Source organism: Hymenobacter sediminicola, assembly GCF_014250515.1.
GTDB lineage: Bacteria > Bacteroidota > Bacteroidia > Cytophagales > Hymenobacteraceae > Hymenobacter > Hymenobacter sediminicola.
Genome location: NZ_CP060202.1, coordinates 4,436,542 through 4,492,630 on the forward strand (window position 1 = coordinate 4,436,542; position 56,089 = coordinate 4,492,630).

Sequence of the window (56,089 nt, forward strand, 5' to 3'; positions counted from 1 at the left end):
TTTCCGCAATGGCTGCACCAACCCTTACCGGACTACGTGCCGGTGTCCTGCACGGCGACGAAGTTCAATCCCTTTTCCAGTATGCCAAGGCGCATTCCTTCGCGCTGCCGGCCGTAAACGTCACCGGCACCAACACGGTGAATGCCGTGCTTGAAACCGCCCATGAGGTGAATTCGCCGGTTATCATTCAATTTTCTAACGGTGGTGCTCAGTTCTTTGCGGGCAAGTACCCCTCGAACGATAACCAGCGGGCTAGCATCGCCGGCGCCATTTCCGGAGCACAGCACGTGCACGCCATGGCCGAGCTCTACGATGTGCCGGTTATTCTGCACACCGACCACGCCGCTAAGAAGCTGCTGCCCTGGATTGATGGCTTGCTAACGGCCGGCGAAAAGCATTTTGCGCAGTACGGGCAGCCACTCTACAGCTCCCACATGCTCGACCTGTCGGAAGAGCCGATTGAGGAGAACATTGAAGTCTGCAAGCGCTACCTGGAGCGGATGGCCAAAATCGGCATGACGCTGGAAATCGAGCTGGGTGTAACCGGCGGCGAGGAAGATGGCGTCGACAACTCCGACGTGGATAGCTCCAAGCTCTACACGCAGCCCTCAGAAGTGGCCTATGCTTACAAAGAGCTCAGCGAAGTAAGTCCCCGTTTCACGGTGGCTGCGGCCTTCGGCAACGTGCACGGCGTGTACAAGCCCGGCAACGTGAAGCTACAGCCCAAGATTCTGCACAACTCGCAGCAGTACGTGCAGGAGCATTTCAACACGGGCCCGCAGCCTGTCGATTTTGTATTTCATGGCGGTTCCGGGTCCAGCCAGGAAGAAATCCGCGAGGCCATCAGCTACGGTGCTATCAAGATGAACATTGATACGGACCTGCAATGGGCTTTCTGGGAAGGCATCAAAAACAACTACGTCAAGAACGAAGGCTTCTTGCAGGGCCAGATCGGCAACCCTAACGGCCCCGATTCGCCGAACAAGAAGTACTACGACCCGCGCGTGTGGCTGCGCGAAGGCGAAAAGACCTTCGTTGCCCGTCTCAAGCAGGCTTTCGAAGACCTAAACGCCGTGAATCGCCGCCCATAGGTTTCGGCACTCACGCTTGCATCAAAGCAGCTCCATTCAACTTGCTTGAATGGGGCTGTTGCGTTTTAGGGCCATCCGGCCAATATATTTCGAGTGCTGTTCAAGCCGGTACGCAAGATCCTAAGCAAAAGACAATGAGGTTGATTCGCCCCGAATAGGGCTTCTATGGGCTGTAAACAGGCCGACGCAACCGGCCTGGCGGCAGAATTTTATCGGGCAAGGGTTGTGCAACTCTCGGATTCTGCCTTACCTTTGTGTCTCAATTCTCTCGGGGTGTAGCGTAGCCTGGTATCGCGCCAGCATGGGGTGCTGGAGGTCGTAGGTTCGAATCCTGCCACTCCGACTGAAGAGTTTCTTGCTCGAAGAGCCTCTGGGAACCCCACCCGGAGGCTTTTTTCGGCCAAAAAATCTGAATTCTCTGGCGCAGCAGACTGCACCAAAGGGAAATTCGGGGTGTAGCGTAGCCCGGTATCGCGCCTGCTTTGGGAGCAGGAGGCCGCAGGTTCGAATCCTGCCACCCCGACTTCATATGTTAGGTTACCAAAAGCCCGCTGAACTTACGTTCAGTGGGCTTTTTTATTTGTAGCCTGCTGTAATTGCCCGGAGTATTCCACGTTACTTTGCCATTCCTATTTCCTCTTCTCTTATCCTTTTTCACATGAAAATCCTTATTAGCAGCCTGGCACTCAGCCTTGCTGCAGCCTCGGGGGCGCAGGCCCAGATTGCGAAAGGCACTACCCTTCTGACTGGCAACATTGGCTACACCAGCGTCACCAACAAGTCGGGCAACTACGACAGCAAAGTCAGCCGCTTCGAAGGCAACTTGGGGGCAGGGCACTTTCTGGCCGACAACCTGATGCTGGGACTGAATCTGGGCTATGTCAATGGCAACGAGGACTATCCTATTTACAATGCCATTGATCCATTTGACCCGTATGTTGCCTATGGCGAATACAACACCAAGGAATTCAGCCTCGGGCCGGTACTGCGCTACTACAAGTTTGTTGGCGGCGACCAGGCAGCTTTTTTCGGGCAGGTCGGCGGCGGCTATCGGAGTGCCCGCCAGCTCATTGATCCGGGTTTAGGATTTCCTTCCTTCCAACACGACCGAAAAGGGTTTTATGGGCAGCTAGCCCCGGGCTTCGTGTTCTTCCCTACTCCCAAATTCGGGCTGGAGCTTTCCCTGCGCGGCCTAAGCTATGAGCAGATGAAAGAGGAAGCCCGTGATTTTTCCCCTGAGACAAAGACCAGCTCACTCGATTTTGGCTTTGGCCTGAACGACCTGCGCTTTGGTGCTTCTTTCTATCTGGGTCGTAATTAGCACGCTGCACCATGAGACACTACCTATTTGGCCTCGTAGCAGCATTGGCGACAACCACTGCCGCGCAGGCACAGATTTCAGCTGGCACAGTGCTGCTGGGCGGCAACCTTGGCTATCGGCAGCAGAAAGCTAAAGTTGGGGCTACCAATTTTCGGCCGGCATACGAGGACCGTTTACGCCAAATTTCTATCAGCCCAACTGCTGGCTATTTTGTGGCCGACAACCTAGTAGTAGGAGTACAACTGAACTGGCAACGGGACGCGCATAAGTATCCTGCTATTGTCCCAGTCGTTATTAACCCAGGCCCCGGGCCGGCAACCGCCGACGTGCTGTATGGCGAGAGTACCATGCGCCGGCTGCAGGTAGGACCCTTTGCCCGGTACTACAAGTTCATCGGTAGTAAAGCCGCGTTCTACGGCCAGCTTGGCGCAGGGTACTCCGTAACGAATTACGAAGATGAGCCTCCCGTCTATATTGGCAATTCTGACACTAAGATTTCAGGGTTCTATGGGCAGTTGAGTCCGGGGGTTGTGTACTTCCCCACACCTCTGTTCGCACTGGCAGTGAGTCTGCGAGGCCTTACCTATCAGCACTTTGCTTACAGCGGAGAAGGTTACGGCAGCAATGACCGAACGTCATCCATATTCGATGCGGGCTTCCGGCTGCGCGACCTGCGCCTGGGTGCGTCGTTCTACTTAGGCCGCGGCTCTTCTCTGTAAGCGGCTCAAACAAAAAAGCCTGGCTGGAAAGAGTTTCCGGCCAGGCTTCTTTATGGCAGATAAATCCGTATTGCTTATTTCACCACCGCCCAAACTTCTACCGGGCCAGTAGTGGGAAATTTCTCCAGATATACGTTATGCAGAGTCAGATCCTGCTCCTTGGCAGCTGCCTTCACGCCGGTGTAGAGCTTATCTGGTGCTACGAGGTAGCTGGCAACGATGCGGGCATGCAACACCCGTTGGCCAGCGGCAAAAGCCCGGTAACGGTAGCCCTTAGGAAGCGCCTGCGACACGGTATCATCTACAACCAAGCCCACAAACACCTTGGCGGTTTCACTGGCTTTGGCGGGGTCGTTGTAGAAGATATTGCCGAAAGTGCCCCGCATCTTACCCGAAGTGCGGATTTCGTAGGCTTCGCGGGTCATGTCACCGAACTGCTCACTGTTGGCCGGGCCTTCGAAGTAGCGGCCGGCCAGAAAGATAGGCTGAGCCGTAGTTTCCAGCGTCACATCGGCTTTTTTGAAGCCACCCAGAAAGTAGTAGGCCACACCGGCAGCCAGAATCAGGAAAAGGGAAAGCAGCAAGAAAATCCGATTCATTTTGTACTGAAAGTGAGAGAGTAGACGTGAGAAGTAAGAAGCCGTGGGTCGAGCGTTGAACCAAGTGCTCATAAGACGCTGCAAAGGTCTCACTTCTCGCTTCTACTTTATCATGCCTGCTCACATAGTTCTAGCCAGCCAGCACGTCTTTGTACTGCATCTGGTAAAGTTGGCGGTAGTAGCCGTCCTGGCGCAGCAGCTCTTCGTGGCGGCCCGATTCCTTGATTTCGCCGCGGTCCAGCACGATGATACGGTCGGCTTTCTGGATGGTGCTCAGGCGGTGGGCAATAACAAGGGCGGTGCGGCCCTGCATCAGCTTTTCGATGGCCTCCTGAATCAGTTCCTCGGTTTCGGAGTCGACGGACGACGTGGCTTCATCGAGAATGATGATGGCCGGCTGGTACACCATAGCTCGCACGAAGCTGATGAGCTGGCGCTGGCCTACCGACAGCGTGGCGCCGCGCTCCATCACCGGATAGTCGAGAGAGCCAGGCAGGCGCTCGATGAAGCGGCGGGCGCCCACCAGGTCGGCGGCCTCCCAGATCTGGGTGTCGGTGATGTCTTCGTGGCCCAGCGTGATGTTGTCGCGGATAGTGCCCGCAAACAGGAACACATCCTGCAGCACCACTCCGATGTGGCGGCGCAGCACGCTCAGGTCGTAGGCAGGCAGATCCTGACCGTCGATGCGGATGTGGCCCTTGTTGATGTCGTAGAAGCGGCTGAGCAGGTTGATGATGCTGGTTTTGCCGGCGCCGGTAGCACCCACGAAAGCCACCGTCTGGCCGGGCTCTACCCGGAAGCTGATGTCGCGCAGCACCCATTCCTCGTCGTTGTAGGCAAACCAGACATTTTCGAACTCCACCTCGCCGCGCAACGTGGCCGGGGCCAGCGTACCGTTGTTGGGCACGAACTCCTGGCTGTCGAGCAGCTTGAGCAGACGCTCGGTGCTCACGAGGCCCAGCTGCAACGTATTGAACCGGTCGGCAATCTGGCGGATGGGACGGAAGAACAGGGCGTTGTACATGATGAAGGCAATGAGCGCGCCCTTGGAAATAGTGCCCTCAATCTGGCCCTGCGCGGCGTACCACACCAGCAGCCCCACCCCTACCGCCGCCAGCACCTCGGCTACCGGAAAGTAGATGCTGTAGTAGAGCACCGAGCGAATATTGGCGCGGGTGTGCTCCTGGTTGAGGGCCTGAAACTTGCGGTATTCGCGCTGCTCGTTGTTGAAGATCTGCACCACGTTCATGCCAGTCAGGTGCTCCTGCACGAAGGCATTGAGGCTGGCTACGGCCGTGCGCACCTCCTGAAACGACTTCTTCACCTTCTCCTTGAACACGTAGGTGCTGAACAGCAGCGGCGGAATCACGGAAAGGCTCACCAAGGTCAAGCGCCAGTCGATGTAGAACATGAAGGCCATGATGAACACAATCTGCAGAATGTCACCAATCATGGCCGCCAGGCCCTCGCTGAACACGTCGGACAGCGTTTCGACATCAGAAATGTTGCGCGTGACGAGTACGCCGATGGGCGTGCGGTCGAAGAACTTGAGGCGCAGGTTGAGGATGTGCTTGTACAGATCCACCCGGATGTCGCGCACGATGTACTGGCCCAGCCAGCCGCCGAAGTAGGTCTGGAGGTAGCTCACGAAGGCGTGCGCCACCAGCAGCACCAGCAGAATGCCGAAGCCCCGGTTAAGCCCCACCCAGTCGTTCTGCTCAATGGTCACATCAACCATCTGCTGGATCAGGAAGGGACGTAGCGTGCCCAGCACGGCCGTGGCCACGGTCAGGAACACCAACAGATAGAAGATGCGCCGATAGGGCCGCACGTACACCATCAGCCGGCGCAGCACCTGCCAGTCGAAGATGTTGCCGGATTTGGCGGGGGTAGCAGTAGTTGGGTCCAAAGTAGCGGGTGGGATGAAACGTAGTAACCGGGGCCGGTGGTGGGAAGTTGCACGGCCAGCAGAACGGCCTTAGTCGAACGTCATTTCGAACGTAGTGAGGAATCTCGCCAGCGTGGTAACCAATGAGAATACCACATCAGCCAAATTCCTTACCGCTGACTTGATGCGTCACATGTTTGGAATGACAATAACCTCGGGCGAGATGCTTCGGCTGCGCCTCTGCATGACGGGCTACCGGCCCACAAAGTACGGCAAACCGGGCGGTACCAGCTCGGCGGGCACCACATCGGGTGTGTATTCCACGCGGCTCAGGTAGAGGCCCTGAGCCGGAGCGGCGCCGCTGGCATCCACGCGGCTCTGGGCCCACAGAATCTGCTGAAACTGCGCGGGCGTGATTTTGCCCCGGCCCACACTCAGCAGCGTGCCCACCACTAGCCGCACCATGCCCCGCACGAAGCGGTTGGCCCGGATGCGGAACACCAGCCCGCCAGGCATTTCGTGCCAACCGGCCTCATACACCACGCACACATAGTGGTTTTCGCCGCCTTTCACCTTGGAAAACGCCGTGAAGTCGCGCGAGCCGAGCAGGTGGGCGGCGGCTTCGTTCATGGCGGCCACGTCGGGCGGCAGGTCCACGTAGAGGGCGCGGCCCACACTGAACGGGTCGGGCACCTGGCGCACATAGTACTCGTAGGTGCGGGCATCGGCGGAGAAGCGAGCATGAGCCTGTGGCGGCACCGGGTGAAGCGCGTAAGCCGCAATGTCGGGTGGCAGGGCACGGTTGAGGCGGTAGAGCAGGGTCTTGATGTCCAGCGTTTCCGGCAGCTCGGCCTCGAAGTGCGCTACTTGGTGGCTGGCGTGCACACCGGTGTCGGTGCGGCCGCTGCCCAGGCAAAACACTGGCTGGCGCAGCACCTGCGACAGGCAGCGGTCCAGTTCCTGCTGCACCGTGAGGGTGTTGGGCTGCACCTGCCAGCCATGGTAGCGGGTGCCGTCGTAGGCCAGATGAAGAAAGTAGCGCACTGCTTTAGGTGATGAGGTGATGGGTTGATGAGGGGACGCCTGCATGTAGTCCTGACTTTAGCCCGTTGTTCTCTACATTAGAATACAGGCCTCGAAGCGAAAAGCATGAGGCCAAAGCCTGCGCTACACGACCAACGCGTAGAGCTTAGAGTCCAGCATCTGGCCATCTTTCACTACACTTTTCCGCATCGTGGCTTCCAGCGCAAAGCCGGCCTTTTCCAGCACCTGCGCCGAGGCCACGTTGGGCTCGAACACCACGGCATACAGCCGGCACACATCAAAATGCGCCAGCACGTAGGCTGATACAGCTTGCACAGCCGCCGTAGCCAGCCCGCGCCCCCAATATGGTCGCGCCAGCCAGTAGCCGATTTCGGCCGAGCGGCGGCGCACGTCGCTCTTGAAATGCACCCCGATGCTGCCCACGGCCACACCATCCACCGCAAATGCCAAGTGCAGGTCGCGCGGGTTGTCGGCAGCCAGGGCCAGGAAGTACTCGGCATCCTGGGCGGTGTAGGGGTGCGGAAATGTGTCGCGCAGGTTCTGCCAGATACTTCGGTCGTTGGCGTACTCGGCCAACGCCGGGGCATCGGCTGGCTGCCACGGGCGCAGGCACGCACCCGGCTGGGGCAACGGCAGCGTAGGCGTGAGCCGGTAATCGGTCATATGGCTGTTGATTGATAGTTGCTGGTTATTGATGATTGCAAAGTATCGACTAACAGCTACAACCAAATTTTAACAACTGCCAATCAACAGCCGGCTAACCCATTTACATCCGCTCGTAAATCACGGAAGCGCCCTGCCCTACGCCTACACACATGGTCACGAGGCCGTAGCGCACGTTTTCGCGGCGCTGCATTTCGTGGAGCAGCGTGGCCGTGATGCGCGAGCCGGCCGCGCCCAGCGGGTGCCCGATGGCAATGGAGCCGCCGTTCACATTCACGATGTCCATGTTCAAATCCAGGTCGCGGACGCAGGCAATGCTTTGCGCGGCAAACGCCTCGTTCAGCTCAATCAGCCCGATATCCTGCAAGGTTAGGCCGGCGCGCTGCAGCACTTTTTGGGTAGCCGGCACCGGCCCCAGGCCCATATAGGCCGGATCGACACCCGCCACAGCTGACGCTACCACGCGGGCCATCGGCTTGAGGTTGAAACGCTTGAGAGCGGCCTCGTTGACAACCAGCACACCCGCGGCCCCATCGTTGATTCCGGCTGAGTTACCGGCCGTGACGGTGCCATCGACGGGCTGGAAGGCGGGCCGGATAGAAGCCAGCTTTTCCATAGTGCTCAGGCGCGGCGGCTCGTCGGTATCGAACAGCGCGGCAGCCCCCTTGGGGTTGGCCACGAACACCGGCGCAATTTCCTTGCGGAAGCGCCCTTTCTCGGCGGCCCGGTGGTATTTGCGCTGCGAGTTGAAGGCAAACTCGTCCTGCTCGGTGCGGGTGATGCCGTACTTGCGCGCTACGTTCTCCGCCGTTTCGCCCATGGCAAACGGGTGGTGCATTTTGCTCAGCTTGGGGTTGGTGAAGCGCCAGCCCAGCGTAGTGTCGTGGGCCGTCAACTCGCGCCCGAAGGCGGTTTCTGACTTGGCCATCACAAACGGGGCGCGGGTCATGCTTTCGGCCCCGCCAGCTAGGTACACGTCGCCTTCGCCAGCCATGATGGCGCGCGAGGCATCTGTAATGCTCTGCAGGCCGGAGGCGCATAGGCGGTTCACGGTGCAGCCCGGCACCGTGATGGGCAGGCCGGCCAGCAGCGCCGCCATGCGGGCTACGTTGCGGTTGTCTTCGCCGGCCTGATTGGCGGCGCCAATAATTACGTCTTCTACCGCGGCTTTATCGAGGGAAGGGTTGCGACGTAGCAGCTCGCGTAAAATGTGGGCGGCTAGGTCGTCGGGACGGACGCTACTCAGGGCTCCTGCGAAACGGGCAATCGGAGTCCGGACGGCGTCAACTATGTAAGCGGTAGGCATTGGTAAGTTCGGATGCAGTTATTCCAGTCGTTGTTGGCTACTTTTGCCGGCCCGGCGGCACTGCCGACGGCCTAAACTGACAAAACACAAAGATGATACAAAGAATCCAAAGCGTATTCCTGCTGCTGTTGGCCCTGTGCATGGTAGCCGTGCTGTTTCTGCCCCTCTGGCACAAAGCCGACCCTACTACCGGCCAGGAACTGACCATGACGGCCCTGGAATTTAGCTACAACTTCGAGACGAAAGGCCCGGAAAATGGCCTCACGCCACCCGGCCCGGTCTGGGTTATTGCGGCGTTTGCGGCGGCATCGGCGGCGGTGGCGCTGTTCGAGATTTTTCAGTTCCGCAACCGGTTCCTGCAGCTCAAACTGGGCATGCTCAACCTGCTGCTGATTTTGTGCACCATCGGGGCCGGGTTCTACTTCTCCACCCTGGGCGAGCAGGCGCTTAACGTGAAGATGCTGGGTTCCTACCAGGCCGGCTTCTACCTGCCCACGCTGGCGCTGATGCTAAATCTGCTGGCGAACCGCTTTATCCGCCGCGACGAGCAGTTGGTGCGTAGCATGGACCGCCTACGCTAGGCTAGTATCGTCTTCCACATGAAAAAGGCGGCCCCACCTGTGTGGGGCCGCCTTTTTTGTGTACATGTAGCTAGTTCTTTATCGTTGCTGCTGAGCCAGATATTCCTGGAATTCGCGGGCAGTAGCCGAAAACGTAAAGCCTTCATTCAAACGGTACAGATTCTGGCGGTCAGCCACACGCCCGGCTCCAAACTTAGCCAACTCCAGTTTCGACGACTCAAAACTCAACTCTTTCATCAGCAGAGCCAAGTCATCCGCCTGGATGGTGGTTTCACTTAAGGCCTGCTGCAGCAGAGGCAATCTGTCCTTATCGAACGATTGGCGTTGCACGGCCGCACGGAGTGCATCGACATCCTGAGGAGCCATCACGCGGTTATAGCTCACGCCACCGCCAGGGTAATAGCCTCCGTTATCTTGGTTGCCAGTAGTATATTCCCCGTTGCCATAGCCACCCGGCTGATTGATAGGAGGGTGGCTGCCATAGCCGCCGCTTCCATAAACCGGGCCGCCGTTTGGGTAGCCACTAGGCCCATTGCCATAGTAGCCCCCACGCAAAGGAACAGCTGCTACTTTGCGCAACTCCGGTGCGCGACCAGGGCGGGTTAGAAGCACAAAGCTAGTTTCCAAGCCAGGGTCGAGAAATACTCGGGTGCGGTAGCTGATAGCCCGGCCATTAGCCGTCGGAATCAGAAACTCAGCCATGTGGGTGCCGGCCGCAATCCGGTCGAGGTGCACTTGGCGGGCACCACCACGCGTGAGTGGGCGGCCATCAAAACGCAGGTCGAACGGCACCCCACGCTCAGAAGCGAAATTGACATTAGCTGGAGCAGCCTGTAGGCGAGCTGCCGCAACCAAAACCATAGTCAAACAGAAGAGTAGCGCCTTTTTCATCGTAGTAGCAGGTGTAGTCGGAAGCGGTTCAGTTGCATCCGTATTCCTGCTAAGCCAAGGATTGTGCCAGTTCATAAAGTCAACGTTTGGCGGCCTTCCCGCATCCCAAGAATTGCTACTTGCAACCTGACTGACGAGGTTATTTGCGTTGGTTTCGAACACAAAAAAGCCCCTGCGTTTTAGAAACGCAGGGGCTTTTTTATGCTCAGCTTTTCAGCAATGCTTACTCAGCAATCTTGGTCACCTTGAATTCCGTGCGACGGTTGCGCTGATACTGCTCTTCCGTTTTGGCATTCTTGATTTCCGGACGGGTCTCGCCATAGCCTTTGGCCGTGATGCGCGACTTGTCAATGCCTTTCGAAATGATATAGTCTACAGCCGACTGTGCACGTTTCTGCGACAGGGTCTGGTTGTAGGCATCCTTACCACGAGAGTCAGTATGCGAGCTAAGCTCGATAGTGATTTTCGGGTTGTCGTTCAGCGTTTCTACCAACTTGTCCAGCTCGGCAGCAGCATCCGGGCGGATATCAGCCTTATCGTAATCGTAGAAGATGTTCTCGACGCGAATAGCCTTGTTTTTCACGATTTCGGTCAGGGTCAGAGCTACCGGCAGACGAACATCGTTCATTTCGTTGGGCAGTTGGTCCTGCGAAGGTTTGCGACCTACCGTGCTCAATGGCGCGCGGGCCGTGAAGAAACCGGGGCGGTCAGCTACCAGCGAGTAGTTAGCAGCAGCCGAGTCCAGCTTGATGCTGAATTTACCTTCTGCATCAGTCGTTACGGTCTGCAGCTTCTGGCCGTCGCGGCCGAACAGGGCCACTTCTTCGTTGCTGGCCGGAGCCGTTACGCCGGTTTTGTCGTTGCGTGTTACTACTGTACCATCAGCGTAGAACGTAACCAGCTTGAGCGCCTTCTTGCGGAACATGTAGAGGTCGTCCGAGCCTTTGCCGCCTGCGCGGTTGGAGGAGAAGACACCAACATCTTTCGTCGTGAAATAGGGGGCGAAGTCGTCGCCGGAGCTATTGATAGGGGCTCCAAGGTTGGTCACCTTGCCCTTATCTACCATGAAGATGTCGAGCTTGCCCAGACCAGGCTGCCCATCCGACGAGAAATACATCGTGCCGTCGGGAGACACCGCCGGGAAATTTTCGTTGCCGGGGGTGTTTATCTGGTCACCCAGGTTTTCGGCGGGCGAGAAGCGGCCGTTCGGGCCTAGGGTAGCTTTGTAGATGTCGTTGCCGCCCAGACCACCTTTGCGGCTGGAAGCGAAATAGAGCGTCTGGCCATCGGGAGCGAAAGCCGGAGCAAAGTCATCAGCAGTACGGTCGTTGATGTTGGCCAGTACCGGCTCACTCCAAGCGCCGTTCTTGAAGTACGAAATCCACAGGTCAACGCTCAACAGGCCTTTCTTCGAGCCGTCGTTGGAGCGGGCAAATACCATCGTTTTGCCATCCGGGGTGTAGGTGGCGCTGGCTTCGTGCTTGTCTTCGGTGTTGAAAATAGGCTCCAGCTTGCGCACCGTGCCGCCGGTCATCTTGTCGGCATCGTCAAACTTGACGGCGTACAAATCGTTGAAATTCTCGCCGTTGCCCAGAAACTTCTTGCCTTCGCGGCCGGAAGCAAATACGAGCTCCTTGGTATCCGGAATTAAGGAAGAGCCAAATTCAGCGGATGGTGTGTTCACCTGATCAAGAGGCATTACCTCGTTGTTGGTGCGCATTGCCACGATGATGTTAGCCATCTTGGCGTTTTTCGATTCCATTTCGGCGCGGGGAGCGAGGGCGCGGCCAGCATTTGCCTGGGTGTAGGCATCAAACTGTTGCGCAGCTTCGTCATACTTGCCGTTAGCCTTCAGTGCCTGGCCGTAGTAGAACTGAGCATCGGGGGCTTTTACACCGCCGTCGATAGCAGCTTTGTAATAGCTTTCTGATTGCTCAAGGCGGTTGGAAAGGCGGTAGGCCTCTGCCAAACGGTAGTTTGCCGTGGCTACATCCTTGCCTTTTGCGACATCGGCTTTGTACAGCTCAATGGCGGTTTCGTACTCGCCACGAGCAAAGCGTTTGTCTGCTTTACTCATGCCGCCGGAGGTTGCGCAGCCGCTCAGCAGGGCGGTGGAACCGGCTGCGGCGCAAACCAGTAGTAGTTTCTTCATAGGTGGTGAAGGGTGGAGTTGAAGACGAGCCGGCCTTCAATTGGGCCAACCTGGGCCTAATAATACTAAGTTTGAGCAGGATTATAGCCGTAAAGCGAAATTTTTCCCATTTCTAGCCGAAGTACCGAGAGAGCCAAGTTGTGCCCGCAGGGGCTGGAAATGCGCTTTTCAGGGTATCTTTTCGAGAAACAGTAGCATCAAAATAAGGTGTGGTTGAGGTTAGCTGGCCAGCTTCCACCGCCTCTTTCAACTGGCGCCGGTCCAGTAAGCGCACCTGTTCATCTACCAGAAAGGCCAACTGGGATTTCTCCAACAACGATATATCCAGCAGTTGCTCTAACTCCCGCACAAACCGTACGGAAGCATCAATGGAGCAGCCGCTTGCGTCAGCCACCGCTTCATCGAGCCCGACTACCAGAAACTGATGGTGCAACACTTCTGCGGAAGCCTGCAGGGTGCGGCCATGGCTGGTCCACTCCTCCGCAAAACGACTAAGCAATGGCTGGATACGGGCTTCTTCTGCCTCTGTGAGCGAGCGGCTGGCCTGATAAATCCAGACGCGGGCAGAGGCAGGTAATTGGTCGAAAGGAACGTACATCGTGAGCAGGTTAGAGCGTGCCACCCCAGTGGCGCAAGCCTTTGGGGCGCTAATTATTTACAAAAGAAACAGCCCTGCCGGAAGTTCCGGCAGGGCTGTTTGGTATTTCACGTTTCCAGCAGGGTTAAACGGAATCTAAGCGTTCAGGCCTTCTGCCGAGGCAATGAGTTCGGCTAGGTCAAATACCTGCACGTCCGATTCACGCTCCTTATTTTTCACGCCGTCGGCCATCATGGTCATGCAGAACGGACAGGCCACAGCAATAACGCTACCGCCCCGGTTGGAGCCAGCTGGCAGAACTGGCGCGGTGCTTTCTACGCCCTGCAGATTTAGCAGCACGTCGGCGTCGCCGTCGAGGGTGGCCAGGGCTTCCTCGGCGCGCTCCACGTTGATGTCTTTCTTGCCGGGCTCGGGCTCTTTCCACATCTGGGCACCACCAGCGCCGCAGCAGAGGCCGTTTGTTTTGCAGCGCTTCATCTCCAGCAGGTCGGCGTCCAGCACCTCCAGCACGGCGCGGGGCGCTTCGTAGATGTTGTTGGCACGGCCCAGGTAGCAAGAATCGTGGAAGGTGATGCGGCGTCCTTTAAACGACTCGCCGCCTTCCGCCTTCACCTTGCCTTCGTTGATGAGTTGCTGCAGGAAAGTGCTGTGGTGAATCACCTCGTACTCGCCACCCAGGGCCGGATATTCGTTCTTGATGGTGTTGAAGCAGTGCGGACATGCCGTTACCACCTTCTTGATGCCGTAGCCATTAAGCGTGGTAATGTTCTGCATGGCCTGCATCTGAAACAGGAACTCGTTGCCAGCACGCTTAGCCGGGTCGCCGGTGCAGCTTTCTTCCATGCCCAACACGGCGTAGTTCACACCTACGTGCTCCAGAATGCGCACAAAAGCACGGGTTACGCGCTTGTACCGGTCATCAAAGGCGCCGGCACAGCCCACCCAGAACAGAATTTCCGGCGTTTCGCCCCGAGCGGCTAGGTCAGCCATCATCGGAACAGATACTTGACGTTTGGCAGTTTGCTCAGCCATTATAAGGTCGTTTTTTATGTCATCAGGCAGGGCGAAAACGCGGAGCCTGTTTGCTTATCTGATGTATTGGCAGCGCAGTGATGCACTACCTATTTTGTGCTACCTGATGTGCTTCTTAAGCAGTTGCTCCGGCCTTATCGGTCACGTACAGCTCATCGGCCCAGTTGAAGCGGTCCGACGGCGAGAAGGCCCACGGCGCACCATTATTTTCGATGTTCGAGAACATCACGTTCAGCGAGTTTGGCGCAGCCGACTCTTCCAGCACTAGGAAACGGCGCATCTCAATGATGCTTTCCAGTGGGTTGATATTCACGGGGCAGGCTTCCACACAAGCATTGCAAGTGGTGCAAGCCCACAGTTCCTCGGGGGTCACGTAGCCGCGTAGCAGCGTGTGGTTCTCCTTGTCGAGCTGTTCCTGCGGGTCGTGCTTAGCTTCCTTGCCGTAGAGGTTAGGGTTGAAAATCAGCGGCGAGTTGTACTTCTCCTCCATCCGGTCGCGCGTATCCATGATGATTTTGCGCGGCGAGAGCAGCTTGCCGGTCAGGTTAGCGGGGCACACCGAGGTGCAACGGCCACACTCGGTGCAGGAGTACGCATTCAGCAGATTGGTCCAAGCCAAGTCGTTCACGTCTTTGGCTCCGAAGGACGTGGGCGCCGCCTCCGCTCCTTCCGAAACTGGCGGCGTAGGGACTTGGTACGTGGGGTCCATCATGGCTTTCACCTCGTGCGTGATGCTGTCCACGTTCGAGAACTGCCCCTGCGGCATCAGCCGCGAGAAGTACACGTTCGGGAAGGCCATGATGATGTGGAAGTGCTTGGAGCTGGGCAGGTAGTTCAGGAACAGCAGAATACCTACAATGTGCGCCCACCAGCCCACACGCTCTAGCACATGCAGCGCAGTAACACTATCCGGAAACAGGCCTGTGAGCAAGCTACTGACCGGAAATGCACCCGGCAGATCTTTGCCTTCCAACTGATGCATCTTCAAGTCTGCAGTGTTCATCATAAACAGCGCCACCATCAGAATTACTTCGATGTAGAGGATTACGTTGGCATCCATCCGAGGCCAAGCACGCATCTCGGGGCCCGTAAACCGGCGTACGACACTGCCGTTGCGACGCCACCAGAAGGCTGCCACTGCCAATATCACCAGCGCGCCCAGCACCTCATTGGTGCCCGTTAGCGCCGAGTACAGCGGCCCCATGAAACCGAGCACCCGGTGTGTCCCAAAGATGCCGTCAATCAGGATTTCAATGACTTCAATGTTGATGACAATGAAGCCGACATAGACAATCAGGTGCAGGAAAGCCGGCGTAAGGCGCTTGAACATCTTCTGCTGCCCGAAAGCCACCAGCAGTGTCTTCCAAAGTCGCTCGTTCACGTTGCCACTCATGTCCCGGTCGCGCCCGACGAGGATGTTGGCTCTGATCTTCTGCGCTTGCCAGATAAACAGGCCGAAGCCTGCTACTGCCACCAGCAAGAAGATGATGTTTTGAAAGGAGAAATGCACGGGAAAGGGTAGGTTTGGGGTTGGAGCCGAAATATAGTCGTTATGCATAACAAATTACTTGTTTTGCCTCCGATAGTTTTCAGCCAGAACATTTTTTTACGTTACGGCTTGCGGGATGGAAATGGTTTACTACTTTTGTGCTCTCCAACGGCTACAATGGCCTGCGGAGCACCCGGAGCTGGTAATGTAGCTCAGTTGGTAGAGCACAGCACTGAAAATGCTGGTGTCGTTGGTTCGATTCCAATCATTACCACTAGAAACCCTCTTAGCACTGCGCTGAGAGGGTTTTTTGTTTTCTGGGGTACTCCAAAGGGGACAAAGGTGGGGGCTCGCGGATAGACTAGTGTACATTCCTGTACTTTTAGACAATATTTTATAGCAATTACGAGAATGCAACACATAATCCCCTTCGATGCTTACACCAACACTCAAACTCTGTCAGAATTCCTATTAGACAACAGACACGTCAAAGTAATAATTGAGAAGCCTAAGCTTGAGTCTGTACTTGTCACAATGAATAGTGTCAATACAGTGAAGCCATTTCATGTAGTATCACTTGCCTGCCTGCTGGAGGAATACTATATCGCTGGTATAAGCATTTTGTTTGCGCACAGCACATCCGATGTTTATGCATATATGCAAAACATCGGTTTCACGGACATGTGGGCCAAAGGTAAAGCACTTAAGCACACAGGATTTACACCGGTAAATGACCCTACTGCATTTGCGGTATGGAAAGCTGATCCAACGCTAATGACGGATTATGTTAACAGTGCTTACAGCCATTATAAGTACAGCTTTTTCAGAGAGAAGGACATTGCCATTCTGACTACCTACTTGACAGAGATATTTAATAATGTGTTCGATCATGCTTTCGCTAAAGGAGCAACTACCAGAACAGCATTTGGTATGCTACAGTACTATCCTCGCAATAAGAGGCTTTTCATCTCCGTTTCTGACTTCGGGATGGGGATACCAGCTTCAGTTAACAGATTCCTAAGAGATAACCAACTGCCCGAATTAAGCCCACCTGAAGCCCTGTACAAAGCTAGGACTCTTGGGTTTTCATCGCAGTCACGCCCACATAATAAGGGGCTAGGGCTGGACACCTTACGTACAGGCCTTACGTCTCTCCGAGGCACATTGACCATTCAAACATCTCAAGCTATATATCACGTCAGCCGAGATGGCAAGGAAACTATATATCCATTACCGGGGATCAATTTCCCAGGAACGACTGTTAATATCAAGATTTTCTATAACGGGCTATCTGAGCATGAACCTGACGAAATCCAAGATGAGGCCACGCTGTTTTAACATCGGTTTCGTATACTGCTTAAGTTTCCCACCTTCCAATTGAGCCCACAGACTATGAGCAATGTAGCATCAGATGGTGTGGTATTGAATATTTCCGATATCACGCCAGGAACATACAGCAACGTAGATGGCCTGACTTTGCTGATCGCCATTAAAAATGCATTTGATAACCAAGCGGAATATGTCACTCTATCATTACAAGGCGTTATTGGGTTTTCAAGCTCGTTCTTGAATTCGTCCCTTGGCACCTTATATGAGGAGATGGGTATCGCTGGTTTCAAGCGTATTCGGTTGGTCAATTACAAGCCAGCCCAACTCGTGCAACTAAAAAAATACATGACTGATGTAGTTCAGTTGCATAAAGCCGAATAGACTGACACCCAACACATATATAAAGCCCTGGTATGATATCATACCAGGGCTTTTTCGTCCTGAGCTATGTTATGACAGCAGGCAGTCAATCATCCTTATTCCTTAGTTTGTTCAACGGGCCTCTGTCAACATCCGCACTATCACTTACTTGTTCAAAAGATATGTTGCGTGGATCAATCCAGATATCCTTCATTTCGCCGGTATCAAGGTCCTCTTGATACCCTCTGATCAGCCCATGCACTTGTAGCGTTACATGATAATCTGGATAGCTTGGACTATTAGTCACACTTACTTGAGCGCGGTACTTAGCACCCATGAAGATGCTTGTTAGGCCCTCATCACGATTAATATCGCCTTGGTACTGCATATGGTAAGCTGCTATTTTAGCGCGAATGGCATCAAACGTTATTCTATCAGCGCAACTGTATGTAATGTAAGGATAGTGATCTACCTGACTACGCAATTCAATTTGACCAACTGATTCTTGTTTCATGTTGTTGAAGAACCAATAGGCTTTGAAAATCGAATCGCCTTCTGAAACAGTTTGATTAAACTTCCATCCTCTTTTTGCTAAGTAGGCATCCATATCGAGGCGACTTAGCCCATTGAGATGAATCAACTGATCAAAGCTAAGCCCTTGGGAATGCGTCAAGCCTACTGTGCATACAGTTAGGAATAGGGATAGTAGAAGTGCTTTCACAAGTATTTGTTTCAGATTCTGCTGTTCGGAAACATCATTTCAATTGACCTCTTTATAGCGGTAGCCGGCATCCTTAACATACTGTGCCAGATAAGCCCCATGCGAACTGGCATTCATCAAGCCCACATAGATGCGTTTAGGCACGCCGTAGTATTGATATACAGAGCCATTTCTGAACTCGACTTCCAATATCTCAGCCTTCTCATCATAGCCTATTGAGGCAATGTTGTTGGACTGAACACGGGTACGTGGTATAAGGAATGCTTCATAAGCGGGTCGTGCCACTGCCGCAACATGTCCGGGGTCTAGCCCAAGGGCGCTAGCTACTACTGCAATGGCGTATAGTTTTCGCATACAATCAAGATGTAAGGGGTTATTGAAAGGTACAGCGAGTTCCACTCTGGGCAGAGGGATACTCCTCTCTATCAAAATCTTTGCAAAGTGCGTAGTGCGTAACCGTTACGCACCTACGCATTCTACGCACTAAAACACACTGTAAGGAGCAATCATCACTTGACTTAATCAGGTCGGCAATAAAATTGGGAGCTTTCTTTCCTACTTCCCAGACCTATACTCCTACCACACCGAATCAAAATCTAATCCTATATGCATGCCCCAAACATTATCATTAAATGGCAAAGACCAACGCATTGTATACCAGCAAATTGAATCACACTTTACAATGTATAAACTCATTCCGATAGAGCAAAAATTTATTGTTTATATTATTTTTCAGTGCGCTAACAAGGTGAGTATGTTTAAGCTCAGGAAGCAGATATTCGCTTTCGCCTGACACTTTTACACACCTTTTAAGAGCATGAACCCACTTAGTGAACCCATCTCCACACTGGGCACAACCATTGCTACTGCTATCCAGCAGACTATAAACGCAGCCATAAGGTCTGCTACTCAATCTCTCCGGGATGAGTTAGAAGTACTGCGCCAGCTCAACGACCAGTACGTTGACACAACCACGGCACAGAAAATCATGGGCTGTAGCCGCAAGTGGCTGGAAACCGAACGCAAGAAGCCCGGCACTGTGCTCATCGTCAGCTACGCCGGAAGCAAGCCGACCTACTCCCGCGCTTCGCTCCACGCCTACCAAATGTCCCGCACTGTGACGCCTCATCGAAAACATTCGAGGCGCGGGTAGCATACAATCTGGCTCGATTAGTTAGTAGCACTTCATACAGCCACGAAGCCCATTAGCCTGTGCCTGTCCTGCTGTCAGGTTTTTGACCTCATGTGAGCAACGACGGAGGGCCGCGCAGTCGCGGTTGCCGTGATAGACTTGCGTGGTCCCATTGGCACAGACATAAACGGCTGTAGCCGTATTTCTCGTGTTGCCAGTCGAAGCAGCTGGAGATAGGATAGGGACAGTGGCTGCTCCTGTGAGGGCAAGTAATAGCCCGAAGCCTACAAATAGTCTTTTCACTATATATGACTGAGTTGACATTATTGCAATATGGCAACTTCTCTATCTGTATACAACATCAGGCCAGAAAGAGAAAGCTCCCTTAGCCTGGGTGGTGCATGGCAACTGCTTATTCTGTTTGCTGGTGTAGTAGGAGAGAACAAAATGGTTGTCTCTAAACTCCTTGCTGCATTCCTGTTTTTCAATTCCTCGAAGCATTCCTGCTAAAGCCAGCCTACTGGATAACCTACCCCAAACGCGGCGTCAAAGCGGTAACTTGTAAGAGTTCGGGCAGCCTTTGCACCCGACCAAACAATGCTGACCCACTGCCCAATTGAATACAGGCTTTCCTTCCGCTCTCACCCACTCGCTAACCGGCCCCGGCCCGGTCGGCGACCATTCCGGCATCACGCTCCGCAGTATAGGGGCCGATGTATTTCACTACACGCTGATTCCGCTAAGCGGCTCTGCGGCAACTGCGCCGGATATGAGTCTAGCCCGGCGCATGGACCTCTTTCTGGGGGAGACGCATCTTGCCGCGCTGGACTTCAACGCGCCCTATGAAGGGAAGCCCTTCTCTATCACGCACAACGGCGTGGAGTACGAGGGAAACTTCTTTCACGGCGAAATCGACTTTAAGCCCTCGCTCGCATGGTCGCGATAGACAAACGCATCACGCGCTTTGTCTGGTACAAAGCCCCATTGAGCTTGCCGCTGGCCGTGTGGAAGTCTAACATCCGCGTTGTACGGGTGGTCAACAGTGTTGGGTCGGGCTTTGTCAGCTACGACCCAACCAAGAGCCTGAACGGCCTGCTTACCATCCAGACAGGTATGGTCGTGGAACTGGATGCCATCGGCTGGGAGAACGGCGGCTTTACCATCGACAACGGCGAAGCTGCGCCAACAGGCGGCGTGTCCGACCACGGGGTGCTACAGGGCTTGGGCGACGACGACCACCCGCAGTACTTTAACGCGGCCCGGCTGACGCAGGTACTAGCCACTGCCAACGAAGCCAACCGGAACCGGGCCAACCATACCGGGCGACAGGATATCAGTACCATTGAGGGGCTGCAAGCGGTGCTGGACGGGAAGGCGGCTGATATGCACTTGCATACCCCGTTGCAGGTGGATGGATTCACTGCCGACCAGATAGGTCCCGGCTCACCGGCCGGAAACTTGATTGCGGTAATGCAGTGGATGCTTGCGCGGGATACGGGCACGCCTACGCCTACTCAGCTGACAGCGCCCACCGGCAGCCAGGCCACGGCCCTGAGCACCACCTCACTCAACATCACGGCCTCAGCAGTCCCGAACGCGAGCAGCTACAAGTTGCTGCGCAGCGCCACGTCGGGCGGCACCTTCGCCCAGGTCGGTGGGGCCTTGGCCTCGCCGGTCTACACGGATTCCGGCCTGAGCAACGCCACCACCTATTACTACAAGTGGCAGACAGTGGGCAACGGCACTACCTACTTGAATTCACCCTTGGGCGTGGAGTTCAGCGGCACGACGCAGACCAGTACCACGACCACGGCCCTCACAGACGATACGAGCAACGCCGCCACTTTCACGCCCGAATCGGGCAGCACCCGCGAGCAGTGGGGTTTTGAACTTCTCCCCTAATCCGACATGGCGTTAACTCCCCTTACCTCTGCCAACAGTGCCGTCCTACTGAACGGTGACGTGGTGTTTTTTGTCGGCAACCAAGCCATTGCGGCCAACAAGGTGCGCATTGCCCGCCTCGATGGCAGCGGCACCGACAAGCTCAACCCGGTGCCCTTCACCGTGGGCACGCAGAACATTTTGGTCACGGCCATTGGCACCAGCCATATTGTGAGCGGCGTAGCGCAAGCCCCGCAGGCTCGCACGATGGCGCTGCTAGCCGGCAGCGGCGTGTACGCGGCCTACAACTCATCTACCCATGTATTCGGGCAAAATGGGGCCACGGCGGGCGACATTCGCCTGACCTACGTGCCCCAACTGGTTGCCTACATCAACTCGGTGAAGGCCAATTACACGCAGGTGATTGCCCTGTACGAAGGCATGATTAACGGGCTGGAATATTTCAGCCTGCCCAACACGGCGGCAGAACAGGCCAAGGCCGATGAGCTGATTGCTGATATGCGGGCTGGGGCGAATGCCGTTGCCGCCACGGGAGCGAAAGTTATTCTGCTGACCTCGCCACCCTCGCACCGCTCCGAGCAAACCGTGAGCATTGCGCAGGGCGCAGCCGTGGAGCGAGTGCGGCAGACGGTCAACAACGACATGATTGCCAACTTCGCTCTGTACGGGGCGCTGGGAGCGACTGCCTCGCACCGTGACGACCCGCAACTGTACCCGTACCGAGCCTACGAAACCTACCCCGACTACTACGCTGATGCCACGCACTACACCATTGCCGGGCAGCAATTGTGGGGCGAGCGGCATTTGCTGCCCGAAGTTATGCGCGTGGCCAAGCTGCCCAACCCGGTAGTTGAGCCGCCCGTGAGCGACAACCCTGACGACACGCCGCTTTCGCTTGAATGGCTGGAAGCCGATGTGGCTACTGTAGGCAGCAACAATACGCTCACGCGCATGGACGGGCAGGATGGCTTTGATGTGTCGGGCGCGTTCAGCAAGTATGCCATTGGCCCTTCCAACGATACCAACCGGGGCTACGTTGAATTTCTGTACCGCAACTCCCTCAGTGGTATAGTAGTGGGCCTGTGTACGGAGCGCCGCGCTGGGCATAGCATTCTCGATATTCGCTACGGCTTCAACCTCGATGGGCTGCTGGTCAAGGACTACGGCACCCAGCGCGGCGAAGAGCAGACCCTTTCCGACACGTTTACCACAGATACCCTGCTGCGCATTGCCATTGTGGGTAACAATGTAGTGTTGAGCGTTGGAGGCACGACGCTTTCCACGTTGCCGCTGGCAGACGAAGACGTGAGCAAGGCATTGTTTGTGTCGGCAGTCCTGAGCAAGAGCACGGGCACCATAAAGAACCCTATTATTCAGGGGGCCAACGTACTCCCCGCCTTCTACTACGAACCCAGCGGCACGATCAAGCGCCAAGAGGATAGCGCCGACGTGCGCCTTTCGCCTGGCGACTGGACCATCGAAGCCGCCCCTTCGGGCAACCCGGCCGCATTCGGCGGGGGCGATGCCTACGCCACCAACAACGGCGCGTGGCAGGAGTCCACGGTTCCGGCCGGCTGTACGCAGGCCGTATTTGAGGGCTTTGTAAGTAGTGGCGGCGGCACGTATGAAGTGTCGGTAAACGGGGAGGTAGTAGCCACCGGCTCGCAGTACAGCTCCTTCAACAACCGCCGACCTTACTTCGCTACCATCCCCAACCTGCTGCCCGGCGACGTGGTGCGCATGACCAAAACGGGCGGGGCCGTCATGTTTGCCGACCAATTCAAGTTCCTCCCTTAAAATTAGCTTGCTCACTGAAAACGGCCCCGTGTAGCTTCACACGGGGCCGTTTTGCTTCTACATCGGCCGGTCAGCAATGGATGCAAAATTGTTTCGATTAAGCTCTGCATCACAAGTCACCGTGTCGATGACATGAAGGACGCAAGGACTGCTTTCTGGCCTCTAGTTGTGCGGCTCGACGTCGTAGCGCCTGCTGATACTCTTCGTCCGCCTCCTGCTTCCAGTCTTCAGGTGCGTTTTCCCAATCACACATCGGATACGGCGGATTAGGGTAACGTACCTCACCAGCGAAGAAATCATAAATCGAGTGCCATACGGTTCTAAGCCACTGCATAGAATTGGGTTGAAATGGTTGCGGCAACGTTGCCTTTGGGAGTATAGGGCATCATCCAATCGGGGGCAGAAATCCGCTTTCTCGGGCATATTCACGCAGTCGAAGTAGAAGCGAAGGAACAGGAGCTCACCAACCTAGTGGCCAGTAATTAAGCGGCCGCGCATCCGCCTCCCTGCTCAGGCCGCCTGGGAACTCGGCCCGAGCAGCTGCCAGACGTGGCGCGAGATGACAATGTGCACTGGCTGCGTGTTGAGCACGTCTTGTTGAAATTCAAACACAAGTGGGTCGGCAGTGGTATCCAGAATACTAGCGCCCAGAATGGGGCGTGACGGGGAAGCAGAATAGGGCAAAGCGGAAAGATTAAGCACGGATAAAAAGTAAGTCGTCCCAGCAGGTGGTGTAGGCGGGCGTACGCCACTGGCTTTGCCCCACCCACGGTACCTGCGCGTGGATGTTGGCTGGCAAGGCCACCGCGAACTGCACGGTGTTCTTGCCAAACCGCTCGTTGAGGCGGTCCAAGTCGCTCATCAATTTGGCGCGGCGCTCCGCCTGTTCGTTCGACTCAAAGAGTAACAACTGTTGTTGCCCGGCCGTTTCCAGTCCGTCCAGAATTACACCGGCTTTGCGGTACACAGCACCCGGCTCCCAGATGCGCTTGAGCGCGGTCCGCGTGTAGCGCAGCAATTCCACCGTATCACTGGTGGCTACGGGCAGCGTCAGTACCGACGAGCGGGTATGCGGGGGCGGTTCGGTGCCGAAGCGGTTCTTGCTTATAAAGACCGTGAGCGTGTTGGCGGCCGACTGTTGCCGGCGCAGCTTCTCGGCGGCCCGCGAGGCGAAGTACGCCACGGCGGCCACTACATCGGTAAAGGCCGAGACGGGCTGGGCAAACGTGCGGGTGCAGGCAATGCTCTTGCGGCTCAGGCTGCCATCCTCACTAGGGGCCAGACCGTGGCAAGGCGTGCCCTGCAGTTCGCGCACGAGACGCGCTCCAACCACGCCTCCTAATTGCTTTCTTGCCCATCCCTCCGACATTGCCGCCAGCTGCGCGGCCGTGCTGATGCCCTGACTATACAGCTTCTGGGTATACTGCCCGCCAATACCCCATACGTCCTCTACGGGTGTTTGCTCCAGGGCCCATTGCACCCGTTCCGGCGTATCCAGATGCAGCACCCCGTTGAGCAGCGGCGACTTTTTTGCCAACCGATTAGCGAGCTTCGCCAGGGTCTTGGTGGGCGCAATGCCGATGCAGACGGGAATGTGCGTGCGCTTGCGGATCTGGTAGCGCATTGTTGCGGCCAGCGTCGCTAAGTCCCCGTGGTAGCGCCCCATGCCGTGCAGATCCAGAAAGGCTTCGTCAATGGAGTACACCTCTACCTCCGGCACGACTGAACTCAGGTAGTGCATTACGCGGGCCGACATATCCCCGTATAGGGCATAGTTGGACGAGAACACCCTCACCTCATGGCGCTGAATAAGGTCTTTGACCTTAAAGTACGGCTCGCCCATGCGTAGGCCCAACGCCTTGGCTTCGGCACTGCGTGAAATAAGGCACCCGTCGTTGTTGGAAAGCACTACCACTGGCTTTCCTTCTAAGCGTGGCTGGAAGGCCCGCTCGCAGCTCACATAGAAGTTGTTGCAATCAACTAACGCGAACATGACTGCTGAGCCGGCCGCGCCGGGTTTCGGTTACTACATGCGTCACCACACCCCAGACGGTAAATAAGTCGGGTTCGGTAATGCGGACTTCCGGGTAGCAGGGATTGTCGGGCACCAGAAACCATGCCTCCGGCCCTCGCTTTACCAAGCGCTTGACGGTAAACCCACCTTCGAGCATTGCCACCACCACGTCATCGGGTTGCGCTTCCAGCTGGCAGTCCACAGCCAGCAGGGCCCCGTCCCGGATACCTGATTCTCCCCCGGTCATACTGTCGCCCATCACCCGAACCAGATAGGTGGAATCCGGGTGGGGCAACAGCAGCCGGTTCAAATCCAGCTTGACGCCCCGGTGGTCTTCTGCCGGGGAAGGAAAGCCCGCAGGCACTAGCGAATCAAACAAGAGAAGCCACACGGGCTTTCGGGAAACAGGCACTAATACAACTTCACACATAACAACGCAGCAGCAGGTGGGCTGCAAGTATACGTGCAACTAATATAATTAGTCAAATAATTGCCAATTTATTTAGCAAGCATAATTTGCCCGGCCCCGCACTTTTCTTACATTGATGGCTATGCCAGTATCTCATTATGCCTTCCGCCTATTGGAACTCCCTGAGCAATTAGAAGCCGTTTGGCAGGAGGGTCGATTCCTGGCAAATCGGTTTGAAGAGGAAGACGCCATCAACCTCTACCACATGGAAGGCGGATTCTTCGCGGAAGTGTACTACGACCAGTACCAAGACTGCATTCGATGTACACGCACCTTTACAAGTGGGGAGTGCTTAGCAGATTATGCGCCATATGTACGGCTGGACGATCTGAATATACTCTAGTATTCAGACCACAACACTTCGCTATATTCGTGGCCTCACTCCTGCCGGAGATTCTTAGCGATTCATACTTACCCATTTATAATGTCTAAGCAAAAAACAGCTCAAGTGGCAAATGACGACTTGCGTTCAGGCACCAAGCCCTACCAAGAAGTAGCCCGCAAGGTTCTTCCTTATCTAGTTCGGCAAGCAGAAGCGAACCAGCCAATCTATTACTCCGACCTTGCTGAGCAAGTAGGAATGCCCAACCCAAGAAACCTGAATTTTCCGCTTGGCTGTATTGGCCGAGGTCTGATAAGACTCAAAAAAGAACATAAGCTAAACGCCTCCATTCCACCAATTCAATGCTTAGTAGTCAATAAGCAAAACGGCTTACCAGGTGAAGGTATCGGTGACTTTCTAAGCACAAACTACACCAAGCTCACAGGCTCTCAAAAGCGACTTATGGTTGATCGGCATTTGAGCGAAATCTATAATTACCAACACTGGGATTGGGTACTGGATGAGCTTGGAATTCAGCCGGTAAGCAACAACATTGCGAAGCAACTCGATCAAGCCAAGAACTATTCCTCTACGGGCGAGAGTGAGCAACACAGGCTATTCAAGGAATACATCGCTCGCTCTCCGGGTGCTCTTGGCCTTAATCTCCGCTTGGCAAACGGCAGGACGGAATATCCTTTACCATCAGCTGACAGAATAGATGTGGTGTTTGAGGATAAAAGCCTCAGGATTGGGGTAGAAGTTAAGTCCAGCCTCTCGAATGAGGCTGATATACTTCGTGGGCTCTTTCAATGCGTGAAGTACAAGCACTTGATCGAAGCAGAGCAGGTAGTAGAAGGTGGCTGAGGTGGTCGGGTAAATGTGGACAGAATAGGGTCTTATCTTTCGAATGTCATGAAAGACAGCCCCCACCCCGCCAAACGTCGGCGTTATGACGCTACCTTCCGGACCGAGGCCCTGCGTTTGGCGGGCGAGAGCCGCTCGACCCAGGCCGCCGCTCGCGCCCTGAATATCAGCCCCAAACTGCTCTACAAGTGGCAGAAAGAAGCCCTCACGCCCGTGGCGGCGGCTCGTGGGGCGGACTTGGACCCGGCCACGGCGGCCGAGCTGCGCCAGCTGCGGGCTTTAGCCCGGCGGCAGGCGCAGGAGCTGGACATTTTAAAAAAAGCCATTGCCATCTTCTCGGCGACCGACAGCCTATGAGCCGCTACCGCTTCATTGAAGGGCAGCGGAGCCAGTATCCGGTGCGTCTGCTTTGCCACGTAATGGCCGTGCCAGCCAGCGGCTACTACGCCTGGCAACACGCGCGACAGCAGGCCGTAGCTCAGCTAGAACCGGCCTGGGAAACGGACTTGATCAAGGTCTTCGGGGTGCACAAGCGTTGTTATGGTACGCGTCGCCTGCAGGTCGCGCTGCGCAAAAAGGGGCACCGGGTAGGCCGCCAGCGTCTGCGGGCCGCCATGCGTCGCCGGGGCCTGCGCGCACTCCAACCGAAAGCGTTTACGCCGCGCACCACCGATTCGACCCACGGGCTGCGGTGTGCGCTGAACCGACTGCTGGACCAGCCAAAACCCACCCAGGCCAACCGGGTCTGGGTCAGCGACATCACCTACCTGCCGCTGGCAAACGGCGAGTGGGCCTATCTATGCGCTTTTCAGGACATGGCCAGCAAGCACGTGGTGGGCTGGCAAGTCGGGGCCACGATGCCCGAGGAACTGGTGACCAGTGCCTTACAACGCGCTTTTTGGTCGCAGCCGCCTGCCCCGGGCCTGCTCGTGCACTCCGACCGCGGCGGGCAGTACTGCGGCAAGGCGTACCGACAGCTGTTGCACGAGCACCAGGCGCTACGCTCACAGAGCCGCCGCGGCGACTGCTACGACAATGCCCAGGCCGAAAGCCTGTGGTCACGCCTCAAAACGGAGGTGCTCGAAGTCCGCGAGCGGCCCGTTTTTGCTGACCTGGCCGAGGCCCAGCGCAGCGTCGCCGAGTATTTTGACTACTACAATCACGAACGGCTGCACTCCAGTATCGACTACCAGACGCCCTATCACGCTCACCAACAGCTCCTTCCACTTAACACCCTAAACTGTCCAGCCTAACTAGACCACCTCAGGCGTACCCAACAGCCGAGTCATTTTGGCTCTACAAGGCGCAATGCCTACAAAACTGCTATTGACCAAGAACCTATTGGGGATTGAGGTACTAGACAACATAAAGTAGCGTCTATCACAAGACTAATCAATGGCAGGGCTTCGCAAACTGAAGCACCCACCCACATAGGGTGCGTTTTGCTGAAGCGAAGAAACAACACCGCTGGCCGGGTGGGTGGTGCTACTAATTGCTCAAATAAACTTGATCTGCATCCAAAATATTATGTTCCTCGATCCCGAAACAACGCCCTCTTTAGTGAGTACCACTATACAGATAATATCATTCTTAGGAGTGGTGTATGCAACTGTCGTTTTAAGAAAGCAGATTCAGCTATTACGGGAGCAAACAGCTACACAAAAGAGTGTTGCAGAATACATGAAGACCTCAATCGACATGTCAAATTCTTATGCATCTACTTTTAACCCGGATACCATCAAGAAATTTATCGAACTTCAGAAAGAAGCGGCCGAGGCAGAAGCAGCCAATAAATTCAGAAGTGAAATATCGGTTTTAAAATCACTGAATGAAGAGCAAGCCGCTTCGCTAAGAGGTCTGTTAAATAAAGATAACAGTGGGGTATCCCCTACAGATATAGAATCACAGAAAAGGTCAATAGAGCAAGTTCACGAACAGCTTATCAAGCTAACCGAACTGGCTAATGGAAAGCAAATTGCTGTTGCCTCTATTCAAGATCTTCCTGCTGCAATTAATCAGTATTCAATGATATGCAATATAGTTACGAGTGTAATCGGCAAATATCCCCCTGCTTCCTCATCCATGACATTCGAGAAGCTGAAAGAGAAATATGAGCAGGCAATTTCAGATGCTGCAGTCCAAGGTTTGATTGGGCTTCCTGGTGTTCTGGAGTGGAACCTAGCAATGTCTATTGCTGAATTTGCCGCAAGAAAAAATATGCCTACTGCTTGGAGAAGATAGATAGGCACAACAGCCCTTCCCTGCTTCAATGGCTATCCGCTTCTACCTGCACAGCGCAAGCGTACCTTTATCTCATGCATTACTTACTCCGTCTTCGCTTTGTTGTTCCGCTAGCCTTGCTGGCGTCTCTTTCTGGCTGTTCAGATAAACAAAGCGACCCTACCCCAACGCCCACCCCATCTACGCCGACTACGCCCACCGCTCCGGTAGTGGATGGGCACCTGTCAATGGGCAATCCCAGCGGTGCCACGGCCGATGTGAACATGCCGACCAACTACCTGCTGACCAAAGCGCAGTATGTGGCTTCGTACCACCGGGACCGGGGCATCCCGAACTGGGTGAGTTGGCATTTGGCCACCTCTTGGCTAGGCACAGCGGCCCGGCAGGATGATTTCCGGGCCGATGCCTCACTCCCCGCTGGCTGGTACCAGGTGCAGGCCACCAGCTATTCGGGTTCGGGCTTTGACCGGGGGCATAATTGCCCCTCGGCAGACCGCACGGCTAGTGTCGCCGACAACTCGGCCACTTTCTTTATGACCAACATGATTCCGCAGGCCCCGCGCAACAACCAGCAGACCTGGGCAGACTTGGAAGACTACTGCCGCACGCTGGCCCGGGCCGGGAACGAGTTGTACGTCATCATGGGCCAATACGGCACGGGGGGCGTGGGCTCAAGTGGAGCCAAAACCACATTGGATAACGGCCACGTGACCGTACCGGCCCGGGTCTGGAAAGTGATTGTGGTGTTGCCCATTGGCGAGCAGGACGCCAGCCGGGTCACGAGCACCACCCGCGTGATTGCCGTGGATACGCCCAACGACAATACGCTGAGCACGGCCTGGGGGCAGTACCGCACGACGGTTGATGCTATCGAAGCCGCTACCGGCTACGATATCCTCTCGGCCGTTTCCTCTACGGTGCAGAGTACAGTAGAAGCGCGAGTAGACACCGGGCCTACACAGTAGAAACGTACGAAGAACTCCATAAAGAAAGCGCCCATGCTGAAATAGACAGGGCGCTTTCTTGTATCATAGCTTTTGCGCTATCGGAGCTTTGCATGCTTGTACGAAGGCGTAACCAAACATCGTCGGCTCGGTAGTAGGAAAGCCAGCAGGAGGCTTGAAAAGACTGTTGTTACGAGCTGGTATAATTCTGGTGCAGAGCCGTAGACGAATCAGATTGTCCATACATCGTTCAAAGTCTGTAAAGGGCAACTCTATTACCCTTCGCACCTTGTCTACTTTAAAGGTATAGTACCAGCCCCTTTCCTGCTGCATTAGCCGTCCATCCACTTGTTCATATAAGTGATCTAGGATTAATGCCTGAGTTGGGGTGAGTTGCTTAAGTACATCTGCAAAACTAGGCTCCACCACTTCACTTCCATTCGGAGATGCGGCGTTGGCTAAAAGTGCTGCCCATTTTTCAGAAAGGGAATCATTATCCTCGATGGAAATACCTTCCATGAGTGGCCAAAGTGTTTTCATCGCTATTGGGCTTGGCGTCAGTCCTGCATCCGTCAGCATCTGCTGCGAACGAGTAAACGCCTTGATCTGCTTTCCTAGCCGGTGGATTCGCACATAATCAGCCACCATCCCGCCCATTTCTTCCACGGCCGGGCCCAATACCTTTTTCATGAATGACGCCGCTGCATTCCCGCCAGCCGACGTCAGTACGGTGGTAAGGTCAGACAACTTGCGGCAATGATTGTTCGATGGCAATGAGGCGCTGTAGTAAGTCAGCGGCCTTTTTACTATTAGTCTGCTGCTGGGTAGAAGTGCGGTTAGCCAACTGATGAACCCAATCTATATGATAATTATGCGCCATTAGAGCATCTACGGCATGACAAGTCGAGCCTCTAGTTCGCGTCGCACAAAAGATTAGATCACAGTCTGCAGCAACGAATAAGCCTAACGAATTACTAAGCCGACCACCTGGGTCTCCTTGGCTTTCAATTCCCACCTTCAATACTCCATTGAGGGTAATAATCCGTTGAATATCTGCCTTTGGGTTGTCGTCTGGCAGGTATTCTATAGTAGCAGATGTCCCAAAGTGGCTCATTACCATATCCGCGAATACTTTTAGAGTGGTGGATTTGCCAACACTAGACGGGCCGTACAATGCGATGACCTTCTTCATTAATTAGGCTATTGATTAGCAGAGACTGTTGATTACAAAGATGATTATTCTACCAAATATGTCTGCACTATGTAGCCTTCTAGGTTGCTCAATGTGGCATTCTCAACCGACAACTTCGCCTATTTGGCACCTACTACAGCACGGTCAAGATGCCACGTCAACATTTTCCGCTTTTGACAAGCTACGGCAGACCAGTGCGCCTACTACCTTACTTGAGAAATAATGCAGCGTTACTGCTAGTAGAGAGTATAATATTGGCACTGCACCCTGCACATAATTTAACGACATTTATTATATATTATTAAGTATATTATATATAATTACACAGTATTAACTCCTTATTCTTTCGCCTATGATTTACGGCAATACCGGTGGCCCGAGAGCGTCCCTGCGCATCCTTTTCTCTCTCCTCATCTTCATGAGCTCTGCCTTGGGTGTAAGAGCGCAGACCCACGAAATTGACCTAAGCCGCAACCTCACCGAAACCAAAACCGTCAGCAGCGGAACCGCCATCAAAATAAGGCTCATCAATATGCTTCCCGACAAAGCGGGGTACAGCATTGATGTGCAGCGCCGCTTTGTTAGCCTTCCTCCGCTCACCCTGCCCGATGCCCCGAAGCAGACCGGAGGGAATCCACCTGCCTTCTTGGAATCTTGCGAGAAACTAAAGAATGCGACGGACGCAGTGCTCGCCATTACGAAAGAAGATGAATTGCCTGTAGCGCTTGCCAAACTGAAAGCCGAAATAGCTGCGGCTCCGCCCGTGTCAGACGCCAACCCGACTGGTTGCAGTTATGAACTTCTTAGGGCGCGTGTGGTGATAGATGCCACTAGCTACGAGGCAGGCGATTATACGCTAAGCCAAGGCGAGATACTTGAGGTAACCATCACTCGCCAGCAAGATGGCAAGTTGAAGACTTGGAAGTACACCTATTCTACTCAAGCCCGAGGTGAGTGGCAGATATCCTACGGTTTCTCCTTTATAACCCAAGGGTTTAGCAAAGAGAATGTCTTTTTCGCTTCACCACAGGATAGTGCCTACACCATCAAAAAAGAGTCTAATCGGCGGAAGCTCAGCTTCGCTCCTTCCATTTTCTTTACCTGGGTGCCGCAAAAATCGCTTAGCCAGAACTGGTCCTGGAGCCTGTCCGGGGGGCTCGGGTTTGACTTCGAGAGTCCTACGGTTTTCCTAGGGCCTACTGTTTCCTTTAACCAGAATGTCAAGTTCAACTTCGGCGTGGTCGCCCACAAGCAGCGCGTACTTCTGGGCAAGTATGAGGAGAATCAGCGAATTACTGAATCGCTGACTGAGGATCAGCTCCATGATGACCTGTACCGACTTAATCCTTTCTTCTCACTCTCCCTGCGTTTCACTCAGAATCCATTCGAGCGCGGGGATGATTAATCCTTCGTCTTTCAGGCAAGTACGCAGCTGAAAAGCTCATTCCAGAAGTGTCGGCTGTGGTTTGTAGTGCTTATGCGCTAAGCAGGTATCTCACCTACGGGAATGCGATGGACTTAGCCTAGCCCCCCTTCTGCCGCACGTATCTTATTGAAAGCCGTTACAGGCAAGAATACACCCAGCACATAATTTTCGGCGCATATAGAACTCGAAGCCGGGTTAGTAGCTTCGCTTTGGGACGGGCGCAAACGCCTGGATTTCGGGTGTTTTGGCGAAGTCGGCGACGTGAAGCGGCCTGTCAGTGCCGATGCACGAGATAAGATACATGATGTGCTTGCAGGCACTGCAAGTACGGGTGCTTTGCTACTTAGTTGCTTGTCAATGAGCAAAAAGCGGACCTCCCATCACGGAAGGCAGCGTATCACACCCGTCCGGCATGGGTGGTGCTGCGGGGCCATATTACGCTGGGCTTACCTCTGCGTCGGGTTAGTAAACGCGAAAGCCCCAACCATGGTGGCTGGGGCTGACCTTGGCGTGTGGCATGCCTTCTAAACGTCGTAGCGTACATGCAGCACCACGGCGCAGGTATCGTCCGGCTCCTGGCCGAACAGGCTCTGATACTCTTCCATCGTGAGGCAGTCTGACAGCACCGTGCGCGGGTCGGGCAGGGCGTTGGAGTCATAGCCGTGGGTGGCATACTCGCGGGCATCGGCGTAGGCTGCCTGCGGTGAGTAGGCCAGCGCCGTAAACGCATGGGTAAAGCCGGGCGCGGGTACCGGGACGCTTTGAAAAGCTGCTTCCGAATCAATGCCTAAATACTCGATGTGGAAGGCGCTAACAGTAGCGGGGTAAGTAGGGCGGGCCGTAGCAGTTTGAATAGCCTGCCGGGCATAGCGAAAGGCCGTGACAGGGCTTGTGGCCTCTTGGGTCTGCAATGGCAAGGCGCGGCCGGGCAGCGTGAAAGACGTGTAGTAGTAGGTGGTACCGGTTTGGTTCGTATAGCTTTCGGCGGTGATGCTGGACACGAGGGGCACCAGAGCGGTAATCAGTTGGGGGAAGTAAAGAGCTTTCATTACCTTGGGCTTGACTTGACAGTTAATTGGGTTTCGGCCTGATTTAGAAGGCCCATCCGTTCGTACCGGATGGGCCTTCTTTTTTCGTCGTGGTATCGTGGCGGCTTAGGCGGCAACGTGGCGCACTACTGTCCACATTTCGCGTACTTCCTGCTTGTTCCATGTGTAGTCCGTAAACGAGCCGCTCTCATCGGAAAAGGTATAGCTCTCTTCTTCCTCATCGAATGCTACCGCTTGCACGCGGCCCAGATAAGAGGATAGTTCGTTTGCGCCTTCTGCGTCTTGGTAGTGGGCAGCGTACAGGGCCAGCGCGCCAACAGGTGCCCATTTCCATACGGCTACAGGTTCGGCCACTACAAACACATCAAAGTCAGTTCCGGCCACATCGGCAGGCACCAGAAATACCTTGCAAGCTTTGCGGGCTTCGTCGTTGGTAAGCTCCACGGGGCAGGTGGTAACGGGGGCCAAATAGCGGCTAACGTCAGGCGCGTTCGTGGCGGCGGGGGCAGTGGCGGGGGTTGATGCAGTAAACATGACGTTGACAGTTTGTGCCGGCTTCGTTACCGACATGACAAAGGTGCAACATATAATTTATATGTACAAGTTTTAAATAACATATTTATTAAAAGCAATTATAATTTGTTGACCGTCAGCTCAATAAAATAAAGCTCGCCGGTCCAATTTGGGGCCCGCTATTCTTGGGCAGTATACAGATAGTGAACGCCAAGGATTTGCCGTAGGGCGTTGAGCCTTTCCCGGCTGGCTGCGCTACGCCCTTTCCCTTGTAAGAGCTGGCCAATTGCTATCGGGTCGTCCTCTATCTCCTTGGCAATGTGGCGCACACTATAACGGCCTCCATTAGTGGCCCACCAAACGCGCAGGTGCTCCCACTCGGCGGCCAGTGTTGGGTCGCTGGCGCTTTCAATCGTAGGCTTTCGGCCGGGCTTGTCGCGCTCTTTGCCGGGTTGCCGGTTTTGCTTTGTTCCTGGCTTGGGGCCTCGTTTCTTCTCTGGCTGGGGCAACTGCTCGCTGCTTGCTTCGGGGTTTTTCATAGAGGTAAACTTACGTATACAACGAGCCTAATACAACTAATGGTGTACATATAAATAAGTTGACTCCTACCTTGCTGACTGCTCTACAGTTTCTCTTTCCCTTCTCCCTTACGCCTGGACTGCAGAGGACTTATTGAATAGCCATCGGGTTGGGGGCTGGGTGCTGTTTGGACCCCACGGGGTATAGGATAATCGCTTTCCCTTTTGGCCTATCTACCATAGGATATAGGGCTTGGTCTTCAATCCTACTCACACGAGCTGCCTATTCAAACAGCCTTGCCGGGAATTTCCGGTGTTGGGGCAAGGGGAACAGTTTTCTCGCCTGCTCCCGTAATTCCCGCTTAATCCTCAATGCCAGCCCGTAACCTTTGGGGGTAAGTAACAGCTGACGCGCAGCACGCCGACGTGGGGCGATGCGGGTGATGTAGCCTTCCGCTGCCAGCTTGCATACATAGGTTCGCAGCAGACCAGTAGATAGCCAGCCTGTATCCAACGCGGGTGTTGTTGGATTCACGTCTACCTGACTGGCATAGGTATCGACCAGCAGAAGTAGACTCATGCAGGCGGGTTCTAAGCCAGTTTCCTTGTGGAAGCGGTAAAATACGGATGGGCCGACCACCAGATAGGTTAGAGGATGCGGGTCAGACGGGTGAGATGTGGTGTAGGGCATAAAGTGTGGGAATGGCGTGCGTACGGGCAGGATTTAGGGAGCCTCGCAAGGAGTATTCAGCCAGCAGGTGAACGGCTGAATGGGAAGTGGAAAGTCGTGAGGGATCTAGTCCATTGCTGTATCTACACACGTTTTTCAAACCAACTAGCCCCTCCCTCTCTTTTTCAGGCCACCCGGTTGCCGGGAAAGGCCGGGTAATGGGACCGGGTAGGTGCTTGATGCGCTACCCGGCTGATTTTGTGAGACAGACACGCAGAGCTTATACCAATACGCGCTCTCCCAAGCCCATCGGGTCGGTGTCGAACAATATGTGTCCGTACGAACTGGTTAGCCGCTGCAGGGGCTGCACATCCTGATGCTGGCTAATAGCGAGGCGGGCGTGCTCAACATACTGCGGCAGGGAAAGCAGAACGGCAGCCTGCTGGGCGGCTTGCTCGAATTGCAACGGAATCTGGCTCAGACTGGCTTGCACATTAAGCTGGGCAAGCTTGCTTTTGCGCTGCATGGCCGGATGGTTGACCAAGGCCTGAGCAGTACGCTCTCCCCGTTCGCGCTCCTTACCGGGCAGTTGGGTGAGGTAGGCAGTCAATTCCGGGCTTATAGCCAGCGCCTGGGCGTGACGGGTGAGCATATCCAGCAGGAAGTGAGGCAGGTCGCCGGGTGCCTTGAGGGGCGGGCCAGGTGTAGGGGCAGGCCGGGGGTAAGAGAAAGGGTAAAGCCGTTCTCCATCACGGGCAACAGCATTGTCCCACAATTCGCTTAGTACGAACTCCATATAGGCGAGTTCTTCACAAATCAGGCTGTTTAGTCCAAGTTCCGCCAATAGCACGGTTCGGCGGGCTTTTCTGGTGGCGGGGTACTGGCGCAACAGTAATGCTTGCTCGTACTGCAGGGCCGCTTGCACAAATTCCAGAGCGGTGCGGGGAGAAGGGTTTATTGGGGAGGGGACAGACATGTGAAAGGGAAGGAAGGCTAGGAAAGGTTAAACAGTGGCATCCCAGCTTGCAGGGTACCCAGGCCAATCAGCAAGTATCAGGTCAGCCAAGTCGTAGCCCTTGGCTTTCTGCTCGGCAGTGCAGACAGTTTCGAGATAATCCGACATGGTAATGTTAAAGCCTTGCTTGCGCAGTTCGGCAGCTTTGTCAGCCCACAGTTGATAAGCACTACCGTTGGTCGAGGCATCAGGCCACAGCACAATGCAACGGTCTTTGATGGGGGCCAACCGGGCAGGTGTGAGGTTAGAAAGGGAGCCAACAGCCAGCCATAGAAAAGCAGGAAAATGGGGCGTAGCGAGAACTGCGGTCTTTGCGGCTTCAGTCAGAGCAACAGTTTGCCCGGCCGGTGCCTCTGCCAGTTGTCCAAGCCCATAGAGGCAGGGCGATTTGGCGACCTCAGGGCGTAGGTACTCGCGCAACCACTTTGGCAACTCGCGACCCTGTTTCTGGTGAGCCCTTTCTAAGGCCTTATGCACCCAGTTGGTATAGCGGTGTTTCGTTCCATCGGCCAATCTCTTTTTTACCGTGTGGCCTGTCTCATCAAATAGCACCACTTGCCCGCCTCGCATTCTCCCTACCTCGTCCCGCTGCCAGAAAATAGTGGCGCCCTGCCAGTAATTAGAAGTTCCTATCTCGAATCGGCGTATCAGCTCGTCTGCTTCTGCCCCACCATACAACCGCTCTAAAAGCCGGACGAAGTTGTTGCAGGAGTAGTCACGCATTGACCGCTTTACCACTTCCTCCGGAATAATACCCAGCGGGGCAGGTCGCGGCGCGGGTTGGCTCATGTACCACGTCCTATTAGTGGCCGACTGGCTTTCTCTTACTTCGTCAGCGTATGAACGGCCAGTGGTGCCTTTATCGGATGGGTTCAGGTGATAGCCGCATTCAGCCTCTCTATTGCAGCGACCAAGGTGTTCCGGCAACAGGTCGCCGGTTAGAGTGTCGAGGTAGCGAGTAAATTCGTGGGGTTTGCCACAGGCAGGGCAAGTGTGCCGAGTTTTACGGCCAGCGTAAGCCTGTAAGGTGTAGCGGTGTACGCACATGGGTGAGTAGGTATGGCCGTGCGGGTGCGTAAAGTGCGTAGTGCGTAACCGTTACGCACCTACGCATTCTACGCACCCCGGCTGGTGGTTAGGCGACTTTGAGCCAGTTTCGAATGCTGCCCTCACTCACATTGAAGCGGCGAGCAATTTCCCGATTGGAGGTACCCTGTTGGCTTAACTCCAATGCCTTTCTGCGGCGCGCCTCACCGTCCATATTGCGGGCGGATGTTACAGCAGCTTCGCGGGGCATTCGGGCAAACAGAGCCAGCGCGTGGCGGCGGTACACGTCGGCCAACAACAGTGCATTGGCAAAGTCATCGTCGGCGCACACCAGCCGCCCTGCCGGTACTGCACCAAAATCTGTCTGCCGCAGCAGTGTAAAGAGCATAGCCAGCCGAAAGGTGGACAGGCCCAGTCGCTTGATAATGCTACCGGCTTCCTCGCCATACACAGCCACCGCGTCAGCCAGCGCCTCGGCCCCGGCGTTGTTAAGCTGCTGCCATTGGCCGGGAGTGAGTTCGACGGATACAGGCTCAGTTACAGCGGCGATTAGGCTGGTAACGCGCTCAGCTAACTGGTCAAAGTGCTGCGAGAGGTTGCCTCGGCCATTGTCGGGGGCCACACTTCGCCATACCTGTGGCGGATTACAGTAGTAGAACAGAAATCTACTAAACAGCCCATTTTCGGCGGAAGGAATGATGCCTGGAACCTGCCCCATCGTGGCCGTAAGCACTGTTGCCAACACCGGCGTATTCACTTCCAGATGCTCGCGCCCGGTCTTGCGCTGGCTGGTAATAGGCTCGTGATGGAACGCCTTGCGGAGTATGTCAGAGAAGTTGCCCCAGTCCTGTTTCAGAGGTCCAGCCAGCGTGTCGCCTTCGGTCTCACACATAATCAGGTGCCCGTCGTTATCACTTAGTGCCCCGACGATGGAGGCTGCGCTGCTGTTAGCCGGAACGTAGAGCTGCCGGAACTTGGGAACAGCGGGGGGAGCTTCGGCCGGGGCAATTAGCTGTCTGGCCTTACTCATTGTGCGTTTCTGCTGGTTGTACTGGTCTAGCTCTGCCTCATAACGCTGGGCCTCCTCCTTGCTTTCAGTCACTCGGGCAGCGTGGGTGGGATAGGCCAGCTTCCGTGCCATTCCCATGCCGCCTTTCCCATTGGCGGCTGGCGCAATCACGAACACGTACAGCGCAGCCCATACTGTTAGCCCATCGTACTGTCCCGTCAGTTTAGGAAAACAGCCGGACAAGATGCCCAGGATGCTGGTTAGGGCAATATCCCTTTCATGCCCTGAGTGATACGGCAGAACGCTCTGCTGTAGAATTGTAGGCAGGCAGGTATATACCTCGTCAGGAATGGTGGGCGTTTCGGGCTGGTCCTCCTCTACACTGACGGTATCAGTAGAAAAAGCACTTGGCTGATCTAATCGGGTGGCAAGCTCTGCAGCATACGCCTGGGCACCAGCCAAGCTCGGGCCGGTTGGTTGGCTATGCATTGGTGCGGCCCTCCCCTACCTTCTTCGCTTTGCTGGCTGGCTTCGGTTTTGCGGCTGCCTTGCGTCGGCGCTTTGGTGACACGGCCTTACGAATGACTTCAAGAAGATCATGCGTTGGCTTAGTTACCTGTGCCAAGTCAAGAGCGGCCCAATCAAGGCGCGACTGCCTTAAGTTCTCTCCTAGTACAGCTACGATACAGCATTCCAGCTCATCGACCGTGACATGAAATCGGCGAGCAATATTGTTCGCCCCGGTAGGGCTGAACGCCAACACAGGCACCGAATGCAGTAAAGAAAAAAGCACGGGCTTTGCCTTAAGTATCGCCCATCCTTTCGTAACTTGGTCTAGCTTCCCGGCTAAACCAACCTGTTTTTCTGACCCGCTAGTCCTCATCCTAGCGGGTTTTGTTTGTGGTAGACTTCCGACGAGCGTGCAGGCGTGTACCGTCTGGTTTTGTGCGGGCTTTGAGTGCCGTCAGCACTTCAGGGCGCGAGTAAAATACGCGGCGACCCACGGTTAGCGGGTTCAAAATGCCTTCCTTCTCCCAGTTCCGAACGGTCTGGGTGCAGATGTCGAACTCGGCCCGCAATGCGTGGCGCGTCATCATCTGCTCTTGCTTGGCCTGCTCCTTTTGGGCAAGCTGCCACTTGCGCATTTCATCGGCTACCCATTGGCTAACGACTTCGCGGAAGGGCGCAAAGACAGTGGCTAATACGGTTGCCGGGTCGGTGGAAGGTGGTACGCCGTAAGGCGCGGGGGTGGTGTGGTAAGTGGTCATATTGCCTATGCTGTTAGTTGCAGCAAGGGCAAATTGTGACTATATGATGGGCGTTAAGTGGCTGTCCTGTGCTTGTCCGGCTGTTGTCCTCAGCCTGTCCAAATAGGTGTCAAATAATCTTATTGTCACCCTGTTGGCTGTCCGGCTATTGTCCTCGCACTTTAGCGCTTGCCTGCTCCAAATGATTTAGCTGAAGACTTCTGCCTATTCCACCATTCCCCCCCTGCCTTGAAGATCCCTCCACTAATCCTTCCTCTATTGCCCTCTTCTATTTTTACTTCTGTGTCGGCCGCAGCTGTATAATAATCTTGTGGGAAATCGCCGTCACTGCCGCGTTGAAGCTTGACGCGCTGAGTACTAGCGAAAGAAAATCCATACTTCTCCCCTAGCTGTTTGGTCAGTTTCTCGGCTGATCCTCCTCCTTCCAAATAGGAATAATAAATTAACGCTTCTACTGCGCCTCTAAATGCGGCGGGGCTTATTATCCTGTCAGCCTGCGGTTTATTAGCTGCCGTAATCCACCCCAGCTTAGTAAATATCGCATCACAATCGCTTTCATCTCCAGCCGAGCCATACTTGATAGCTGTATCTATTCCTTTATCCTCTGACTGTAATATGTCGCCGTTTGTGTCGTCGTAGAAATATAGTTCATCATACATTTTTTGCCCACGAGCCTCTGCATCCTCCTTGTCCCTCAACCATTCGATAGCAAATTCAGCCCTGATTCTATTCTTAGAGTTACACTCATAATAATTAGTGCTCCCATGCTTGGCAATAATATCGCCTACGTCCCACTTGCCTCCATTCTCAGGGCTAGGCAACGGCATAAACATATTGTCTCCGGCCGGTATGATAATCGCCGCGCCGTCATCGAAGTAGTTGTTGATTTCTAACAGCCGCATCAGCCCACGCACATACTCCCTATCGCAAGCGTCGCCATATAATTCAGAACTTAACGTATCCTTGATATCCATAGGCCAACTTCTTAGAATCTCTAAGAACCACCGCATCTCAGGCATACGATGCCCACAATATGGCGTGGGAAAGTCTTGGTGCCAGTAAGTCCCCTTACTACTATTACTGTATTCAACGGCCCGCTCCTCTGCCCATAGAGAGGGATTGTCTTGCTTCGTAAATATTCTAGTTGTTTCCCCTTGGAAAGTATGCTCTACATAGCTGCCATATTTAGCGGACATGAAGTCATAATGCATCCGGCCGTACTGCTCTCTTTCGTACTTGGTTGCTCCTTTGTAGCGTGGCATATTTTAGGGCTTGATTATTCGGCCTCGTCGGCCCACATTTTAGAAAACTCGGCGCGCTGGTGGTTTTCCTGCACATCCAGATAACGGCTCAAACTTTTATAGCTTTTATGCCCGGTTGCCTTCATTATTGCCGGGATAGGAATACCTCGCGCAATAGCTATGCTGCAAAAGGTCTTACGGCCACTGTGTGAACTAATTAGCTCGAACTTAGGGTGGTTGGTCTTCTCCCGTTTGCCGGCCCTCCACATCAGCCACTCTGTAAGGGTATCAATGCCAGCCCTCTGACACAGTTCCTTAATTGCCCGGTTGAATACCTGGTTGGTGATGGGACGAACCTGACCCGTCCATATTCCCTCAAGAATAGCACGGGCCTTGGGGCTGACAGGAATTGTGAGAGTGTCCCGCGTCTTCTGTGTGGTCAATCGTAAGAAGTCCCCCTTATCATGCTCTCGCCGCAAGGCTGCAACGTCTGAGAAGCGGAGCCCACAATAGCAGCTCAGCAGAAACAGGGAGCGTACATTGTCGAGGTAGTGCCCCTCCGGCAGTGAGAAATTTTCTAGCTGGCGTAATTCATCGGCGGTTAGAGCAATGATCGGGGTATCACGCTTCGCCCACTTCCAACGCGTGTACGCTTGGTTGGTAGTGCGGCCCCGGCCTACGGCATCACTCAGGAACTGCTTCAGCAAGGACACCTGCTTACTCAGGCTATTATCGGTTAGGCGGGCCTCATCTAGCAGATAAGCGGTGAGTCGGTCGCCAAATTCGGCGGTCAGGTCGTCGTAAGTAAGCGACTGTCCTTGCTGCCCTTCGGGGATAGCTTCCCAGAATTTAGTAAGGTGAGCAAACGTCGTCTTAAATGATTTAACAGTGGCCGGCTGTTTGCTCAAGGCCATCCGCTGAATGAAAGCAGCGAAATCAACCAGTGGCATGGGTTGGTTGGGCTCTGTCGCCGGTGCTTCGGTCTGCTTAGGCTCTACCACGGCGCGCAGTTCATCAGCCGTAGGCAGATGCCCGGCAGCCATTCTGTCACGATGATAGACACGCAGGTTCTCGCGCATCATTTCGAGCCGCTGGTTCAGGCTCTCGTTATCTTCGGCTAATCGGCTACGTTCTGCTCTATCCTTTACCTCCGACGCCGCAAACACCGTGCGTAAGCGCTGCTCCTGGCCCAGCCAATGAGAAGGTGGTACACTTATGCTGGTGTACACCTTCGAGCGTGTACCGCTGGCCGACACCATGAAAAATATAGGTGTTGCGGTCGAGGCCTTTGGCTCTTTGAGATATGCCCTTATGCTTGCCATCCTTCCAGGGGTTGCTGTCCCCACAAGGTACGAAAGAAACATTTAAAGGGGACACCCCAGGGGACACTAATCTGACACTTGATTTGCTACAACGTCATATAACATTGCCTCATCCATCCTATACACACATTCACAGCGTATCAAGGGAATAGAAAACATAATGGTTCGATTCCAATCATTACCACTAAAACCCTCTTAGCGCTGCGCTGAGAGGGTTTTTTGTTTTCAACTAAATCGTTTACAGCCTGTATCGAGTAGCTTGTACAAGCAAGCTCATGCTCAGTCAAATCTCTTAAAAACGCAGGCCTTAGCTAGGTTGAATAAGCCCATGATTTTCAGATCTTAATAGCATTTGCACTACCGTCACAGAAGTATTTTCAAGCCAATTTAGTTGGCAAAACTAATTATATTAGTATATTTGTTTTAGGTATTAGCAACTCACTTTAAACCCGATGTGGTCATGCAACAGGAGGCTTGTTATCAGGTGCTTTGCCAAGTGACGACAGCAGAACTGGAGCACGGCGAGGTGGTCAGCACCCAGCAGACTGAGCACAGACTCCTGACCGATACCTACGAGGTAACAGAAGTCTTTTCCGACTTATATGCCCAGTTCCGTGGCCCGCGGCTTCTGGGGCTGCAAATTTTATCTATCTGCCGGTGTCAATCCAAGCAAGCCGTAGCCGCGTGATATTCTGCATTACTCTGCTAAGCGAAAAAGCCGCTTCTCACTGCAATGAGAAGCGGCTTTTTGCTGTTACCCGTGGCCTGGCTAACGGCTCTTGAACTGCTGAATAGCCTGGCGGGTGAAATCCGACAGCACCAGCCGGCCGCTGATGCCGGCGCGCTCGGTGAGCAGCGTATCCCAGTGCTCCGTGCCCTGCCAGATGACGCGCTTGAGGTCGGTGAGGGCTTCGGGATTGTAAGCGGCCAGCTTGCGAGCGAAGGCCAGCACAGCAACATCTAGGGCTTCGATAGAGTCTACTACCTCAGCGTACAGGCCTTTTTGCTGGGCCCAGTCGGCGCTACGGAACTCGGCGGCATCCAGCGCAAGCTGGGCAAAGGCGGCGTTACCAATCTTCCGCTCCACAGCCGGGCCTACCACAAACGGGCCGATACCGACCACCAACTCACTTAGCTTCACGCTGGCCTGAGCCGTAGCAAAGCAGTAGTCGGTGGCGGCAGCCACGCCCACTCCGCCTCCAATAGCCTTGCCCTGCACCCGGCCGATAATAATTTTGGGCGAAGTTCGGCAGGCGTTAATCACCTTGGCAAAGCCCGAGAAAAATACCAGCCCCTGAGTCTCGTCCTCAATAGCTATCAACTCATCGAAGCTGGCACCGGCGCAGAAGGTCTTTTCGCCTTCGCTTTTCAGGATAATGACCTTGGTATCGGCAGCCTGACCCACCTGCGTGATGGTTTCGGCCAGCTGCGTGAGCAATGCGCCGGGCAGGGAGTTGTGGCTGGGGTGGAAGAAGCTGATGGTGGCAATGCCTTCCGGGGTAGTCTGGGTAGTAACGGTTCCTGTGGTCATGTGGGAAGTACGCTGAAAAAGAACGTCATGCTTCGACTTCGCTCAGCATGACGTTCTGAAAATCTATTCTTGGTTTTTTTTCTTCACCATCGTAAGGATAGTGGCAACGGCAACGGTTTCGCCGGTTTCGTCCGATACGTCTACCAGCCAGCGCACAATACCTTTGGCTACGTCCTCGGCGTCGCGCTTTTCCTGCCCAATCTTCTCCTTCACTGTTAGTTTCACCCCGATGGTCATGCCGGGATAGACGGGTTTGGTGAAGCGGCACTCGTCGAGGCCGTAGTTGAGCAGTACGGGGCCTTTGCGCGGATCCACGAACATGCCGGCGGCCTTGCTGAGCACGTAGTAGCCGTGGGCTACGCGCCCCGTGAAGAGAGTGCCTTCCAACGAAGTAGCATCTACATGGGCGTAAAAATTGTCGCCGGATACCTGCGCAAAGTTGGTGATATCCGCTTCCGACACGGTGTGGCGGTGCGTGGTGTAGGTCTGCCCGATTTCCAGCTCCTCGAAGTAGTGCTGGAAGGGGTGCTTGTCCTTCTCAATCTGCTTGGCTTTCGGCTGATATACTTCCGTAATGGCCGTAATCATGCTTGGGGAACCCTGAATGGCAACGCGCTGCATAAAGTGCTCTACGCCGCGCATGCCGCCCATTTCCTGGCCCCCACCCGCCCGGCCGGGTCCGCCGTGGATGAGCAGCGGCAGCGGCGAGCCATGCCCGGTGCTTTCCTTGGCTACTTCGCCGTTGAGAACCAGAATGCGGCCGTGGTGTGTGGCCGCGCCCAGCACGAATTCCTGCGCCGTAGCGGGGTCGTTGGTGGCTACGGAGCACACCAGGGAGCCTTTACCAAGGTTGGCCAGCTGAATGGCTTCGTCCACGTTCTTGTAGGGCATGAGCGTCGCCACCGGCCCGAAAGCTTCGATTTCGTGGCTGTCGGTGAACTTGAACGGCTCGGAGTTCAGCAGCACAATCGGCGACATGAAAGCCCCGGTTTTGCAGTCGCCGCCAATCACCTGCACGTTGTCCAGGTCGCCGTACACGATGGGTGTGTTTTTGGCCAGGCGCTGCACCTGCTCACGCACACGCTTCACCTGCTCAAGGCCAGCCAAAGCGCCCATGCGTACGCCTTCAGCCTGCGGATGGCCCACGGTGGTTTGCGCCAGGGCTTTGCCAAGGGCAATCTGCACGTCTTCCAGCAGGTTTTCGGGCACGATGGCGCGGCGGATGGCGGTGCATTTCTGCCCGGCCTTGGCCGTCATTTCCTTCCGTATCTCCTTGATGAACAGGTCAAATTCCATGGTTCCCGGTACCGCATCTGGCCCGAGCACGGCCGCGTTCAGCGAATCGGCTTCCATGGTGAAAGGCACGGCTTCGGAGAGGATGCGCGGGTGGCCCTTGAGCTTGCGGCCGGTTTCAGCCGAGCCCGTAAAGGTCACCACGTCCTGGTAAGTCACATGGTCGAGGATGCCCTGGCCCGAGCCTACGACCAGCTGCAGTGCGCCTTCGGGCAGAATTTTGGAGGCAATAATTTCGCGCACGACGGCCTCGGTGAGGTAAGCGGAGGGCAGCGCCGGTTTGATGATGGCCGGCATACCGGCCAGCAGGTTCACCGCAATTTTCTCCAGCATGCCCCAGATGGGGAAGTTGTAGGCATTGATGTGCACGGCCACGCCTTCCTTCGGCACCATAATGTGGTGGCCCATGAAGTTGCCGGCCTTCGACAGCGCAATGGGGTCCGACTCTACGTAGAAGGGCTTGTCGGGAAACTTGCGACGCAGCGAGGCATTGGCAAACAGGTTGCCGATACCGCCCTCAATGTCAATCCAAGAGTCGTCGCGGGTGGCGCCGCTACGGTAGCTGAGTGTGTAGAAATCTTCCTTTTTGCTGTCGAGGTGCAGCGCCAGGGCCTTGATCATGCGGCCCCGCTCGTGGAAGGTCATGTTGCGCAGCGCCTTATTGCCGACCCGGCGGGCGTAGTCGAGCATGGCGGCAAAGTCCAAGCCTTCGCCATTGGCAATGGCCACCACTTCGCCGGTGCTGGCGTCGTAGAGTTCCTGCTGGTCGCCGGTACCGGCCATCCAGCGGCCCAGGGCGTAGTTTCCGAGAAGTTCAGGCATGATAGAGGGAGGATGCAATGATGGAAGAATCGGGAAACAGACGCTTTTATCAAGCAAGCTGATTCCGTACTGGGTGCTTACAATTCCGGGCTATACCCGCTCAATAACAGCGGCGTAGCCCTGGCCCACACCAATGCACATCGTCACGAGGGCGTAGCGCTTTTGCTGGCGGTGCAGCTCCCGAACGGCGGCGTTGAGGATACGCGCGCCGCTCATGCCCAGCGGGTGGCCCAAAGCAATGGCGCCGCCGTTGGGGTTGATGCGCGGGTCGTTGTCTTGGAGGCCGAAGGCGCGGATGCAGGCTATGCTTTGCGCGGCAAATGCCTCGTTTAACTCAATTACGTCGATGTCGTTGAGCGCCAGGCCGGCCTTTTTCAGGGCCTGATGGGAAGCGGGCACCGGCCCGATACCCATGATGCGCGGCTCCACGCCGGCCACGCCCATGCTCACGATGCGGGCTTTGGGCGTCAGGTTGTGTTGCCGGATGCCGTCCTCGGAGGCAAGCAGTAGCGCGGCGGCGCCGTCATTCAGACCCGAGGCATTACCAGCCGTTACGGTGCCGGTTTTGCGGAAGGCGGGGCGCAGTTTGGCTAGTCCTTCCAGCGTGGTAGCAGGCTTCAAGAACTCGTCCTCAGCAAACTGGAGTGGCTCGCCTTTGCGCTGCGGAATGCCCACAGCCACAATTTCCTCGCCGAGCCGGCCACTACGTTGCGCTTCGGCGGCTTTTTGTTGGGAGTGCAGGGCAAACTGGTCCTGGTCGTCGCGGCTGATGCCGTACTGGTCCACCAGATTTTCGGCCGTTTCGCCCATGGCATCGGTGCCGTACAACTCCTGCATGCGCGGGTTGATGAAGCGCCAGCCGAAGCTGGAGTCAGCCATCTGCGAGTCGGTGCCGAAGCCTTTGGACGGTTTCGACATCACCAACGGCGCGCGAGTCATGTTTTCCACACCGCCGGAAATGAACAGGTCACCGTCGCCGCTCTGGATGGCGCGGGCCGCCCCGATGCTGGCCGAGAGGCCGGAAGCGCAGAGGCGGTTCACGGTTTCGCCGGGCACGGTGGTGGGCAGGCCGGCCAGCAGCAGCGCCATACGGGCCACGTTGCGGTTGTCTTCGCCGGCCTGGTTGGCGCAGCCCAGAATAACGTCGGCAATGGCGGCCGGGTCGGCGGACGGATTGCGGCGGAGCAGCTCCCGGATGGTCAGGGCCGCGAGGTCGTCGGGCCGAACGGCAGAAAGTGTCCCGCCGAAGTTGCCGATGGGCGTCCGAATGTCGTCAATGATATAGGCTTGGTTCATTGCAATTAAAAGTTATCAGGTGCCGGTGCGCGGCTACAGTATCTCGTTGCTGGTGCGGTAGGCGGTGCCTTTGAATAGGGCCAGCACTACACCGTGCTGGTTGGTGGCGCGCACCTGGTACACGCCGACTTTGTGCTTAAGGCTTTCTTCGCGGGCTTCTACCGTAATTACGTCGCCGAGCTTGCCGGCTTCGAGGTAGTCGATGGTGACGGTGAGGCCCACGCTCTGGCGGCCGTGGCTGTTGCAGGCAAAAGCAAACGCCGAGTCGGCAGCCGCGAAGGTGACACCGCCGTGCAGCGCCGCAAAACCGTTGAGCATATCGGGGCGCACCGTGAAGCGCAGGCGGCAGTAGCCGGCCCCCACTTCCTGCACTTCCAGCCCAAGCAGCTTGCTGAACGCATCATGCTGCAGCATCCGGTTTTTTACGGCCTCGGCGGTACTGCTAGTGCTGGCGGTTTCCAACAGGTGCTCCATGCTGAAAAAAGGTATGGCCGGCCGACACCATACGGCGCAGCAGCGGGCTGGCGCGGTAGCGGTCCTCGTGGTACTCGTGGTAGAGGTCGTCGAGCGTAGTCAGGACGTTTTGCAGGCCCAGCTCATCGGCCCAGGCCAGCAGGCCTTTGGGATAGTTGACGCCTTTGGTCATGGCCAGCTCCAGGTCCTGCTTCGAGGCAACGTTCAGGGCCAGCGCGTCTACGGCTTCGTTGATGAGCATGGCCAGGATACGGTGCAGCACCTGGCCGCCTAGCACTTCGTCGCGGGTGGGTTCGGGCGGCACGGCACCTTCGCGGTAGTCATAGAAGCCGCTGCCCGCCTTCCGGCCGTAGTAGCCGGCCTCAAACAGGCGCTTCTGGGTGAAGCTGGGCTTGTAGCGTGGGTCGAAGAAAAAGCTGGTGAACACCGACTCCGTGACGCGGTAATTCACGTCGTGACCGATGAAATCCATCAGCGTAAACGGCCCCATCCGGAAGCCGCCCAGCTCAGTCATGGCCCAGTCGATGGTTGCCATATCGGCAATTCCTTCTTCCAGAATCCGGATGGCTTCGCCATAAAATGGCCGCGCCACACGGTTCACAATGAAGCCCGGCGTGTCTTTGGTGAGCACCGGCAGCTTGCCCCAACTTTGCACCAGCGCCCGGATTTCCTCGGCGAGACCAGCGCGGGTCTGCACGGCCGGAATTACTTCCACCAGCTGCATAATGGGCGCCGGATTGAAGAAGTGAATGCCGACAAACCGCTCCGGTTTCTGGCAGGCCGCCGCAATGGACGCAATAGACAGCGAGGACGTGTTGCTGGCCAGCACGCAGTCATCGGATACCACCGCTTCCACGTCCTGGAACACAGCCTGCTTCACGGCTACATCTTCCACTATGGCCTCGATTACCAGGCCGCACTCCGCAAAATGGTCCATGTCGGAGCAGGCCCGGATGCGGCCGATGGCAGCTTCCGCGTCGGCCGACGTGATTTTGCCTTTTTCAGCCAGCTTGCGCAGGCTGGCTTCGATACCAGTGGTGGCCCGCTGCAGAGCGGCGGCATTCTGATCGAGCAGGCACACGGGGTGGCCAGCCTGGGCCACTACCTGCGCAATGCCCGCGCCCATGGCCCCACTCCCGATGATTCCGACGGTGAACTTGCTCATTGCCCGGTGAAGCTAGGTTGGCGTTTTTCAAGGAAAGCCGACACGCCTTCCCTGTAGTCGGAAGTGGCGCCGGCCCGCAGCTGAAAGTCGGCTTCGTAGCGGAGCTGCTGGGTCAGGTCTTTGCTGAACGTCACGTTCAGGAGCTGCTTGGTGTAGGCCAAGCCTTTGGTGGGCATGGCGGCCAGCTTGCGCACCAGTGTCTGCACTTCCTGCTCAAACACGTCGTCGGCAAATGCCTTGTAAATCATGCCCATCTGCACCGCTTCAGTGGCCGAAACCTTGTCGCCGGTCAGCATCAGGGCCGAGGCGCGCTGCATGCCAATCAAGCGGGGCAGAAAGTACGTCCCGCCGCTGTCCGGAATCAGCCCGATCTTGCTGAAAGCCTGGATGAAAGAAGCTGACTCCTTAGCTACTACGATGTCGCAGGCCAGGGCCAGGTTGGCGCCCGCGCCGGCGGCCACGCCATTCACGGCGGCCACCACCGGCTTGTCCAGCGCCCGAATCAGCTCCACAATCGGGTTATAGTGCTTCTCCACAATCTCCGCTACTTCCGGGCTATCCGGGCCCGTAATTTCCGCCAGATCCTGCCCTGCACAGAAGGCCTTGCCAGTACCCGTGAGCAACACAGCGCGTACTTCCGGGTTCTGCTGGCAATCCTGCAAATGCTGCTGCAGCGCCAGCGCCACTTCCTTATTAACGCTGTTGAAAACGTGGGGCCGGTTGAAGCAGATAGTAGCGACGCCGCCATCAAGGGAGAAAAGCAGTGAAGGAGTTTCGGACATGATTGGTTGGGGTGGGAAAGAACAAAATCGTTCGTCATGCTCCGGCAGCGCTCAGCACGACGTTCTTATTGATGGTGCGTCAGCTTATGCGTGGCACTTGAAGTAGTCGAAGGGCTCCAGGCAGTCGTCGCACTGGTAGTGGGCTTTGCAGGCAGTGGAACCGAACTGGCTGACCATATGCGTGTGCTCGGACTTGCAGAGCGGGCAGCGCACGGCCGTATCCTTCCCGAACAGATTGAGCATGTGGCCGGTGGCCGTGCCGTCAACAGGCGGAGCAATACCGTATTCTTCCAGCTTCTGGCGGCCGGCCTGGCTCATCCAGTCCGTGGTCCAGGCGGGGCTGAGCTGGTTGTGGATGTGCAGCTTAGTGATACCCTCCGCCAACAGCAGCAGCCGGATTTCGGTGGCAATGACGTTCATGGCCGGGCAGCCGGAGTATGTGGGCGTGATGGTGACGTGGACTTCCTCGCCCTCTACCCGCACGGCGCGCACGATGCCCAAATCCAGGATGCTGAGCACGGGCACTTCCGGGTCGGAAACGCCTTCCAGCAGCTGCCAGATGTGCTCCTCAGTCGGTGGTGCCAGTTGCTCTACCATTGCAAACCAGGATAAGTACGTTGCATGTATTGCAGCTCGGCCAGCAAATAGCCCAGATGCTCTGTATGGCGGCCATCTTTGCCACCTTTCTGCATAAACACGCCCTCAGGCACCGCCAACGTGGCTTCCTCGAACACACGAGCTACGTGAGCGTCAACCTGCTGCTGGATAGCAGAATAATCGGGCGCGAAACCGGCAGCCTGCAGGGCTTTTTCGGTGGCCGAAGGTGTGGTCAGTTCGCCGGTATAACGCCACAGGTTATCAATGGCTTTTTCTACGCGGCGGCGACTTTCCTCAGTGCCGTCTCCCAGCCGAATCACCCACTCGGCGCTCCACTTGATGTGGTAGGCCGCCTCTTTCACTGACTTCTCAGCAATGGCCGCCAGCTGCGCATCGGGGCCCGACTTGAGCTGAAGCAGCAGGTGGTAATGGAAACAGTCGTAGAGGAACTGCCGCACGATGGTGCCTGCGAAGTCGCCGTTGGGCTGCTCTACCAGCAGCGGGTTGCGGTATTCCACTGCGCTGCGCAGGTAGGCCAGATCATCCTCGGTGCGGCCTTTGCCTTCCAGCTCGGCAGCATACTGATAGTAGCTGCGAGCCTCCCCCAGAAAATCCAGCGCAATATTGGCTAGGGCCAGATCCTGCTCCAGAATGGGGCCGTGGCCACACCATTCCGATAGGCGATGGGCCAGAATCAGGCTGGTATCGGCCAGCTGCAGCACATAGGCAAACAGCTGCGCCCGGATTTCGGGGGGGGTGGCAGCTGTGGCTTGTACGGGCATCGTGGAATCCGTCATCATTACATGTGCTTGATGGAATCCGGCACCTGGTAAAAGGTCGGATGGCGGTAGATTTTGTCGTTGGCCGGCTCGTAGAAGGCGGCCGCATCGTCGGGGTTGGAGGCGTGCACATTCGTCGACTCCACCACCCAGATGCTCACGCCTTCGAGGCGGCGCGTGTACACGTCGCGGGCATTCTGGATGGCCATTTCGGCATCAGCAGCGTGCAGGCTGCCCACGTGTTTATGGTCGAGGCCCTGCTTGCTGCGGATGAAAACTTCCCACAGCGGCCATTCTTTTTGGGTCATGATTCGGGTAAATTATACTCGGCACTTGAAGCACATCCGGCGTAGGCGCGGCTTCGGCCGGATGCGCTTGGTTGTCTGACTAAGCTAGGCAGCTACAGCTTCGCGCTGCTTGCGCTGCTTGCGCTTTTCGGCGTGGGCCAGGGCAGCTTCGCGCACCCAGGCACCTTCTTCGTGAGCCTGCACGCGGGCCTGCAGACGCTCTTTGTTGCACATACCGTTGCCTTTCACCACGTTCCAGAACTCCTCCCAGTCCACGTCGCCGAAGTCGTAACCCTGCTTGGCTTCGTTCCACTTCAGGTCCGGGTCGGGCACCGTGAGGCCCAGGAATTCGGCCTGAGGCACCATCATGTCCACGAATTTCTGGCGCAGCTCGTCGTTGGTGAAGCGCTTGATGCGCCAGTTCATCGACTGTGCCGTGTTAGGTGAGTCCGCATCCGCCGGTCCGAACATCATTAGCGTGGGCCACCACCAGCGGTTCAGGCCTTCCTGGGCCATGGCCTTCTGCTCCGGCGAACCTTCGCACAGCGTCTGCATGATTTCGAATCCTTGGCGCTGGTGGAAGCTTTCTTCTTTGCACACCCGCACCATAGCGCGGGCATAGGGGCCATAGGATGTGCGGCACAGCGGCACCTGGTTCAGAATGGCGGCACCATCTACCAGCCACCCCACGCAGCCCATATCGGCCCAACTCAGGGTGGGGTAGTTGAAAATGCTCGAATACTTGGCCTTGCCGGAGTGCAGGTCGGCCAGCATTTGGTCGCGGGAGGCACCCAGAGTTTCGGCAGCCGAGTAGAGATAGAGGCCGTGGCCAGCTTCGTCCTGCACCTTGGCCAGCAGAATGGATTTGCGCTTGAGCGAAGGAGCCCGCGTAATCCAGTTGCCTTCAGGCAGCATCCCAACCAGCTCTGAGTGCGCGTGCTGCGAAATCTGCCGAATCAGCGTCTTGCGGTAGGCATCGGGCATCCAGTCCTTGGGCTCGATGCGGACATCGGCGTCAATGCGGGCCTGAAACTGTTCTTCCTGGGTGAGTTCTAGCGTTTCCATACCGGTTCAACAAAGATTAACTAACAATCGTTAGTTAAATGTAAGGAAAATTATTCTGCTGGGCAGAGCAACTTATTGGTCAAAGTCCACGCACACCTTTTCGGAGGTGGGCCGTGCTTGGCAAGAGAGTACATAGCCCTTCGCTACTTCGGTGTCGGAGAGGGAATAGTTCACGTCCATTTCCACAGTGCCTTCCGTCACGCGGCAGCGGCAGGTACTGCACATGCCGTTTTTGCAGGAGTAGGGCGCATCGGCACCGGTTTCCAATAGGGCATCCAGAATGGTGTCGCCGTAGTACGACATTTCCAGCACGCGCTTGGTGCCTTCTAGCTGCACGGTTACCTGGCTGTGCTTGTCGTCTTCGCCAGCGGGGCGCTGGGCCTGGCGGGCGGCGGCGCGCTGGGCACTGCCGGCCGAGGCAAACATCTCGAAGTGGATCTTCTCGGGGGCTACTCCGGCCTCAGTCAGCACGTCCTTCACGTCATTGATCATCTCCTCCGGGCCGCAGATAAATGCCTCATCAATCTCGCTGGCGGGCACTATCTTCTGCAGAAACAGGCGGGCTTTTTCGGCGTTGATCCGGCCGAACAGCAGGTCGGTGTCGCCCTGTTCGCGGCTGAGGATGTGGTACACGCTGAGGCGGTCCACGAACTTGTTTTTCAAGGCCTCAATTTCCTCTTTGAAGATGATGGAGTTGCGGCCCCGGTTGCCGTAAATCAGGTACACTTGGCTGTTGGGCTCGGTCAGCAGCACCGTCTTGACGATGGACATGACCGGCGTAATGCCTGAGCCTGCCGCAAACATCACATAAAGCTTTTGCTGCTCTGGGTGCAGCTCGGTGTAGAAATGGCCCATCGGCGGCATCACCTCCAGCTCCTCTCCTACCCGTAACGTCTCTACCGCCAGCGAAGAAAACCGGCCTTCCGGCACTTTCTTGATGGCCACGCGCCACTCATTATCGAGCGGGCTGCTGCAGATAGAATACGAGCGGCGTAGCTCCTCGCCGTCATGGTCGCGGCGGAACGTGAGGTACTGGCCTTGCGTGAATTTGAACGTCTCGCGTAGGTCGGCGGGCACATCCAGGGATACGCTCACGCAGTCCGGGGTTTCCCGAACGATGCTCTTGATTTTGACTTTATGAAAACGGCTCATCGGTTACTTCTTTTCCAGCCCGGTGAGGAGCATGGTGATAATATTGGCTTCCAGCTCTTCGGCGGAAAGCTCACGGCCGGGGCGGTACCACAGCTCCACCCAGCGTACCGCCGAGAGAATCGTGAACAACGCCACCGACACATTCACAGGCTGAAATTCGCTGGCTGCAATGCCCTGTTCAATGAGAGTCGCGAAGCCTTTCTCATACTGTTTGCGGGCCTGCTTGAACTCCGTTAGGGCTGGTTCGCGCAAGTATTTCCAGTCGTGGTTAGCTACTGATACGGCCGCACCATCCTCAATCATGAGGCGGATATGCAGCCGGATCAGCGCCTTGATCTTTTCGCCGTGTGCGGCCTGGGTTGCTTCAATTTCGGCGAGTTGGGAAATGTAAATGCCTGATATGCGGAAGCAGATCAGCTCCAGAATTTCGTCCTTAGACTTGATGTGGTTGTACATGCTGGCCGCCTCAATGCCTACTTCGCTGGCCAAATCACGCATGGAGGTGCCACCAAAGCCTTTTTGCTTGAACAACTTGGCGGCTTCGTCCAGAATAAGCTGACGTTTGTTGACTTTACGCGTCGGAATCATAGGTGGGAGGTAGAAGGTCAGGAGCAGGTGGCTAACGGCCTTCTAAAGATTGCGCAAATCTTTGACGCGGCTGAGTTTGCCGCCTTCACTACGCGGCAACTGCCCAAAGCCCAGCAGCGTCACTTTCATGCTCAGGCCAATGTTATCCTTGATTTTCTTGGCAAATGCGCCCTTCAACGTCTTCAGGCACTCGTGCTGCTGCACTATATCGTCGGATAGGCTTTCTAGGCCCAGTTCCCGCATTAGCACTTCGTCGATTTCCACATTCACTTCTACCTCATCCATGCTGCCGCGGCGCGAAGCCACCACCTGATAATAGGGGCTTACGTTTTCGAGGCTGTTGATGATGTCTTCAACCTGCGTGTGAAAGAAATTGACGCCCCGGATGATGAGCATATCGTCGGCGCGGCCCCGAATAGGACCCATCTTGACGTGGGTACGCTTATGGGAATGCTCGTAATAGATGTTGGTGATGTCGCCGGTCCAGTAGCGCAGAATGGGCATGGCCTTTTTGGTGAGCGTCGTGAGTACCAGCACACCCATCTCTCCCTCCGCTACCGGCTCCCCGGTCTCCTGATGCACAATTTCGGGGTAGAAATGGTCTTCCCATATGTAGCTGCCCGTGCCTTGCTCATCCACATCCTCCTGCGATACGCCCGGTCCCATGATTTCGCTCAAACCGTAGATGTTAGAGGCCCGCACGTTCAAACCTTGCTGTATCTGCCCCCGGATGGCCTCGCTCCATGGCTCGGCCCCCAGCACCGCAAACTGCAGATTAATTGCATCCAGCGGAATACTGCGGCGCTTCAACTCCTCGGCCAACACCTGCGCATAGGAAGGCGTGGCGCAGATAACTTCCGGTTGAAAATCCTGCAGCAACTGCAGTTGCCGGTCTGTGCTGCCCCCCGATATGGGAATCACCGTCATACCAAGCTTTTCAGCTCCGTAATGAATTCCCATACCACCCGTAAACAGGCCGTAGCCGTAGGCATTCTGCATCTTCATGCCCGGCCGGCAACCGGCCGCGGCCAAAGAGCGGGCTACAACTTCCGAGAAAATCTCTAGGTCGGCGGCGGTATAGCCACCTACTGTGGCTTTACCGGTAGTACCGCTTGAGCAGTGCAGACGCGCCACCTCCGGCTGAGGCACAGCAAACAGCCCAAAAGGATAGTTATTCCGGAAGTCAGATTTCTTGGTAAAACCAAGCTTTGGCAGCTCCTCCAGCCCCTTGAACGTTGCCGGGTTGACTCCCAGCGCATCAAACTTCTGCTGATAGAACGGCACACGCTGATAGACATACGCTACCTGCTCTTTCAGACGAGTATTTTGTAAGGCTCGGAGTTGTGGCAGCGGCAGGCGCTCTATGTCAGGATTGAACAGCATAAGGGCGGATTCAAAAGGAACTGTTAGTTAAAGGTAAAAACAAGTAACCGCAGAAACAAACGTTTGTTAGTTTGTGTAGTTTTTTGCCTTGAATCTTATTTACTTCAGACAACTACATACTCAGCAGGAAAATAATATCTCTCAATATCTTCTGAAATACAGCACATTGAGTGAACACTAACCTAAAAAAAGCAAACACTCACTAGTATTCTAAAATGTTTGCTTAATATTGTCCCGTCATCAGGCAGCTAATCCCCCCGGCTATCTGATGGCCAATTCCCACGCCCCGTTTACCAGATGAACTCCCACCCCATCTGGCCCCCTGTTCTTCGATGACCTTCCGGTTTCGAAAATCCCACCCCGGCCGAACCAGTCTAACTGGTTCGGCCGGTTTGCGTTTGGCGTTTTTACTCGCCCCGCCCATCTGGGCGCTATTTGGCTGTTTAAGCACTTCGCTTTGATGTGAGTACTTACCAACCGTAGGCAGGCAATTGCCAGAAATTTGACGGAGTACCTTTCTCGTGTTATTGCTTACCGTGCAGCAGTATGGACATAGCTACACTAGCGCGCTTCCAGGCAACTGGTTTTGCTCCGGATATGACACTGCTATATAGAGTCCTTAAATTATTTTTTCGGGTATGATAAATCCAATTGTAGAAGTAGTGGCGTAAGTGATGTCAAATAACCCACTCAACTGCTTCTACTACTTGTCATGAAAAAAAATCTGCTTTCCCTCGCTCTGATGGCGCTATTAGGCGCTGCTTCTGTTTCCACAGCCTCTGCCCAGGCCAGCATGACACCCGGCACCGTGCAAGTAGGTGGCCAGGCTATGTATCCGAATAAGAACATTGTGGAGAATGCTGTTAACTCTGCCGACCACAAGACCTTGGTGGCTGCGGTGAAGGCAGCCGGCCTTGTTGAAACGCTGCAAGGCAAAGGCCCTTTCACTGTTTTTGCTCCTACTGACGCGGCTTTTACCGCCCTGCCAGCTGGCACCGTAGAAACACTGGTGAAGCCAGAAAACAAACCTACTCTTACCAAAATCCTCACCTACCACGTAGTAGCCGGCAACATGACAGCCGATAAGATTATGGCAGCCATTAAGGGGGGCAAGGGCACGGCCACACTCAAAACAG

Annotated in this window: 57 protein-coding genes, 3 tRNA genes and 1 pseudogene (1 of these 61 cut by a window edge); 20 read left to right on the top strand and 41 right to left on the bottom strand. The window is 55.6% G+C overall.

Annotation, left to right across the window (positions count from 1 at the left end; all coding sequences use genetic code 11):
- Positions 1-8: 8 nt before the first annotated feature.
- The 5 genes from fbaA (at position 9) to H4317_RS18940 (ending at position 3,131) form a co-directional block, all read left to right on the top strand.
- Positions 9-1,091 (top strand): class II fructose-bisphosphate aldolase, encoded by a 1,083-nt coding sequence (gene fbaA, locus H4317_RS18920; RefSeq protein WP_185888102.1) that lies wholly within the window; start codon positions 9-11, stop codon positions 1,089-1,091.
- A gap of 269 nt (positions 1,092-1,360) precedes the next feature.
- Positions 1,361-1,434 (top strand) — tRNA-Pro (locus tag H4317_RS18925).
- A 106-nt stretch (positions 1,435-1,540) separates the two neighbouring features.
- Positions 1,541-1,614, top strand: a tRNA-Pro gene (locus tag H4317_RS18930).
- 135 nt (positions 1,615-1,749) lie between these two features.
- Positions 1,750-2,412, top strand: a complete 663-nt coding sequence (locus tag H4317_RS18935; RefSeq protein ID WP_185888103.1) for an outer membrane beta-barrel protein — start codon at positions 1,750-1,752, stop codon at positions 2,410-2,412.
- An 11-nt stretch (positions 2,413-2,423) separates the two neighbouring features.
- Positions 2,424-3,131 carry an outer membrane beta-barrel protein gene (locus tag H4317_RS18940; RefSeq protein WP_185888104.1) on the top strand — a complete coding sequence of 236 codons (708 nt, stop codon included), beginning with the start codon at positions 2,424-2,426 and terminating at the stop codon, positions 3,129-3,131.
- A gap of 74 nt (positions 3,132-3,205) precedes the next feature.
- Here the strand turns inward: H4317_RS18940 and H4317_RS18945 are convergent, their stop codons facing one another.
- The 5 genes from H4317_RS18945 to H4317_RS18965 form a co-directional block, all read right to left on the bottom strand.
- Positions 3,206-3,730 carry a hypothetical protein gene (locus H4317_RS18945; RefSeq protein ID WP_185888105.1) on the bottom strand — a complete coding sequence of 175 codons (525 nt, stop codon included), beginning with the start codon at positions 3,728-3,730 and terminating at the stop codon, positions 3,206-3,208.
- Positions 3,731-3,860: 130 nt separating this feature from the next.
- Positions 3,861-5,570 (bottom strand): ABC transporter ATP-binding protein, encoded by a 1,710-nt coding sequence (locus tag H4317_RS18950; RefSeq protein WP_185890101.1) that lies wholly within the window; start codon positions 5,568-5,570, stop codon positions 3,861-3,863.
- Positions 5,571-5,870: 300 nt separating this feature from the next.
- Entirely contained in the window at positions 5,871-6,662 is a 792-nt protein-coding gene (truA, locus tag H4317_RS18955) for a tRNA pseudouridine(38-40) synthase TruA (protein ID WP_185888106.1), read from the bottom strand.
- A 123-nt stretch (positions 6,663-6,785) separates the two neighbouring features.
- Positions 6,786-7,325, bottom strand: a complete 540-nt coding sequence (locus H4317_RS18960; RefSeq protein WP_185888107.1) for a GNAT family N-acetyltransferase — start codon at positions 7,323-7,325, stop codon at positions 6,786-6,788.
- 103 nt (positions 7,326-7,428) lie between these two features.
- Positions 7,429-8,631: a thiolase family protein gene (locus tag H4317_RS18965; RefSeq protein ID WP_185888108.1), complete on the bottom strand. Its 1,203-nt coding sequence runs from the start codon at positions 8,629-8,631 to the stop codon at positions 7,429-7,431.
- 92 nt (positions 8,632-8,723) lie between these two features.
- Here H4317_RS18965 and H4317_RS18970 point away from each other — a divergent pair, with 92 nt between their 5' ends.
- Positions 8,724-9,212: a DUF4293 domain-containing protein gene (locus H4317_RS18970; RefSeq protein WP_185888109.1), complete on the top strand. Its 489-nt coding sequence runs from the start codon at positions 8,724-8,726 to the stop codon at positions 9,210-9,212.
- 78 nt (positions 9,213-9,290) lie between these two features.
- Here the strand turns inward: H4317_RS18970 and H4317_RS18975 are convergent, their stop codons facing one another.
- The 5 genes from H4317_RS18975 to H4317_RS18995 form a co-directional block, all read right to left on the bottom strand.
- Positions 9,291-10,073, bottom strand: a complete 783-nt coding sequence (locus H4317_RS18975) for a proline and serine-rich protein 1 family protein (protein ID WP_185888110.1) — start codon at positions 10,071-10,073, stop codon at positions 9,291-9,293.
- A gap of 253 nt (positions 10,074-10,326) precedes the next feature.
- A complete protein-coding gene (locus H4317_RS18980) occupies positions 10,327-12,255 on the bottom strand; it encodes a CHU_0125 family OmpA-like outer membrane integrity protein (protein WP_185888111.1) in 1,929 nt (642 codons plus the stop codon).
- A 112-nt stretch (positions 12,256-12,367) separates the two neighbouring features.
- Complete coding sequence (locus H4317_RS18985; protein ID WP_260625744.1) at positions 12,368-12,877, bottom strand: hypothetical protein; 510 nt, start codon at positions 12,875-12,877, stop codon at positions 12,368-12,370.
- A 111-nt stretch (positions 12,878-12,988) separates the two neighbouring features.
- Entirely contained in the window at positions 12,989-13,843 is an 855-nt protein-coding gene (locus H4317_RS18990) for a (Fe-S)-binding protein (protein WP_185890103.1), read from the bottom strand.
- Between the two features lie 157 nt (positions 13,844-14,000).
- A complete protein-coding gene (locus H4317_RS18995) occupies positions 14,001-15,395 on the bottom strand; it encodes a 4Fe-4S dicluster domain-containing protein (RefSeq protein WP_260625745.1) in 1,395 nt (464 codons plus the stop codon).
- 180 nt (positions 15,396-15,575) lie between these two features.
- Here H4317_RS18995 and H4317_RS19000 point away from each other — a divergent pair.
- The 3 genes from H4317_RS19000 to H4317_RS19010 all read left to right on the top strand — a co-directional run bounded on the left by H4317_RS19000 (position 15,576) and on the right by H4317_RS19010 (position 17,084).
- A tRNA-Phe gene (locus H4317_RS19000) sits at positions 15,576-15,648 on the top strand.
- Between the two features lie 137 nt (positions 15,649-15,785).
- The gene (locus H4317_RS19005; RefSeq protein ID WP_185888113.1) at positions 15,786-16,712 is read left to right on the top strand and encodes an ATP-binding protein; all 927 of its coding nucleotides are present in this window, start codon (positions 15,786-15,788) and stop codon (positions 16,710-16,712) included.
- 54 nt (positions 16,713-16,766) lie between these two features.
- Positions 16,767-17,084, top strand: coding sequence for an STAS-like domain-containing protein (locus tag H4317_RS19010; RefSeq protein ID WP_185888114.1), 318 nt, complete (start codon positions 16,767-16,769; stop codon positions 17,082-17,084).
- 85 nt (positions 17,085-17,169) lie between these two features.
- Here H4317_RS19010 and H4317_RS19015 read toward each other — a convergent pair whose 3' ends face one another.
- Positions 17,170-17,736: a hypothetical protein gene (locus tag H4317_RS19015; RefSeq protein ID WP_185888115.1), complete on the bottom strand. Its 567-nt coding sequence runs from the start codon at positions 17,734-17,736 to the stop codon at positions 17,170-17,172.
- Positions 17,737-17,823: 87 nt separating this feature from the next.
- Positions 17,824-18,138 carry a KTSC domain-containing protein gene (locus H4317_RS19020; RefSeq protein ID WP_221899174.1) on the bottom strand — a complete coding sequence of 105 codons (315 nt, stop codon included), beginning with the start codon at positions 18,136-18,138 and terminating at the stop codon, positions 17,824-17,826.
- Positions 18,139-18,601: 463 nt separating this feature from the next.
- Between H4317_RS19020 and H4317_RS19025 the strand changes: the two genes are divergently transcribed.
- From H4317_RS19025 to H4317_RS19040, 4 genes are all read left to right on the top strand, one after another.
- A complete protein-coding gene (locus H4317_RS19025; RefSeq protein WP_185888116.1) occupies positions 18,602-18,937 on the top strand; it encodes a hypothetical protein in 336 nt (111 codons plus the stop codon).
- 595 nt (positions 18,938-19,532) lie between these two features.
- Positions 19,533-19,862 (top strand): hypothetical protein, encoded by a 330-nt coding sequence (locus tag H4317_RS19030; protein ID WP_185888117.1) that lies wholly within the window; start codon positions 19,533-19,535, stop codon positions 19,860-19,862.
- A complete protein-coding gene (locus H4317_RS19035; RefSeq protein WP_185888118.1) occupies positions 19,850-20,818 on the top strand; it encodes a hypothetical protein in 969 nt (322 codons plus the stop codon). Before H4317_RS19030 ends, H4317_RS19035 begins: the two co-directional genes overlap by 13 nt.
- Before the next feature lie 6 nt (positions 20,819-20,824).
- Positions 20,825-22,615 carry an SGNH/GDSL hydrolase family protein gene (locus H4317_RS19040; RefSeq protein WP_185888119.1) on the top strand — a complete coding sequence of 597 codons (1,791 nt, stop codon included), beginning with the start codon at positions 20,825-20,827 and terminating at the stop codon, positions 22,613-22,615.
- A 510-nt stretch (positions 22,616-23,125) separates the two neighbouring features.
- Here the strand turns inward: H4317_RS19040 and H4317_RS19045 are convergent.
- The 3 genes from H4317_RS19045 to H4317_RS19055 are packed head-to-tail and all read right to left on the bottom strand — an operon-like array spanning position 23,126 to position 25,020.
- On the bottom strand, positions 23,126-23,299 hold the full coding sequence (locus tag H4317_RS19045) for a hypothetical protein (RefSeq protein WP_185888120.1): 174 nt from the start codon (positions 23,297-23,299) through the stop codon (positions 23,126-23,128).
- 10 nt (positions 23,300-23,309) lie between these two features.
- Positions 23,310-24,608 carry a Y-family DNA polymerase gene (locus tag H4317_RS19050; protein WP_185888121.1) on the bottom strand — a complete coding sequence of 433 codons (1,299 nt, stop codon included), beginning with the start codon at positions 24,606-24,608 and terminating at the stop codon, positions 23,310-23,312.
- Positions 24,592-25,020: a LexA family protein gene (locus H4317_RS19055; protein ID WP_260625746.1), complete on the bottom strand. Its 429-nt coding sequence runs from the start codon at positions 25,018-25,020 to the stop codon at positions 24,592-24,594. The genes H4317_RS19050 and H4317_RS19055 overlap by 17 nt, the downstream gene beginning before the upstream one ends.
- Before the next feature lie 502 nt (positions 25,021-25,522).
- On the opposite strand from H4317_RS19055, the gene H4317_RS19060 reads away from it, so the two are divergent.
- From H4317_RS19060 to H4317_RS19080, 5 genes are all read left to right on the top strand, one after another.
- Positions 25,523-26,284, top strand: a complete 762-nt coding sequence (locus H4317_RS19060) for a hypothetical protein (RefSeq protein WP_185888123.1) — start codon at positions 25,523-25,525, stop codon at positions 26,282-26,284.
- A gap of 48 nt (positions 26,285-26,332) precedes the next feature.
- Positions 26,333-26,641 (top strand): transposase, encoded by a 309-nt coding sequence (locus H4317_RS19065; protein WP_185888124.1) that lies wholly within the window; start codon positions 26,333-26,335, stop codon positions 26,639-26,641.
- Complete coding sequence (locus H4317_RS19070; RefSeq protein WP_185890106.1) at positions 26,638-27,537, top strand: IS3 family transposase; 900 nt, start codon at positions 26,638-26,640, stop codon at positions 27,535-27,537. Before H4317_RS19065 ends, H4317_RS19070 begins: the two co-directional genes overlap by 4 nt.
- 274 nt (positions 27,538-27,811) lie before the next feature.
- Positions 27,812-28,525, top strand: coding sequence for a hypothetical protein (locus tag H4317_RS19075; RefSeq protein ID WP_185888125.1), 714 nt, complete (start codon positions 27,812-27,814; stop codon positions 28,523-28,525).
- A 74-nt stretch (positions 28,526-28,599) separates the two neighbouring features.
- A complete protein-coding gene (locus H4317_RS19080) occupies positions 28,600-29,490 on the top strand; it encodes a DNA/RNA non-specific endonuclease (RefSeq protein ID WP_185888126.1) in 891 nt (296 codons plus the stop codon).
- A 63-nt stretch (positions 29,491-29,553) separates the two neighbouring features.
- Here the strand turns inward: H4317_RS19080 and H4317_RS19085 are convergent, their stop codons facing one another.
- Positions 29,554-30,159: an Abi-alpha family protein gene (locus H4317_RS19085; protein WP_185888127.1), complete on the bottom strand. Its 606-nt coding sequence runs from the start codon at positions 30,157-30,159 to the stop codon at positions 29,554-29,556.
- A 49-nt stretch (positions 30,160-30,208) separates the two neighbouring features.
- A complete protein-coding gene (locus tag H4317_RS19090; protein WP_185888128.1) occupies positions 30,209-30,661 on the bottom strand; it encodes a hypothetical protein in 453 nt (150 codons plus the stop codon).
- A gap of 352 nt (positions 30,662-31,013) precedes the next feature.
- Here H4317_RS19090 and H4317_RS19095 point away from each other — a divergent pair, with 352 nt between their 5' ends.
- Positions 31,014-32,066 (top strand): hypothetical protein, encoded by a 1,053-nt coding sequence (locus H4317_RS19095; RefSeq protein WP_185888129.1) that lies wholly within the window; start codon positions 31,014-31,016, stop codon positions 32,064-32,066.
- Between the two features lie 545 nt (positions 32,067-32,611).
- Here H4317_RS19095 and H4317_RS19100 read toward each other — a convergent pair.
- The 24 genes and pseudogenes from H4317_RS19100 to H4317_RS19210 all read right to left on the bottom strand — a co-directional run bounded on the left by H4317_RS19100 (position 32,612) and on the right by H4317_RS19210 (position 54,953).
- On the bottom strand, positions 32,612-33,136 hold the full coding sequence (locus tag H4317_RS19100) for a hypothetical protein (RefSeq protein ID WP_185888130.1): 525 nt from the start codon (positions 33,134-33,136) through the stop codon (positions 32,612-32,614).
- Positions 33,137-33,241: 105 nt separating this feature from the next.
- Positions 33,242-33,670, bottom strand: a complete 429-nt coding sequence (locus H4317_RS19105) for a hypothetical protein (protein WP_185888131.1) — start codon at positions 33,668-33,670, stop codon at positions 33,242-33,244.
- A 158-nt stretch (positions 33,671-33,828) separates the two neighbouring features.
- Positions 33,829-34,188 carry a hypothetical protein gene (locus tag H4317_RS19110; protein ID WP_185888132.1) on the bottom strand — a complete coding sequence of 120 codons (360 nt, stop codon included), beginning with the start codon at positions 34,186-34,188 and terminating at the stop codon, positions 33,829-33,831.
- Positions 34,189-34,450: 262 nt separating this feature from the next.
- Positions 34,451-34,858: a hypothetical protein gene (locus H4317_RS19115; protein WP_185888133.1), complete on the bottom strand. Its 408-nt coding sequence runs from the start codon at positions 34,856-34,858 to the stop codon at positions 34,451-34,453.
- Positions 34,859-35,117: 259 nt separating this feature from the next.
- Complete coding sequence (locus tag H4317_RS19120) at positions 35,118-35,813, bottom strand: hypothetical protein (RefSeq protein ID WP_185888134.1); 696 nt, start codon at positions 35,811-35,813, stop codon at positions 35,118-35,120.
- A gap of 27 nt (positions 35,814-35,840) precedes the next feature.
- A complete protein-coding gene (locus H4317_RS19125; protein WP_260625899.1) occupies positions 35,841-36,575 on the bottom strand; it encodes a DUF6371 domain-containing protein in 735 nt (244 codons plus the stop codon).
- Between the two features lie 195 nt (positions 36,576-36,770).
- A pseudogene (locus H4317_RS19450) lies at positions 36,771-36,899 on the bottom strand (hypothetical protein); the annotation flags it as partial.
- An 88-nt stretch (positions 36,900-36,987) separates the two neighbouring features.
- Entirely contained in the window at positions 36,988-38,151 is a 1,164-nt protein-coding gene (locus H4317_RS19130) for a DUF3987 domain-containing protein (RefSeq protein ID WP_185888136.1), read from the bottom strand.
- A gap of 641 nt (positions 38,152-38,792) precedes the next feature.
- A complete protein-coding gene (locus H4317_RS19135; RefSeq protein WP_185888137.1) occupies positions 38,793-39,176 on the bottom strand; it encodes a MerR family transcriptional regulator in 384 nt (127 codons plus the stop codon).
- Between the two features lie 161 nt (positions 39,177-39,337).
- Complete coding sequence (locus tag H4317_RS19140) at positions 39,338-40,438, bottom strand: hypothetical protein (protein WP_185888138.1); 1,101 nt, start codon at positions 40,436-40,438, stop codon at positions 39,338-39,340.
- A 14-nt stretch (positions 40,439-40,452) separates the two neighbouring features.
- Positions 40,453-41,781 (bottom strand): site-specific integrase, encoded by a 1,329-nt coding sequence (locus H4317_RS19145; protein WP_185888139.1) that lies wholly within the window; start codon positions 41,779-41,781, stop codon positions 40,453-40,455.
- 727 nt (positions 41,782-42,508) lie between these two features.
- Positions 42,509-43,270: an enoyl-CoA hydratase/isomerase family protein gene (locus tag H4317_RS19150; RefSeq protein WP_185888140.1), complete on the bottom strand. Its 762-nt coding sequence runs from the start codon at positions 43,268-43,270 to the stop codon at positions 42,509-42,511.
- Positions 43,271-43,333: 63 nt separating this feature from the next.
- Positions 43,334-45,385, bottom strand: a complete 2,052-nt coding sequence (paaZ, locus tag H4317_RS19155; protein WP_185888141.1) for a phenylacetic acid degradation bifunctional protein PaaZ — start codon at positions 45,383-45,385, stop codon at positions 43,334-43,336.
- 90 nt (positions 45,386-45,475) lie between these two features.
- Positions 45,476-46,681 (bottom strand): 3-oxoadipyl-CoA thiolase, encoded by a 1,206-nt coding sequence (gene pcaF / locus H4317_RS19160; protein ID WP_185888142.1) that lies wholly within the window; start codon positions 46,679-46,681, stop codon positions 45,476-45,478.
- A gap of 33 nt (positions 46,682-46,714) precedes the next feature.
- Positions 46,715-47,155, bottom strand: coding sequence for a hydroxyphenylacetyl-CoA thioesterase PaaI (gene paaI, locus H4317_RS19165; protein ID WP_185888143.1), 441 nt, complete (start codon positions 47,153-47,155; stop codon positions 46,715-46,717).
- A complete protein-coding gene (locus H4317_RS19170; protein ID WP_185888144.1) occupies positions 47,124-48,320 on the bottom strand; it encodes a 3-hydroxyacyl-CoA dehydrogenase NAD-binding domain-containing protein in 1,197 nt (398 codons plus the stop codon). Before H4317_RS19170 ends, paaI begins: the two co-directional genes overlap by 32 nt.
- Positions 48,317-49,102, bottom strand: a complete 786-nt coding sequence (locus H4317_RS19175; RefSeq protein WP_185888145.1) for an enoyl-CoA hydratase-related protein — start codon at positions 49,100-49,102, stop codon at positions 48,317-48,319. The genes H4317_RS19170 and H4317_RS19175 overlap by 4 nt, the downstream gene beginning before the upstream one ends.
- A gap of 84 nt (positions 49,103-49,186) precedes the next feature.
- Positions 49,187-49,699, bottom strand: coding sequence for a 1,2-phenylacetyl-CoA epoxidase subunit PaaD (paaD, locus tag H4317_RS19180; protein WP_185888146.1), 513 nt, complete (start codon positions 49,697-49,699; stop codon positions 49,187-49,189).
- On the bottom strand, positions 49,693-50,499 hold the full coding sequence (gene paaC / locus H4317_RS19185; protein ID WP_221899175.1) for a 1,2-phenylacetyl-CoA epoxidase subunit PaaC: 807 nt from the start codon (positions 50,497-50,499) through the stop codon (positions 49,693-49,695). The genes paaD and paaC overlap by 7 nt, the downstream gene beginning before the upstream one ends.
- Positions 50,499-50,786: a 1,2-phenylacetyl-CoA epoxidase subunit PaaB gene (paaB, locus tag H4317_RS19190; RefSeq protein ID WP_073281021.1), complete on the bottom strand. Its 288-nt coding sequence runs from the start codon at positions 50,784-50,786 to the stop codon at positions 50,499-50,501. The genes paaC and paaB overlap by 1 nt, the downstream gene beginning before the upstream one ends.
- A gap of 84 nt (positions 50,787-50,870) precedes the next feature.
- Positions 50,871-51,830 (bottom strand): 1,2-phenylacetyl-CoA epoxidase subunit PaaA, encoded by a 960-nt coding sequence (gene paaA, locus H4317_RS19195; protein ID WP_185888147.1) that lies wholly within the window; start codon positions 51,828-51,830, stop codon positions 50,871-50,873.
- Positions 51,831-51,902: 72 nt separating this feature from the next.
- Positions 51,903-52,982, bottom strand: coding sequence for a 1,2-phenylacetyl-CoA epoxidase subunit PaaE (paaE, locus tag H4317_RS19200; RefSeq protein WP_185888148.1), 1,080 nt, complete (start codon positions 52,980-52,982; stop codon positions 51,903-51,905).
- A 3-nt stretch (positions 52,983-52,985) separates the two neighbouring features.
- A complete protein-coding gene (locus H4317_RS19205; RefSeq protein WP_185888149.1) occupies positions 52,986-53,570 on the bottom strand; it encodes a TetR/AcrR family transcriptional regulator in 585 nt (194 codons plus the stop codon).
- A 42-nt stretch (positions 53,571-53,612) separates the two neighbouring features.
- On the bottom strand, positions 53,613-54,953 hold the full coding sequence (locus H4317_RS19210; protein ID WP_185888150.1) for a phenylacetate--CoA ligase family protein: 1,341 nt from the start codon (positions 54,951-54,953) through the stop codon (positions 53,613-53,615).
- Positions 54,954-55,665: 712 nt separating this feature from the next.
- Between H4317_RS19210 and H4317_RS19215 the strand changes: the two genes are divergently transcribed.
- Positions 55,666-56,089: the 5' portion of a fasciclin domain-containing protein gene (locus H4317_RS19215; protein ID WP_185888151.1), read on the top strand. 149 nt of this gene lie beyond the right edge of the window; only the first 424 of its 573 coding nucleotides appear in the window; its start codon is at positions 55,666-55,668; its stop codon lies beyond the right edge, outside the window.

Excerpts from the sequence above, each read along its gene's own strand:
- fbaA (WP_185888102.1), top strand. The coding sequence starts at position 9 with ATGGCTGCACCAACCCTTACCGGACTACGTGCCGGTGTCCTGCACGGC.
- H4317_RS18935 (WP_185888103.1), top strand. The coding sequence starts at position 1,750 with ATGAAAATCCTTATTAGCAGCCTGGCACTCAGCCTTGCTGCAGCCTCG.
- H4317_RS18940 (WP_185888104.1), top strand. The coding sequence starts at position 2,424 with ATGAGACACTACCTATTTGGCCTCGTAGCAGCATTGGCGACAACCACT.
- H4317_RS18945 (WP_185888105.1), bottom strand. The coding sequence starts at position 3,730 with ATGAATCGGATTTTCTTGCTGCTTTCCCTTTTCCTGATTCTGGCTGCC.
- H4317_RS18950 (WP_185890101.1), bottom strand. The coding sequence starts at position 5,570 with ATGGTGTACGTGCGGCCCTATCGGCGCATCTTCTATCTGTTGGTGTTC.
- H4317_RS18960 (WP_185888107.1), bottom strand. The coding sequence starts at position 7,325 with ATGACCGATTACCGGCTCACGCCTACGCTGCCGTTGCCCCAGCCGGGT.
- H4317_RS18965 (WP_185888108.1), bottom strand. The coding sequence starts at position 8,631 with ATGCCTACCGCTTACATAGTTGACGCCGTCCGGACTCCGATTGCCCGT.
- H4317_RS18970 (WP_185888109.1), top strand. The coding sequence starts at position 8,724 with ATGATACAAAGAATCCAAAGCGTATTCCTGCTGCTGTTGGCCCTGTGC.
- H4317_RS18975 (WP_185888110.1), bottom strand. The coding sequence starts at position 10,073 with ATGGTTTTGGTTGCGGCAGCTCGCCTACAGGCTGCTCCAGCTAATGTC.
- H4317_RS18980 (WP_185888111.1), bottom strand. The coding sequence starts at position 12,255 with ATGAAGAAACTACTACTGGTTTGCGCCGCAGCCGGTTCCACCGCCCTG.
- H4317_RS18990 (WP_185890103.1), bottom strand. The coding sequence starts at position 13,843 with ATGGCTGACCTAGCCGCTCGGGGCGAAACGCCGGAAATTCTGTTCTGG.
- H4317_RS19005 (WP_185888113.1), top strand. The coding sequence starts at position 15,786 with ATGCAACACATAATCCCCTTCGATGCTTACACCAACACTCAAACTCTG.
- H4317_RS19010 (WP_185888114.1), top strand. The coding sequence starts at position 16,767 with ATGAGCAATGTAGCATCAGATGGTGTGGTATTGAATATTTCCGATATC.
- H4317_RS19020 (WP_221899174.1), bottom strand. The coding sequence starts at position 18,138 with ATGCGAAAACTATACGCCATTGCAGTAGTAGCTAGCGCCCTTGGGCTA.
- H4317_RS19025 (WP_185888116.1), top strand. The coding sequence starts at position 18,602 with ATGAACCCACTTAGTGAACCCATCTCCACACTGGGCACAACCATTGCT.
- H4317_RS19035 (WP_185888118.1), top strand. The coding sequence starts at position 19,850 with ATGGTCGCGATAGACAAACGCATCACGCGCTTTGTCTGGTACAAAGCC.
- H4317_RS19040 (WP_185888119.1), top strand. The coding sequence starts at position 20,825 with ATGGCGTTAACTCCCCTTACCTCTGCCAACAGTGCCGTCCTACTGAAC.
- H4317_RS19050 (WP_185888121.1), bottom strand. The coding sequence starts at position 24,608 with ATGTTCGCGTTAGTTGATTGCAACAACTTCTATGTGAGCTGCGAGCGG.
- H4317_RS19060 (WP_185888123.1), top strand. The coding sequence starts at position 25,523 with ATGTCTAAGCAAAAAACAGCTCAAGTGGCAAATGACGACTTGCGTTCA.
- H4317_RS19065 (WP_185888124.1), top strand. The coding sequence starts at position 26,333 with ATGAAAGACAGCCCCCACCCCGCCAAACGTCGGCGTTATGACGCTACC.
- H4317_RS19070 (WP_185890106.1), top strand. The coding sequence starts at position 26,638 with ATGAGCCGCTACCGCTTCATTGAAGGGCAGCGGAGCCAGTATCCGGTG.
- H4317_RS19075 (WP_185888125.1), top strand. The coding sequence starts at position 27,812 with ATGTTCCTCGATCCCGAAACAACGCCCTCTTTAGTGAGTACCACTATA.
- H4317_RS19080 (WP_185888126.1), top strand. The coding sequence starts at position 28,600 with ATGCATTACTTACTCCGTCTTCGCTTTGTTGTTCCGCTAGCCTTGCTG.
- H4317_RS19085 (WP_185888127.1), bottom strand. The coding sequence starts at position 30,159 with ATGAAAAAGGTATTGGGCCCGGCCGTGGAAGAAATGGGCGGGATGGTG.
- H4317_RS19090 (WP_185888128.1), bottom strand. The coding sequence starts at position 30,661 with ATGAAGAAGGTCATCGCATTGTACGGCCCGTCTAGTGTTGGCAAATCC.
- H4317_RS19095 (WP_185888129.1), top strand. The coding sequence starts at position 31,014 with ATGATTTACGGCAATACCGGTGGCCCGAGAGCGTCCCTGCGCATCCTT.
- H4317_RS19100 (WP_185888130.1), bottom strand. The coding sequence starts at position 33,136 with ATGAAAGCTCTTTACTTCCCCCAACTGATTACCGCTCTGGTGCCCCTC.
- H4317_RS19105 (WP_185888131.1), bottom strand. The coding sequence starts at position 33,670 with ATGTTTACTGCATCAACCCCCGCCACTGCCCCCGCCGCCACGAACGCG.
- H4317_RS19110 (WP_185888132.1), bottom strand. The coding sequence starts at position 34,188 with ATGAAAAACCCCGAAGCAAGCAGCGAGCAGTTGCCCCAGCCAGAGAAG.
- H4317_RS19115 (WP_185888133.1), bottom strand. The coding sequence starts at position 34,858 with ATGCCCTACACCACATCTCACCCGTCTGACCCGCATCCTCTAACCTAT.
- H4317_RS19120 (WP_185888134.1), bottom strand. The coding sequence starts at position 35,813 with ATGTCTGTCCCCTCCCCAATAAACCCTTCTCCCCGCACCGCTCTGGAA.
- H4317_RS19125 (WP_260625899.1), bottom strand. The coding sequence starts at position 36,575 with ATGCGTGACTACTCCTGCAACAACTTCGTCCGGCTTTTAGAGCGGTTG.
- H4317_RS19135 (WP_185888137.1), bottom strand. The coding sequence starts at position 39,176 with ATGACCACTTACCACACCACCCCCGCGCCTTACGGCGTACCACCTTCC.
- H4317_RS19140 (WP_185888138.1), bottom strand. The coding sequence starts at position 40,438 with ATGCCACGCTACAAAGGAGCAACCAAGTACGAAAGAGAGCAGTACGGC.
- H4317_RS19145 (WP_185888139.1), bottom strand. The coding sequence starts at position 41,781 with ATGTTTCTTTCGTACCTTGTGGGGACAGCAACCCCTGGAAGGATGGCA.
- H4317_RS19150 (WP_185888140.1), bottom strand. The coding sequence starts at position 43,270 with ATGACCACAGGAACCGTTACTACCCAGACTACCCCGGAAGGCATTGCC.
- paaZ (WP_185888141.1), bottom strand. The coding sequence starts at position 45,385 with ATGCCTGAACTTCTCGGAAACTACGCCCTGGGCCGCTGGATGGCCGGT.
- pcaF (WP_185888142.1), bottom strand. The coding sequence starts at position 46,681 with ATGAACCAAGCCTATATCATTGACGACATTCGGACGCCCATCGGCAAC.
- paaI (WP_185888143.1), bottom strand. The coding sequence starts at position 47,155 with ATGGAGCACCTGTTGGAAACCGCCAGCACTAGCAGTACCGCCGAGGCC.
- H4317_RS19170 (WP_185888144.1), bottom strand. The coding sequence starts at position 48,320 with ATGAGCAAGTTCACCGTCGGAATCATCGGGAGTGGGGCCATGGGCGCG.
- H4317_RS19175 (WP_185888145.1), bottom strand. The coding sequence starts at position 49,102 with ATGTCCGAAACTCCTTCACTGCTTTTCTCCCTTGATGGCGGCGTCGCT.
- paaD (WP_185888146.1), bottom strand. The coding sequence starts at position 49,699 with ATGGTAGAGCAACTGGCACCACCGACTGAGGAGCACATCTGGCAGCTG.
- paaC (WP_221899175.1), bottom strand. The coding sequence starts at position 50,499 with ATGATGACGGATTCCACGATGCCCGTACAAGCCACAGCTGCCACCCCC.
- paaB (WP_073281021.1), bottom strand. The coding sequence starts at position 50,786 with ATGACCCAAAAAGAATGGCCGCTGTGGGAAGTTTTCATCCGCAGCAAG.
- paaA (WP_185888147.1), bottom strand. The coding sequence starts at position 51,830 with ATGGAAACGCTAGAACTCACCCAGGAAGAACAGTTTCAGGCCCGCATT.
- paaE (WP_185888148.1), bottom strand. The coding sequence starts at position 52,982 with ATGAGCCGTTTTCATAAAGTCAAAATCAAGAGCATCGTTCGGGAAACC.
- H4317_RS19205 (WP_185888149.1), bottom strand. The coding sequence starts at position 53,570 with ATGATTCCGACGCGTAAAGTCAACAAACGTCAGCTTATTCTGGACGAA.
- H4317_RS19210 (WP_185888150.1), bottom strand. The coding sequence starts at position 54,953 with ATGCTGTTCAATCCTGACATAGAGCGCCTGCCGCTGCCACAACTCCGA.